Origin of the sequence: Microbacterium sp. PA5, from assembly GCF_049860775.1 — a bacterium.
Classification (GTDB): domain Bacteria; phylum Actinomycetota; class Actinomycetes; order Actinomycetales; family Microbacteriaceae; genus Microbacterium.
Window position 1 is genome coordinate 1531047 of record NZ_CP187567.1, and the last position, 57124, is coordinate 1588170.

49 protein-coding genes and 1 tRNA gene (2 of these 50 only partly in view) are annotated in these 57124 nt (G+C 71.3%); 12 read left to right on the forward strand and 38 right to left on the reverse strand.

The window, feature by feature from the left end:
- The 7 genes from ACPWUT_RS07130 to lepA form a co-directional block, all read right to left on the reverse strand.
- On the reverse strand, nucleotides 1-325 hold the 5' portion of the coding sequence (locus ACPWUT_RS07130) for an HIT domain-containing protein (protein WP_284527280.1). 23 nt of this gene lie to the left of the window's left edge; 325 of the gene's 348 nt are visible here — the first part of the coding sequence; it begins with the start codon at nucleotides 323-325; its stop codon lies off the left edge, out of view.
- A gap of 42 nt (nucleotides 326-367) precedes the next feature.
- Complete coding sequence (locus ACPWUT_RS07135) at nucleotides 368-1096, reverse strand: 16S rRNA (uracil(1498)-N(3))-methyltransferase (protein WP_425842002.1); 729 nt, start codon at nucleotides 1094-1096, stop codon at nucleotides 368-370.
- 4 nt (nucleotides 1097-1100) lie between these two features.
- Complete coding sequence (gene dnaJ / locus ACPWUT_RS07140) at nucleotides 1101-2213, reverse strand: molecular chaperone DnaJ (protein WP_284527282.1); 1113 nt, start codon at nucleotides 2211-2213, stop codon at nucleotides 1101-1103.
- Nucleotides 2214-2254: 41 nt separating this feature from the next.
- Entirely contained in the window at nucleotides 2255-3292 is a 1038-nt protein-coding gene (hrcA, locus tag ACPWUT_RS07145) for a heat-inducible transcriptional repressor HrcA (protein ID WP_425842005.1), read from the reverse strand.
- A 61-nt stretch (nucleotides 3293-3353) separates the two neighbouring features.
- A complete protein-coding gene (gene hemW, locus ACPWUT_RS07150; RefSeq protein ID WP_425842008.1) occupies nucleotides 3354-4571 on the reverse strand; it encodes a radical SAM family heme chaperone HemW in 1218 nt (405 codons plus the stop codon).
- Nucleotides 4571-5221: a DUF1990 family protein gene (locus ACPWUT_RS07155; RefSeq protein WP_284527287.1), complete on the reverse strand. Its 651-nt coding sequence runs from the start codon at nucleotides 5219-5221 to the stop codon at nucleotides 4571-4573. Before ACPWUT_RS07155 ends, hemW begins: the two co-directional genes overlap by 1 nt.
- Before the next feature lie 10 nt (nucleotides 5222-5231).
- Nucleotides 5232-7082 (reverse strand): translation elongation factor 4, encoded by a 1851-nt coding sequence (gene lepA, locus ACPWUT_RS07160; RefSeq protein WP_425842011.1) that lies wholly within the window; start codon nucleotides 7080-7082, stop codon nucleotides 5232-5234.
- A gap of 236 nt (nucleotides 7083-7318) precedes the next feature.
- Here lepA and ACPWUT_RS07165 point away from each other — a divergent pair, with 236 nt between their 5' ends.
- Both ACPWUT_RS07165 and ACPWUT_RS07170 read left to right on the forward strand, forming a co-directional pair.
- Complete coding sequence (locus ACPWUT_RS07165; protein ID WP_425842014.1) at nucleotides 7319-12115, forward strand: ExeM/NucH family extracellular endonuclease; 4797 nt, start codon at nucleotides 7319-7321, stop codon at nucleotides 12113-12115.
- 71 nt (nucleotides 12116-12186) lie between these two features.
- A complete protein-coding gene (locus ACPWUT_RS07170) occupies nucleotides 12187-12912 on the forward strand; it encodes an alpha/beta fold hydrolase (protein WP_284527292.1) in 726 nt (241 codons plus the stop codon).
- Here ACPWUT_RS07170 and ACPWUT_RS07175 read toward each other — a convergent pair.
- Together ACPWUT_RS07175 and ACPWUT_RS07180 are read right to left on the reverse strand one after the other, a co-directional pair.
- The gene (locus tag ACPWUT_RS07175) at nucleotides 12901-14142 is read right to left on the reverse strand and encodes an MFS transporter (protein ID WP_425842017.1); all 1242 of its coding nucleotides are present in this window, start codon (nucleotides 14140-14142) and stop codon (nucleotides 12901-12903) included. The two genes, ACPWUT_RS07170 and ACPWUT_RS07175, sit on opposite strands and share 12 nt — an antisense overlap.
- Nucleotides 14139-15506 carry a GH1 family beta-glucosidase gene (locus ACPWUT_RS07180; protein WP_425842020.1) on the reverse strand — a complete coding sequence of 456 codons (1368 nt, stop codon included), beginning with the start codon at nucleotides 15504-15506 and terminating at the stop codon, nucleotides 14139-14141. Before ACPWUT_RS07180 ends, ACPWUT_RS07175 begins: the two co-directional genes overlap by 4 nt.
- A gap of 270 nt (nucleotides 15507-15776) precedes the next feature.
- Here ACPWUT_RS07180 and rpsT point away from each other — a divergent pair, with 270 nt between their 5' ends.
- Complete coding sequence (gene rpsT / locus ACPWUT_RS07185; protein ID WP_144807907.1) at nucleotides 15777-16037, forward strand: 30S ribosomal protein S20; 261 nt, start codon at nucleotides 15777-15779, stop codon at nucleotides 16035-16037.
- 78 nt (nucleotides 16038-16115) lie between these two features.
- Here rpsT and holA read toward each other — a convergent pair whose 3' ends face one another.
- The 6 genes from holA to pabB form a co-directional block, all read right to left on the reverse strand.
- Nucleotides 16116-17144: a DNA polymerase III subunit delta gene (gene holA, locus ACPWUT_RS07190; protein WP_284527295.1), complete on the reverse strand. Its 1029-nt coding sequence runs from the start codon at nucleotides 17142-17144 to the stop codon at nucleotides 16116-16118.
- A 9-nt stretch (nucleotides 17145-17153) separates the two neighbouring features.
- Nucleotides 17154-19472: a ComEC/Rec2 family competence protein gene (locus ACPWUT_RS07195; protein WP_284527296.1), complete on the reverse strand. Its 2319-nt coding sequence runs from the start codon at nucleotides 19470-19472 to the stop codon at nucleotides 17154-17156.
- On the reverse strand, nucleotides 19469-20068 hold the full coding sequence (locus ACPWUT_RS07200) for a helix-hairpin-helix domain-containing protein (protein WP_284527297.1): 600 nt from the start codon (nucleotides 20066-20068) through the stop codon (nucleotides 19469-19471). Before ACPWUT_RS07200 ends, ACPWUT_RS07195 begins: the two co-directional genes overlap by 4 nt.
- Nucleotides 20069-20167: 99 nt before the next feature.
- Nucleotides 20168-20416, reverse strand: coding sequence for a hypothetical protein (locus tag ACPWUT_RS07205; RefSeq protein WP_284527298.1), 249 nt, complete (start codon nucleotides 20414-20416; stop codon nucleotides 20168-20170).
- A gap of 72 nt (nucleotides 20417-20488) precedes the next feature.
- Nucleotides 20489-23074, reverse strand: coding sequence for a leucine--tRNA ligase (gene leuS, locus ACPWUT_RS07210; protein WP_425842027.1), 2586 nt, complete (start codon nucleotides 23072-23074; stop codon nucleotides 20489-20491).
- Nucleotides 23075-23140: 66 nt separating this feature from the next.
- Nucleotides 23141-24445: an aminodeoxychorismate synthase component I gene (gene pabB, locus ACPWUT_RS07215; RefSeq protein WP_425842030.1), complete on the reverse strand. Its 1305-nt coding sequence runs from the start codon at nucleotides 24443-24445 to the stop codon at nucleotides 23141-23143.
- A 40-nt stretch (nucleotides 24446-24485) separates the two neighbouring features.
- On the opposite strand from pabB, the gene ACPWUT_RS07220 reads away from it, so the two are divergent.
- Genes ACPWUT_RS07220 through ACPWUT_RS07230 form a run of 3 tightly spaced genes read left to right on the forward strand, consistent with a single transcriptional unit; the run spans nucleotide 24486 to nucleotide 26978 of the window.
- Nucleotides 24486-25169: a DedA family protein gene (locus ACPWUT_RS07220; RefSeq protein WP_425842033.1), complete on the forward strand. Its 684-nt coding sequence runs from the start codon at nucleotides 24486-24488 to the stop codon at nucleotides 25167-25169.
- A gap of 4 nt (nucleotides 25170-25173) precedes the next feature.
- A complete protein-coding gene (locus ACPWUT_RS07225; protein ID WP_425842036.1) occupies nucleotides 25174-26208 on the forward strand; it encodes an App1 family protein in 1035 nt (344 codons plus the stop codon).
- A gap of 50 nt (nucleotides 26209-26258) precedes the next feature.
- A complete protein-coding gene (locus tag ACPWUT_RS07230) occupies nucleotides 26259-26978 on the forward strand; it encodes an SOS response-associated peptidase (RefSeq protein WP_425842039.1) in 720 nt (239 codons plus the stop codon).
- Between the two features lie 55 nt (nucleotides 26979-27033).
- Here the strand turns inward: ACPWUT_RS07230 and nagE are convergent, their stop codons facing one another.
- The 11 genes from nagE to rplU form a co-directional block, all read right to left on the reverse strand.
- The gene (gene nagE / locus ACPWUT_RS07235) at nucleotides 27034-28959 is read right to left on the reverse strand and encodes an N-acetylglucosamine-specific PTS transporter subunit IIBC (RefSeq protein WP_425842042.1); all 1926 of its coding nucleotides are present in this window, start codon (nucleotides 28957-28959) and stop codon (nucleotides 27034-27036) included.
- A gap of 183 nt (nucleotides 28960-29142) precedes the next feature.
- A tRNA-Ala gene (locus ACPWUT_RS07240) sits at nucleotides 29143-29215 on the reverse strand.
- Nucleotides 29216-29278: 63 nt separating this feature from the next.
- The gene (gene rsfS / locus ACPWUT_RS07245; RefSeq protein ID WP_425842045.1) at nucleotides 29279-29656 is read right to left on the reverse strand and encodes a ribosome silencing factor; all 378 of its coding nucleotides are present in this window, start codon (nucleotides 29654-29656) and stop codon (nucleotides 29279-29281) included.
- Entirely contained in the window at nucleotides 29656-30741 is a 1086-nt protein-coding gene (locus ACPWUT_RS07250) for a hypothetical protein (protein ID WP_425842048.1), read from the reverse strand. The genes rsfS and ACPWUT_RS07250 overlap by 1 nt, the downstream gene beginning before the upstream one ends.
- Nucleotides 30738-31334 (reverse strand): nicotinate-nucleotide adenylyltransferase, encoded by a 597-nt coding sequence (nadD, locus tag ACPWUT_RS07255; protein ID WP_425842051.1) that lies wholly within the window; start codon nucleotides 31332-31334, stop codon nucleotides 30738-30740. The genes ACPWUT_RS07250 and nadD overlap by 4 nt, the downstream gene beginning before the upstream one ends.
- 9 nt (nucleotides 31335-31343) lie before the next feature.
- Nucleotides 31344-31571: a hypothetical protein gene (locus ACPWUT_RS07260; RefSeq protein WP_284527308.1), complete on the reverse strand. Its 228-nt coding sequence runs from the start codon at nucleotides 31569-31571 to the stop codon at nucleotides 31344-31346.
- A 43-nt stretch (nucleotides 31572-31614) separates the two neighbouring features.
- Complete coding sequence (locus ACPWUT_RS07265; RefSeq protein ID WP_425842055.1) at nucleotides 31615-32874, reverse strand: glutamate-5-semialdehyde dehydrogenase; 1260 nt, start codon at nucleotides 32872-32874, stop codon at nucleotides 31615-31617.
- A gap of 59 nt (nucleotides 32875-32933) precedes the next feature.
- Nucleotides 32934-33758, reverse strand: coding sequence for a glutamate 5-kinase (gene proB / locus ACPWUT_RS07270; RefSeq protein ID WP_425842217.1), 825 nt, complete (start codon nucleotides 33756-33758; stop codon nucleotides 32934-32936).
- Nucleotides 33755-35257, reverse strand: a complete 1503-nt coding sequence (gene obgE, locus ACPWUT_RS07275; RefSeq protein WP_284527311.1) for a GTPase ObgE — start codon at nucleotides 35255-35257, stop codon at nucleotides 33755-33757. Before obgE ends, proB begins: the two co-directional genes overlap by 4 nt.
- A 102-nt stretch (nucleotides 35258-35359) precedes the next feature.
- Nucleotides 35360-35617 carry a 50S ribosomal protein L27 gene (gene rpmA, locus ACPWUT_RS07280; RefSeq protein WP_284527312.1) on the reverse strand — a complete coding sequence of 86 codons (258 nt, stop codon included), beginning with the start codon at nucleotides 35615-35617 and terminating at the stop codon, nucleotides 35360-35362.
- A gap of 18 nt (nucleotides 35618-35635) precedes the next feature.
- Nucleotides 35636-35944 carry a 50S ribosomal protein L21 gene (gene rplU, locus ACPWUT_RS07285; protein ID WP_174236301.1) on the reverse strand — a complete coding sequence of 103 codons (309 nt, stop codon included), beginning with the start codon at nucleotides 35942-35944 and terminating at the stop codon, nucleotides 35636-35638.
- Between the two features lie 208 nt (nucleotides 35945-36152).
- Here rplU and ACPWUT_RS07290 point away from each other — a divergent pair, with 208 nt between their 5' ends.
- Nucleotides 36153-36428, forward strand: coding sequence for a DUF4031 domain-containing protein (locus ACPWUT_RS07290; RefSeq protein ID WP_284527313.1), 276 nt, complete (start codon nucleotides 36153-36155; stop codon nucleotides 36426-36428).
- Nucleotides 36429-36446: 18 nt separating this feature from the next.
- On the opposite strand, the gene ACPWUT_RS07295 is transcribed toward ACPWUT_RS07290, so the two are convergent.
- Nucleotides 36447-38849 (reverse strand): Rne/Rng family ribonuclease, encoded by a 2403-nt coding sequence (locus ACPWUT_RS07295; protein WP_425842060.1) that lies wholly within the window; start codon nucleotides 38847-38849, stop codon nucleotides 36447-36449.
- Nucleotides 38850-39140: 291 nt separating this feature from the next.
- Between ACPWUT_RS07295 and ACPWUT_RS07300 the strand changes: the two genes are divergently transcribed.
- On the forward strand, nucleotides 39141-39740 hold the full coding sequence (locus ACPWUT_RS07300) for a vitamin K epoxide reductase family protein (RefSeq protein ID WP_425842063.1): 600 nt from the start codon (nucleotides 39141-39143) through the stop codon (nucleotides 39738-39740).
- A gap of 13 nt (nucleotides 39741-39753) precedes the next feature.
- Here the strand turns inward: ACPWUT_RS07300 and ndk are convergent, their stop codons facing one another.
- Genes ndk through ileS form a run of 4 tightly spaced genes read right to left on the reverse strand, consistent with a single transcriptional unit; the run spans nucleotide 39754 to nucleotide 45317 of the window.
- The gene (gene ndk / locus ACPWUT_RS07305) at nucleotides 39754-40167 is read right to left on the reverse strand and encodes a nucleoside-diphosphate kinase (RefSeq protein WP_284527316.1); all 414 of its coding nucleotides are present in this window, start codon (nucleotides 40165-40167) and stop codon (nucleotides 39754-39756) included.
- 1 nt (nucleotide 40168) lies between these two features.
- The gene (locus ACPWUT_RS07310; RefSeq protein WP_425842066.1) at nucleotides 40169-40555 is read right to left on the reverse strand and encodes a DUF4233 domain-containing protein; all 387 of its coding nucleotides are present in this window, start codon (nucleotides 40553-40555) and stop codon (nucleotides 40169-40171) included.
- Nucleotides 40552-41904: a bifunctional folylpolyglutamate synthase/dihydrofolate synthase gene (locus ACPWUT_RS07315; protein ID WP_425842069.1), complete on the reverse strand. Its 1353-nt coding sequence runs from the start codon at nucleotides 41902-41904 to the stop codon at nucleotides 40552-40554. Before ACPWUT_RS07315 ends, ACPWUT_RS07310 begins: the two co-directional genes overlap by 4 nt.
- The gene (ileS, locus tag ACPWUT_RS07320) at nucleotides 41901-45317 is read right to left on the reverse strand and encodes an isoleucine--tRNA ligase (RefSeq protein WP_425842072.1); all 3417 of its coding nucleotides are present in this window, start codon (nucleotides 45315-45317) and stop codon (nucleotides 41901-41903) included. Before ileS ends, ACPWUT_RS07315 begins: the two co-directional genes overlap by 4 nt.
- A 240-nt stretch (nucleotides 45318-45557) precedes the next feature.
- Here ileS and ACPWUT_RS07325 point away from each other — a divergent pair, with 240 nt between their 5' ends.
- The 3 genes from ACPWUT_RS07325 (at nucleotide 45558) to ACPWUT_RS07335 (ending at nucleotide 49159) form a co-directional block, all read left to right on the forward strand.
- Entirely contained in the window at nucleotides 45558-46214 is a 657-nt protein-coding gene (locus ACPWUT_RS07325; protein ID WP_425842075.1) for a pentapeptide repeat-containing protein, read from the forward strand.
- 123 nt (nucleotides 46215-46337) lie between these two features.
- On the forward strand, nucleotides 46338-48911 hold the full coding sequence (valS, locus tag ACPWUT_RS07330; RefSeq protein ID WP_425842078.1) for a valine--tRNA ligase: 2574 nt from the start codon (nucleotides 46338-46340) through the stop codon (nucleotides 48909-48911).
- Nucleotides 48911-49159, forward strand: a complete 249-nt coding sequence (locus tag ACPWUT_RS07335) for a hypothetical protein (protein WP_284528006.1) — start codon at nucleotides 48911-48913, stop codon at nucleotides 49157-49159. Before valS ends, ACPWUT_RS07335 begins: the two co-directional genes overlap by 1 nt.
- Nucleotides 49160-49170: 11 nt before the next feature.
- On the opposite strand, the gene ACPWUT_RS07340 is transcribed toward ACPWUT_RS07335, so the two are convergent.
- The 3 genes from ACPWUT_RS07340 to ACPWUT_RS07350 are packed head-to-tail and all read right to left on the reverse strand — an operon-like array spanning nucleotide 49171 to nucleotide 51351.
- Nucleotides 49171-50508, reverse strand: coding sequence for an MFS transporter (locus tag ACPWUT_RS07340; protein WP_425842081.1), 1338 nt, complete (start codon nucleotides 50506-50508; stop codon nucleotides 49171-49173).
- Entirely contained in the window at nucleotides 50505-50735 is a 231-nt protein-coding gene (locus ACPWUT_RS07345) for a hypothetical protein (RefSeq protein ID WP_284527323.1), read from the reverse strand. The genes ACPWUT_RS07340 and ACPWUT_RS07345 overlap by 4 nt, the downstream gene beginning before the upstream one ends.
- Before the next feature lies 1 nt (nucleotide 50736).
- Nucleotides 50737-51351, reverse strand: coding sequence for a helix-turn-helix domain-containing protein (locus tag ACPWUT_RS07350; RefSeq protein ID WP_425842084.1), 615 nt, complete (start codon nucleotides 51349-51351; stop codon nucleotides 50737-50739).
- A 91-nt stretch (nucleotides 51352-51442) separates the two neighbouring features.
- Here ACPWUT_RS07350 and ACPWUT_RS07355 point away from each other — a divergent pair, with 91 nt between their 5' ends.
- Nucleotides 51443-53497: a M3 family metallopeptidase gene (locus ACPWUT_RS07355; protein ID WP_425842087.1), complete on the forward strand. Its 2055-nt coding sequence runs from the start codon at nucleotides 51443-51445 to the stop codon at nucleotides 53495-53497.
- Here the strand turns inward: ACPWUT_RS07355 and ACPWUT_RS07360 are convergent.
- From ACPWUT_RS07360 to ACPWUT_RS07375, 4 genes are all read right to left on the reverse strand, one after another.
- Nucleotides 53494-54045 (reverse strand): dihydrofolate reductase family protein, encoded by a 552-nt coding sequence (locus ACPWUT_RS07360; protein WP_425842090.1) that lies wholly within the window; start codon nucleotides 54043-54045, stop codon nucleotides 53494-53496. The genes ACPWUT_RS07355 and ACPWUT_RS07360 overlap by 4 nt on opposite strands.
- A 58-nt stretch (nucleotides 54046-54103) precedes the next feature.
- Nucleotides 54104-54868 carry a hypothetical protein gene (locus tag ACPWUT_RS07365; RefSeq protein WP_425842093.1) on the reverse strand — a complete coding sequence of 255 codons (765 nt, stop codon included), beginning with the start codon at nucleotides 54866-54868 and terminating at the stop codon, nucleotides 54104-54106.
- An 88-nt stretch (nucleotides 54869-54956) separates the two neighbouring features.
- Nucleotides 54957-56225 (reverse strand): ATP-dependent Clp protease ATP-binding subunit ClpX, encoded by a 1269-nt coding sequence (gene clpX / locus ACPWUT_RS07370; RefSeq protein ID WP_284527328.1) that lies wholly within the window; start codon nucleotides 56223-56225, stop codon nucleotides 54957-54959.
- Between the two features lie 228 nt (nucleotides 56226-56453).
- On the reverse strand, nucleotides 56454-57124 hold the 3' portion of the coding sequence (locus ACPWUT_RS07375) for an ATP-dependent Clp protease proteolytic subunit (protein WP_284527329.1). The gene runs 7 nt beyond the window's last position; only the last 671 of its 678 coding nucleotides appear in the window; the start codon falls outside the window, past its right edge — the gene reads right to left on this strand; its stop codon occupies nucleotides 56454-56456.

Below are 57124 nucleotides of genomic sequence, written 5' to 3' on the forward strand. Positions count from 1 at the left end.
CGAGACCGCCGGCCAGCACGTGCGCGTGCACGTGGAAGACGGTCTGACCGGCGGCGGGGCCGGTGTTGAAGATCAGACGGAAGTCGCCGTCGGCGTGCTCGGCGGCGAGCGTGTTCGCCAGACCGATCAGCTCCGACAGCAGATCCGGGTCGCCGGCGGCCAGCTCGACGACGTTCCGGTAGTCCTGCGATTTGGGGATCACGAGCAGGTGCACCGGGGCCTGCGGTGCGATGTCGCGGATCGCGAAGGCGTTCTCGGTCTCCGCGATGATCTCGGAAGGGATCTCGCCCTGCAGGATGCGCGTGAAGATCGAGGGTTCGCTCATGTCCCCGAGTCTATCCGCGGGGGCATGCGGTGAGGGGGCGCGTCACCAGCGGCCGACGCGGGCGCTGAGGACGGCGAGGGCGGCAGGCCCGGCCGTCGAGGTCCGCAGCACGGTCTCGCCCAGCCGCACCGGCACGGCGCCGGCCGCGCCCAGAGCAGCGAGCTCCTCGGGGGCGATGCCGCCCTCCGGGCCCACCACGAGCAGGATGCGCCGGGCATCGCCGACATCGACCCGCGACAGGGGCTCCGCCGCGGCGGGATCGAGCACCAGCACCAGTCCGCGCTCCCCCGCCACCTCCGCGGTCGAGACGGGCGTGCCGACCTCGGGCACCCACGCGCGGTGCGCCTGCTTCGATGCCTCGCGCACGATGGACTGCCACCGGGCGACGCCCTTGGCCGACTTGGCCGCGTCCCAGCGGGACACGCTCCGCGAGGCCTGCCACGGCAGGATCGCGTCGACCCCGAGCTCGGTCGCCGCCTGGACGGCGAGCTCGTCGCGATCGCCCTTCGCCAGTGCCTGGACCAGCACGAGCTCCCGCTCCGGCGCCGGGACGTCGCGGCGCTCGTCGACGCGGACAGCGACGAGCTTGGGCGCCACCGATTCCACGGTGCCGCGCAGCCACGTGCCCTTGCCGTCGCCGAGGGTGACCGCCTCGCCCGCGCGCACCCGCCGCACCGCCGCGGCGTGATGCGCCTCCGCCCCGCCGAGCTCGACGAGGTCGCCCGCCTCGGCCGTGAGCGGCCCGTCGTCGAGCAGGAAGTGGAGCGCCACCGGATCAGCCGTTCCGGAAGCGGTCGCGCAGCTTCGAGAACAGTCCCTGATGGAACTCGGCGAGCCGCGGCGCGGGAGCCTTGGTCTTCTTGGCGAAGTCCTCGATGAGCGCACGCTGCTTCGCATCCAGGCGCGTCGGGGTCACCACGTGGACTCCGACCCGCAGGTCGCCGCGCTGCCCGCCGCGCAGCGGCGTGATCCCGCGGCCCTTGATGGTCAGCACGTCGCCCGCCTGCACGCCCGGGCGGATCTCGAGGTCGACCGGTCCGTCCAGCGCCTCGATGGTCGTCTCGGTGCCGAGGATGGCGTCGGGCATCGAGACCTCGAGAGTTGCGAGCACGTCGTCGCCGTCGCGGCTGAACACCTCGTGCGGCGTCACGGTGACCTCGAGATACAGGTCGCCGTTGGGGCCGCCGGCGGGGCCGACCTCCCCCGACCCGGGGAGCTGGAGCCGCAGCCCCGTCTCCACGCCGGCGGGGATGTCGACCGAGACCGTCCGACGAGCGCGGACGCGTCCCTGACCCGCGCACGTGCCGCACGGGTACGGGATGGTCGTGCCGTAACCCTGGCAGGTCGTGCAGGGCTGGGAGGTCACGACGTTGCCGAGGAGGCTGCGCACGGTGCGCTGGACGTTGCCCGATCCGTGGCAGATGTCGCAGGTGACCGGCTGGGTGCCCGGCTGGCAGCAGGAGCCCTGGCAGGTCTCGCACAGTACGGCGGTGTCCACCTCGACGTCGCGGTGGGCGCCGAACACGACGTCGCCGAGGTCGAGGGTCACCCGCACCAGCGCGTCCTGTCCGCGTTCGCGGCGCGACCGCGGCCGGCCGCCGCGGCTGCCGCCCCCTCCGAAGAAGGCCTCGAAGACATCGCCGAACCCGCCGAACCCGCCGGCGCCCCCGCCGAACGGGCTGCCGTCGCCGCCCAGGTCGTAGCGCTGGCGCTGCTCCGGATCGCTCAGCACGTCGTAGGCGTGCGTGACGAGCTTGAATCGCTCCGACGCGTCCTCGCCGGGGTTCACGTCGGGGTGGAGTTCGCGCGCCAGCCGGCGGTACGCCTTCTTGATCTCGTCGGGCGTCGCCTCTCGCGACACTCCGAGCACCTCGTAGTGGTCAGCCACTTTCGCCTTCCTGCCCGTGCGGGCGCGGTCGTCCGGATCCGTCAGCGGGACGTGTCGTCCTCGTCCAGCAGCCGGCTCAGATAATGCGCGACGGCGCGGACCGCCGCGAGATTGGTGGGATAGTCCATGCGGGTCGGGCCGAGGACGCCGACGCGGGCCCGGGTGCCCGTGGCGTCGTAGTCGCCGGCGATCACCGATGCCTCGGGAAGACCGAAGGGCTCGTTCTCGCGGCCGATGCTCGCGGCGAGGCCGTGCTCGTCGGCGACCATCTCCCCCATGAGCCGCAGCAGCGTCACCTGCTCCTCGATGGCCTCGAGCAGCGGGTAGATGCTGCCGCGGAAATCCGACTCCCTGCGGGCGAGGGTCGCGCTGCCGGCCATCACGAGCTTGTCCTGGCGGAACTCCTCGAGCTCCTCCGCCACGATCAGCGCGACGGTCCGCAGCGCCTGGTCGAGACGGTCGCCCGCGGCGGGGCCGGCGAGGAACTCCGCCACCGCCTGCGCCCCGTCGCGCACGCTCTTGCCGGTCACGAGTGCGGCGATGTCGGACTTCACCCGCGTCACGTCGGACTCGGACAGCTCGTCGCGCAGGAAGGCGAGGCGCTGCGACACGCGGCCGGTGTCGGTGACGACGATCACGACCACGCGCGAGGCGCCGAGGTGGACGAACTCGACGTGGGACACGTTCGCTCGCGCGAACGAGGGGTACTGGACGATGGCGACTTGACCGGTCAGCTGCGTGAGCGAGCGGACGGTGCGCACCAGCAGGTCGTCGAGATCGACCGGACCGTCGAGGAACGACGCGATGGCGGAGCGCTGCGCGCCGGTGAGGGGCCGGAGCTCCGCGAGATGGTCGACGAAGACGCGGTAGCCCTTGTCGGTCGGCACGCGCCCCGACGACGTGTGGGGCGCGGTGATGAGCTCCTCGTCCTCGAGCAGCGCCATGTCGTTGCGGATCGTGGCCGCCGAGACGCCGAACTGGTGCCGATCGACGATGGACTTGCTGCCGACGGGCTCGTTCGTGTCGACGTAGTCCTGCACGATCGCACGGAGGACTTGAAGTCCGCGTTCCGAAACCATCGTCACTCCTCTCGCCGTCCGGGTGCTGGCACTCGCCTTCGCTGAGTGCCAATTCTACCGCTCAGACGGTCAGGGCGCGCACGACGGCGTCGGCGAGGAGTCGTCCGCGCAACGTCAGCACGATGCGGCCGTGCACCGCCGCGGCTCCGTCGATCAGCCCGTCGGCGATGAGCGACGCCACCGCGCGGCGCCCCTGGCCGCTCACCTCCGACACCGCCAGTCCCTCGGAGATCCGCGACCGCAGCAGCACGCTCTCGAGACGCCGCGCCGCCTCGTCGGGGCGCTCCCGGCCCGCCGCGGGCGAGGTGTGCGACGCGAGCCGCTGGGCGTAGGCCGCCGGATGCTTGACGTTCCACCAGCGCAGCCCGCCGACGTGGCTGTGGGCCCCCGGACCGTAGCCCCACCAGTCCGCGCCCTGCCAGTACGCGAGGTTGTGGCGCGAGCGCTGCGACGGGTCGCGCGCCCAGTTCGACACCTCGTACCAGGCGTAGCCGGCCTCGCCGAGGAGAGTGTCGGCGAGCTCGTACATGTCGGCCTGCAGGTCGTCGTCGGGCGCGGTCACCTCGCCGCGGCGGATCTGGCGCTCGAGCTTGGTGCCCTCCTCGATGATCAGCGCGTAGGCGGACACGTGGTCGGGCGAGAGCGCGATCGCCGCCGTCAGCGACCGACGCCAGTCGTCGAGGCTCTCCCCGGGGGCTCCGTAGATGAGGTCGAGGCTGACGTCGAGCCCGGCACCGCGGGCCGCCTCCACGGCGGTGCGGACGTTGACCGGGTCGTGCGTGCGATCGAGCGCGGCCAGAACGTGCGGCACGGACGACTGCATGCCGATCGACAGACGCGTCACGCCCGCGTCGCGCAGCTGCACCGCCAGCTCCGGCGTCACGGTGTCGGGGTTCGCCTCGACGGTCACCTCGGCGCCGGGGGCGAGCCCGAAGCGGGTGCGCACGCCGTTGAGCATCCGCGCGAGGTCGCCGCCGGGGAGGAGGGTCGGGGTGCCGCCGCCGAAGAAGACCGTGGTGGCCGGCCGGAGCGGTCCGCGCGCCGCGAGCACCGCGGCCGACAGATCGATCTCACGGAGCACCTCGTCGGCGTAGGCGTCTTGGCGCGCGCCCCGCAGCTCGGTCGCCGTGTAGGTGTTGAAGTCGCAGTACCCGCAGCGCACGCGGCAGAAGGGAACGTGGAGGTAGACGCCGAAGGCGGTGTCCGGCGAGACCGTGATGTCGGCGGGAAGCGCACCGTCGAGCGGTGCGGGCTCTCCGAGCGGAAGGGCGGAGCCCATCAGGCGGGCGTGGTGAACAGCGGAGACAACGCGCGGAGGTAGCCCTGGAACAGCTCACGACGCCGACGCTTCACCAGCGCGGGCACCAGACGGTAGAGCGCCGCGACCGGCCGATCGAACGCCCGCACCGTGAACCACACCTCGTCGCTGTCGGTCCACTCGAGCAGGAACGACTCCTCCCCGCTGACGACGGAGCCGTCGACGGTCCCCAGGCCGAACCCCACGCGACGCGGCTCCTCGATCACGTAGATCACCCGCAGCTGCGCGTCGGCTCGGAGGCCCTTCACGCGCCCGTGAACGCGGATCGTCGTCCCGGCGCCGACGTAGGGCGTGCCGTCCGCGTCGAAGCGCTGGTCCGCCTCGAGGCGGCTCGGAGCCAGCGGCGTGCCCTCGGCATCGAAGCTGACCCCCGAGTACATGGGCCCCGATGCGGGCCGCACGTCGGTGATGTCGAGCCCCGCGCCGCGCAGCGCGGCCCACGACAGCAGGGAGTCGGCGGACGACGTGAAGCGCGCTTCGCCGCTGCCGATCCGCCAGCTCGATTCGGCCGGGACGCTCTTCTCGGGCGGATAGCCCATGAGGTCGGCGGCCTGCGTGGCACCGACGGCCGCGTAGTCGACGGTCCCGTCTTGGAAGCTCCCGCGGCGCATGGCGACCAGCCTACTTCTTGTCCTTGCCCTCGACGTCTCCGGACAGGGCGGCGATGAACGCCTCCTGCGGGACCTCGACGCGACCGACCATCTTCATGCGCTTCTTGCCCTCCTTCTGCTTCTCGAGCAGCTTGCGCTTGCGCGTGATGTCACCGCCGTAGCACTTGGCGAGGACGTCCTTGCGGATGGCGCGGATGTTCTCGCGGGCGATGATCCGCGCGCCGATGGCGGCCTGGATGGGCACCTCGAACTGCTGGCGCGGGATGAGCTTGCGCAGTCTCTCGGTCATCATCGTCCCGTAGGCGTAGGCCTTGTCGCGGTGGACGATGGAGCTGAACGCGTCGACCTTCTCGCCCTGCAGCAGGATGTCGACCTTCACGAGGTCGGCGGTCTGCGAGCCCGCCGGCTCGTAGTCCAGGCTCGCGTATCCCTGGGTGCGCGACTTCAGGTGGTCGAAGAAGTCGAAGACGATCTCGCCGAGCGGCATGTTGTAGCGCAGCTCGACGCGGTCCTCGCTCAGGTAGTCCATGCCGAGCAGCGTGCCTCGTCGCGACTGGCACAGCTCCATGACGGTGCCGACGTAGTCCTTGGGCGCGAGGATCCCGACCTTGACGACGGGCTCGGAGACCTCTGCCACCCGGCCGTCGGGGTACTCGCTCGGGTTCGTCACCGTGACGGTCTCGCCGGTGTCGGTCATCACCTCGTAGGTCACCGACGGGGCCGTCGTGATGAGGTCGAGGTCGAACTCGCGGGAGAGCCGCTCGGTGATGATCTCGAGGTGCAGGAGGCCCAGGAACCCGCAGCGGAAGCCGAAGCCCAGCGCCACGGAGGTCTCGGGCTCGTACTGGAGCGAGGCGTCGGACAGCTTGAGCTTGTCGAGGGCCTCGCGCAGGTCGGCGTAGTCGCTGCCGTCGATCGGATAGATGCCGCTGAAGACCATGGGCTTCGGGTCCGTGTAGCCCGGCAGTGCCTCGGTCGCCGGCTTGCGGTGGTGGGTGATGGTGTCGCCCACCTTCGACTGGCGGACGTCCTTCACCCCGGTGATGAGGTAGCCGACCTCGCCGACGCCGAGTCCCTTGGTCGGCACGGGCTCGGGGCTGGACACCCCGATCTCGAGGAGGTCGTGCGTGGCGCGCGTGGACATCATCTGGATGCGCTCGCGCGGCTCGAGCTTGCCGTCGACCATGCGGACGTAGGTGACCACGCCGCGGTAGGAGTCGTAGACCGAGTCGAAGATCATCGCGCGGGCGGGCGCGGAGGCGTCGCCGGTGGGTGCGGGGATGCCTTCGACGATCCGGTCGAGGAGCTCCTCGACGCCGAGACCGGTCTTGCCGCTGACCCGCAGGACGTCCTCGGGGCGGCCGCCGATGAGGTTCGCGAGCTCGGCCGCGTACTTCTCGGGGTCGGCCGCGGGGAGGTCGATCTTGTTGAGGACGGGGATGATCTGCAGATCGTTCTCGAGGGCGAGGTAGAGGTTGGCGAGGGTCTGGGCCTCGATCCCCTGCGCGGCGTCGACCAGCAGGATCGCCCCCTCGCAGGCGGCGAGCGAGCGCGAGACCTCGTAGGTGAAGTCGACGTGCCCGGGCGTGTCGATCATGTTGAGCGCGAAGGTCTCTCCCCCGCTCGACCACGGCATGCGCACGGCCTGCGACTTGATCGTGATGCCGCGCTCGCGCTCGATGTCCATGCGGTCGAGGTACTGCGCCCGCATGTCGCGGTCGGCGACCACGCCGGTGATCTGCAGCATGCGATCGGCCAGCGTGGACTTGCCGTGGTCGATGTGGGCGATGATGCAGAAGTTGCGGATGAGCTCGGGCGGCGTGGCAGCTGGCTCGAGGGGCTTGAGGGCGCGCGGTGACATGTCCCGTGAAGTCTACCGGCGACGTGGCCGCGCTCCGCCCCGTCGCCTGCCGCGCATGCGGCCCCGGCGAACGGTACCCGACGCATCGCGGGACACGCCAGGGCGGTTTCGCATGAGAAAGAGTTAACCGATCTGACACTTGTCGCGGCGGGTGTGGTCACAGGATGCTCAATGCGGCGGCCGAAGCCTGCGCGATCCTCCCTGCCGCGCGCGGACCGCCTCGGAGACGACACGACATGCACGCAGCAGAGTTCCGTTCGCCCTTGACCCCGCACCCCCGCACCGGAGGCCCTCTGCCGCACCGCCGCAGAGTGTCGGCCGTGGCCGCGACGACAGCGGCCGCACTCGTGGTCGGCGGCCTCACGGTCGCCCCGCTGGCCGCTTCGGCGGCAGTGAGCCCCGAGGCGCCGGTGGTCATCTCGGAGGTCTACGGCGGCGGGGGCAACTCCGGCGGCGCCTACAACCGCGACTTCATCGAGCTGGCCAACGTCTCCGGCGAAGCCGTCGATCTCAGCGGCTGGACCGTGCAGTACGCCTCGGCGACGGGCGCGACCTGGCAGGTCACCGCTCTGGGCGACGTGTCGCTCCCCGCGGGAGAGCGGCTGCTGGTCGGCCAGGCCTTCGGCGCCGACCGCACCCTCCCCGCGGTCGACGCCGATGTGGAGGGCTCGCTCGCGCTCAGCGGCTCGCAGGGCAAGGTGGCGCTCGTCGACCAGGCCGCCGCGCTGAGCGGTGCGACCGGCATCTCCGGACTGGACCAGGTGATCGACCTGGTCGGCTGGGGCGGCGCCACGCACTTCGCCGGATCCGCCGCGGCGCCGGCGACGACCAACGCCACGAGCGTGTCCCGTGACGCCGACGCGACGAACACCGCGGACAACGCCGCCGACTTCACTGCCGGGGCCCCCACGCCGACCGGCCTGTCCGACGACGGGCCGACCCCGACCCCGACCCCGACACCCACCCCCACTCCGACTCCGACTCCGACGCCCACGCCGACGGCCGATCCGGAGGTCGTCGCCATCGCGGACATCCAGGGAACCGGCGAGGCCTCGCCGCTGGCCGGCGCGACCGTGACGACGACGGGCGTCGTGACCGCGCACTACCCCACCGGCGGGTTCGAGGGCTACGTGATCCAGACGGCGGGCTCCGGCGGCGCGATCGATCTCGACAGCCACACCGCCTCCGACGCGGTCTTCGTCTACGCGCCCGGCGCGGTGGGCGAGGTCGCTCTCGGCGACACCGTCGAGGTGACGGGCGTCGTCTCGGAGTGGAACGGCCTGACCGAGCTCACCGTGCGCGCGGGAGCGGCGACCGTCGTCGCCGACGCCGAGGCGCCCGCGCCCGCCACGGTGACGTGGCCGCGCACCGCGGCGCAGCGCGAGGCGCTCGAGTCGATGCTGGTGGACCCGCAGGGCGCGTTCACCGTGACCAACACCTACGCGACGAACCAGTACGGCGAGGTCGGTCTCGCTGCGGGCGAGACCCCGCTGCGCCAGCCCACCGACGTCGCGCGCCCGGAGAGCGACGAGGCCGCCGACGTGGCCGCGGACAACGCCGCACGCGCGGTCGCGCTCGACGACGGCGCCAGCACGAACTTCCTCTCCGCCGCCAACAGCGCGCTGACTCCCGCGTACGTCTCTCTCGCAGAGCCGATCGTCGTCGGCGCGTCGGTGACCTTCACCGCGCCGCTGATCGTCGACTACCGCAACAACACGTGGAAGCTGAACCCCACCGAGCCCCTGGTCGCCGACGGCTCCGGTGCGGACGGCGTGTCGTTCGAGGACCCCCGCACCGCAGCCCCCGAGGCGGTGGGCGGCGACCTGTCCATCGCGTCCTTCAACGTGCTGAACTACTTCACCACGCTGGGCACCGATTCCGCCTCGTGCGTCGCCTACACCGACCGGTTCGGCGACGGGGTGACCGTCCGCGACGGATGCGACCAGCGCGGTGCGTGGGATGCCGCCGACCTCGCCCGCCAGCAGGCGAAGCTCGTGGCCGCGATCAACACGCTCGACGCCGACGTGGTGGGTCTCATGGAGATCGAGAACTCCGCCGCACTGGGCGAAGCGACCGACGAGGCGACGTCGACCCTCGTCGACGCGCTGAACGACGCGGCGGGCGAGGAGCGCTGGGCCTTCGTCGGCTCGTCCGACGAGCTCCCGCCCGCCTCTGAGCAGGACGTCATCACCAACGCGATCATCTACCAGCCGGCAGCCGTCACCCCCTCGGGCGCGGCACGCGCGCTGGGCGACCAGAGCGCGGACGGCGAGGCCTTCGGCAACGCACGTGAGCCGATCGGCCAGGTGTTCGCTCCCGTCGACGGCGGCGCCGAGTTCCTGTTCGTGGTGAACCACTTCAAGTCGAAGGGCTCCGCCGGTCCCTGGCCCGGTGACGTCGACGCGGGTGACGGACAGGGCTCCTCGAACGAGTCCCGTGTCCGCCAGGCGACCGCTCTGCGGGACTGGATCGAGGAGATCCAGGGCGATGTCGAGGCCGTCGCGCTCGCGGGCGACTTCAACTCGTACGGGCAGGAGGACCCGCTGCAGGTGCTCTACGACGCCGGCTACACCGACGCCGAGCAGCACTTCGACGTCGCGACGTCGTCGTACAGCTTCTCGGGCCTGTCCGGCTCGCTGGACCACGTTCTCCTGAACGAGGCGGCACTCGGACGTGCCTCCGGTGCCGACATCTGGAACATCAACTCGGGAGAGTCGGTCGCGCTGGAGTACAGCCGCTTCCGCTCCCACGGCACCGAGTTCTACGCCGATGACGTGTTCCGCTCGAGCGACCACGACCCGGTGCTCGTGGGGCTGGACGCCGAGGCGGCCCCCGTCGAGCTCACCCTCCTGGGGATCAACGACTTCCACGGCCGGATCGACGCCAATACCGTCGCCTTCGCCGGCACCGTGGAGCAGCTGCGCGACGCGGCGACCGGCCCGACCGTGTTCCTGTCGGCGGGCGACAACATCGGCGCCTCGCTGTTCGCCTCGTCGGTCGCGCAGGACCAGCCCACGATCGACGTCCTGAACGCTCTGGACCTGCAGGCCACCGCGGTCGGCAACCACGAGTTCGATCGCGGCTGGGCCGACCTCTCGGGTCGGGTGACCGATGCGTCCGACTATCCCCAGCTCGGTGCGAACGTCTACCTCGCCGGCACCACCACGCCGGCGCTGCCGGAGTACGCGCTGCTCGAGGCCGATGGCCTCACGGTCGGCGTCATCGGCGCGGTGACGGAGGAGACGCCCTCGCTGGTGTCGCCGGCGGGCATCGCCGATCTGGAGTTCGGCGACCCGGTCGAAGCGGTCAACCGCGTCGCCGCGCAGCTGAGCGACGGCGACGCGGCCAACGGCGAGGCCGACGTGCTCGTCGCGCTCTACCACGAGGGTGCCGGGGCGGGGACGCCCGACGGCGCCACGCTCGAGGAGGAGCTCGCCGCCGGCGGACCCTTCGCGGCGCTCGTGAACGACACCGCGGCGGAGGTCGACGCGATCTTCACGGGTCACACCCACAAGGAGTACTCGTGGTCCGCGCCGATCCCCGGCACCGACCGCACGCGACCGGTGGTGCAGACCGGCTCCTACGGCGGGAACATCGGGGAGATCGTCCTGTCGATCGACGCCGACGGCGCCGTCACGGCCCACACCGAGCGTCTCGTGCCGCGCACGTCGACGCCGGCCGCCGAGCTCATCGCGACGTACCCGCGGGTGGCCGAGGTCGACGCGATCGTGAAGGCGGCCCTCGCCGCCGCCGCCGAGATCGGGAACACCGCGATCGGCGAGGTCTCGGCCGACATCACCACCGCCTTCGCGGGCGGGTCCTTCGTCGACGGAGTGTGGACGGGGGGAACGCGCGACGACCGAGCCTCGGAATCGGCGCTGGGCAACACCGTCGCCACGATGCTCCGAGACACGCTGTCCGCTCTCCCCCAAGGTGCTCAGATCGGCGTCACCAACCCGGGCGGCCTGCGGGCGGAGCTGTGGGACACGCAGGCGGAGTTCGGCGCAACAGCGGTCGCGGGACTGCCCGACGGGACGATCTCGTTCTCGCAGGCGAACGCGGTCCTGCCGTTCAACAACACGCTGGCCCTCGTGACGCTGACCGGTGAGCAGTTCACGACGATGCTCGAGCAGCAGTGGCAGACGAACCCCGACGGCACCGTGCCGCAGCGGCCGTACCTGCAGCTCGGACTGTCGGACAACGTCTCGTACACGTACGACGCCTCGGCGCCGGCGGGTTCGCGGATCACGTCGGTCACCGTCGACGGGCAGCCCCTCGACCCGGCGGCCGAGTACCGGGTCGGCACGTTCTCCTTCCTCGCCACCGGAGGCGACAACTTCCGCGTGTTCACCGAGGGTGAGGACTACGTCGACACCGGCCTGCTCGACTACGAGGCCTGGATGGACTACATCGCCGACGGCTCGCCGCTGTCGCCGAGCTTCGCCAAGCAGGCGGTGCAGGTGACGGGCGTGCCCGAGACCGCGACCGCCGGCGAGAGCGTGTCCTTCCAGGTGAGCGGGCTGAACATGACCAGCCGCGGCGCCCCCGAGAACACGTCGCTGGAGATCGCGCTGGGAGACGCCTCGCTGGGTGAGGCGGTCGTGACCGGCGGCGCGGCCACGGTGTCGGCCGAGCTTCCGGCCGATCTGCCCTCGGGCCCGGCGGTGCTCACGCTGACGGCGCCGGCGTCCGGCACCGTCGTCCAGGTCACCATCGAGGTGGAGGCGGCCAGCCAGCCGCAGGCCACGACCACGCGGCTGGTGGCGCTGCTGCCGGTGCACCTCAACCGGCTGCTCCCCTCCACGCTGATCGCCGCCGTCGACCAGGCCGAGGGCACGCCCGAGGGCGTCGTGGAGTTCCGCGAGGGCTCGACTGTGGTCGCGACGGTCCCGGTGCGACGGGGTCTCGCCGCCTTCACCCTGGGCAAGCTCTCGCGCGGCACGCACCACTACACCGCGGTGTTCGTGCCGAAGGACCCGACCGTCTCGAGCGGATCGACCAGCAACGCCGTGCGCGTGCGCGTCGTGTTCTGAGGCTGCTCCGAGTGTCCTGAACGAGGGGCCCGCGACCAGGAGTCGCGGGCCCCTTCTCATAGGCTGATCACATGGCGACCCAGGTGGTGATGGTCCACGGCATCCGCACGTCGGCGACCATGTGGCGTTCGCAGGTCGCCCATCTCGAGGCGCGCGGCGTGGAGGCGCACGCTGTCGACCTCCCGGGCCACGGCACGCGCATGTCCGAGGTGTTCTCCCTCGACGGGGCCTTCGCGACGATCGACCGCGCCGTGCACGCAGCCGCTGAGCGCGGTCCCGTGGTGCTGGTGGGTCACTCCATGGGGGGTCTCCTGTCGATCGCCTACGCGGGGGCTCAGGCGCGCCCGCCGATCGACGCGTTCATCGCCGCCTCCTGCACCGCCGTGCCGCGCGGGGTGGGCCTTGCGACCTACCGCGCACTGGCCCGGGGCTTCGACCGGCTGCCGCGCCGCGGCCAGGGCATCGCGGACTGGGTGCTCGACCGCACGCTCCCCCTCGAGACCCGGCAGGACTTCGGAGCGGGCGGGTACGCCTACGACGCGCAGGATGTCGCGCTGCGCAGCCTGTCGGTGCTCGATCTGCTCGCCGCGCTCCGGCGGATCGATGTGCCCACGTGGTTCATCAACGGGCAGTACGACCAGCTGCGCGCCAACGAGCGCCTCTTCTCGTCGCAGGTGCCGGGCGCGGAGCTGATCGTCGTCCCGCGGACGAGTCACCTCGTGACGGCGATGCGACCGGCGGTGTTCAACGCGCTGCTCGACCTCGCCGTGGCCACCGTCGAGCAGTCAGCTCGCTGACGGCGTCCGTCTGCGGATCGCGAGGGTGGCCAGTCCTCCGGCCGCGGAGAACACGGCGCCCGCAGCGAAGAGGAGCCAGAAGTCGCCGGCGGCGGCGACGAGACCCGCTCCGACCAGCGGCCCGAGCAGCTGTCCGAGGCTCGCGGAGACGTTCACGAACCCGAGATCGCGGGCATGGTCCTCCGGGAACGGCAGCAGATCGGTCGCCAGCGCCAGTCCGACCGACATGTAGGCGCCGTACCCGATGCCCAACAGGGCCGCCGACACCAGCGCGGTCTCCAGCGAGGGCAGCAGGGCAAGGAGCAGGGACGCGGCCGCCTGCACGGACGCAGCGGTCACGATGAGCCCGACGCGGCGTCCGCTGCGGTCCGACAGCCGACCGGCCAGCACCGACGCCGCCACGACGAAGACGGTGTACACGACGATGAGCAGGAGGAGCTCGTCCTCGGCGGTCGCTGCGTCGCGACCCAGCCCGTAGAGCAGGAAGAACAGGAGCAGGCCGGTGCCGAGGGCGTTGCCGATGTTGACGACCAGGCGGCCCACCAGCAGCCAGGCGAAGTCGTGGTCGCGCAGCGCCGCAGTGCGATCGGCGAGACTGCGCGCGGCGCGGGCTGCGCGCGACGCCGCCGGAGAGGGTGGGTCGGGGAGCATCAGTGCGGCGGCGACGCCGGCGACCAGCAGGAAGCCCGCGAGGGCGAGATAGCCGCCGACGGTGCCGAGGCCCAGCAGGACCACGGCGCCCACGCCGAGCACGATGCCCACCGCCTGCGAGGAGGCGACGGCCGCCGAGGCGGCGCCGCGCTGGGTCGTCAGCTGATCCGCGATCAGCGCCGTGAACGCCGACGCCGCCACCGCCGTGCCCACCGACACGCCGACCCACGCGACGCCGACCGCCCACGGACCCTCCGCCACGGACAGCGCCGCGAGCGAGACGGCGGCCACCACGATGCCGGCCAGTGCCCAGGGGCGACGGCGGCCCCGCGAGCTGCGGGTGCGGTCGGACAGGCCTCCGGCCACGGGACCGGCGATGACGCCGGCGACTCCGCCCACCGCGAGCACGAGTCCCGACCACACGACGCCCGAGATCCAGCCGTCGGCGTCGTCGGGGGTGTCGAGCTGGAGCGGGATCAGCAGCTGCAGCGGGGTGAGCTGCACCGTCCACAGCGCCAGCCAGGCGAGTGTGAACAGGAGGAACCAGCTGACGCCCACGCGGCGCTGCGGCGCCTTCATGCGCGGGCCTGCGCGATCAGATCGCGGTACCAGCCGAACGAGGCCTTCGGCGTCCGCGTCGACGTGCGATGGTCCACGTGGACGAGTCCGAACCGCTGGGTGAAGCCGTGCGCCCATTCGAAGTTGTCCAGGAGCGACCAGACCGTGTACTCCCGCACGTCCGCACCGGCGCGGACCGCCGCTGCGACGGCGGAGATGTGCTGGGACAGATAGTCGATCCTCGGGCCGTCGTCGATCGGCCCGGTGACGGTGTCCGGCTCGGGGAAGGAGGCGCCGTTCTCGCCTATGACGAGCGGAGGAAGGGCCGTCCCGTAACGCTCGGAGAGAGCGAGGAGGAGCGTCGTGAGCGCCGCGGGCACGATCGGCCACCCGAAGCCGGTGACCGGGGCGTCGTCCGCCGGGAGGAGCTCGAACGGGACGGTCGCGCCGGCGGCGGCCGCGCCGACCCGCGTCGGGTTGTAGTAGTTGACGCCGTAGAAGTCGCTCGGAGCGCTGATCAGGGCCAGATCGCCGTCCGCCACCGGCTGGTCGGGAAGCCCGAAGGACGCGCCGTCGGGGTAGGCCCCCGTCAGCAGCGGGTCGGCGAAGAGCCGATTGTGCAGCAGATCGTACGCGGCGGCGGCCGCTCGGTCCGCGGGGCGATCGGAGGCGGGAACGACCGTCGTGTGGTTGTTGACGATTCCGACTTCGCCCGCGCCGGACTCCCGGATCACCGCCTGCGCCAGGCCGTGGGCGAGGAGCTGGTGGTGCACCGTCGGCAGCGCGTCGAAGAGGAGGCGCCGACCCGGGGCGAGCTCGCCGATCGCATAGCCCTGCAGTGTCGTGGAGACGGGCTCGTTGATCGTGTACCAGCTGCGGACGCGGTCGCCGAGAGCGTCGACGACGAGCCGGACGTAGTCGGCGAACCGGAAGGCCGTGTCGCGGGCCAGCCATCCCCCGCCGCGCTCCAGCTGAGACGGGAGCTCCCAGTGGTACAGCGTGACGAAGGGCACGACGCCTGCGGCGCAGAGGTCGTCGACGATGCGCCGGTACCGGTCGAGGGCCTTGGCGTCGCCGGGTCCGAGGCCCTCGGGCTGGACCCGCGCCCACGATACGGAGAAGCGGTAGCGGTCGACGCCGAGCTCGGCGAGCAGGGAGACGTCCTCGCGCCACCGGTGCCAGCTGTCGGGACCCGGCTCGGCGGTGCTGCCGTCGATGATCGCACCGGGCGTCTCCACGTAGTCGTCCCAGATGCTGCGTCCGGCGGGTCCCGCTGCCCGCGCCCCCTCGATCTGGAACGCCGCGGTCGCGACCGACCACCGGAAGGACCGGCCGAGCTCCGAGAGGCCCTGCGGGGACGGCGTGACCCGCGGGGGGACGGTCATGCGAGGATCGGAGGACACGGCATCTCCTTCGGGCATGGCATCTCCTTCGGCGGGTCTGCGGCCGGCGTGGTGCGGTAGCACGATCATGCCGCACCGGCGGGAGCAAGCACCGTCACGACGCGTGGCCCCGACATGGGCGCGGGACGGAAACCTGGTAGACTCGGCTTTTGGCTTGCGTGTGGGCTTCTCCCTCACACGACCGCCGTGCGACAGCCCTCTCTTGTCACCCGGCAGATCCAACGAAAACTCCGAAACGAAAGAGCCTCGAACGTGGCGAACATCAAGTCGCAGATCAAGCGCAACAAGACCAACGAGAAGGCGCGCGAGCGCAACAAGGCCGTCAAGAGCCAGCTCAAGACCGAGGTGCGTCGCACCCGCGAGGCCATCGCCGCCGGCGACAAGGCCGCTGCCGAGAAGGCGCTCGCGACGGCGACCAAGAAGCTCGACAAGGCCGTGAGCAAGGGCGTCATCCACGAGAACCAGGCCGCGAACCGCAAGTCGGCCATCGCGAAGCAGGTCGCCGCTCTCTGAGCGCACCGCGTCTGATGAAGGCCCGTCCCCGTGTGGGGCGGGCCTTCGTCGTTGCGCCGCCGCGTCCGGTCGCGGCGGTCAGCCGCCGTAGGGAGCGCGCGTGGCGATGACGGTCACGAGCCGCTCGACAGCGAACACCGGGTCGCGGGAGGCGCCTTTGACCTCCGCGTCGGCGCGTGCGGCGGCCTGGATGGCCGTGCCCAGCGACGCCTCGTTCCAGCCGGTCAGGTCGCGCCGGGCGCGGTCGACCTGCCAGTCCTTCATGCCGAGCCGGGAGGCGAGTGCGCCCGCGGGCTCGCGGGATCCCGCGACGCGCGCCATGGTGCGCAGCTTCGAGGCGATCGCGGCCACGAGCGGCACGGGATCGGCGCCGCTGGCCAGCGCGTGGCGCAGCGCGACGAGCGCGTCGCCGTAACGACCGGCGATCGCCGTGTCGGCCACAGCGAATGCGGACGTCTCCACGCGGCCGCCGTAGTAGCGCTCCACTGTCTCCACGCCGACGTCACCCGGGACGTCGGCGATGAGCTGCTGGCAGGCGGCAGCGAGTTCGGTGAGGTCGTCGGCGAAGGCGCTGACGAGTGCGCGCAGCGCGGCCGGTGCGATGCGCTTGCGCGCGGCCTGGAACTCTCCCGCTGCGAAGTCGAACCTGTCGGAGTCGCGCTTGACCGCGGCGCAGGCGATCTCGACCCCGCCGCCGGTTCCGGCCCGCACGGCGTCGAGAAGCTTCTTGCCGCGGACGCTGGCGCCGGTGTGGCGGAGGATGACGGTCGCGCCCTCCTGCGGCGCGTCGAGGTAGGCGAGCGCCTCGCTGAGGAAGGTGTCGGAGCACTTCTCGACCCCGGCGACCCGCACCAGGCGCGGCTCGCCGAACAGGGATGGCGAGGTGAGGCCCAGCAGGCTGCCCGACACGTAGTCGTCGGCGCGGAGGTCGGAGACCTCGAGACTGGGGTCCTCGGCGCGGAGGAAGTCGCGGACGCCGGCGATCGCGCGTTCGGCGCAGACCTCTTCGGGGCCCGACACGAGGACGATCGGCGCCGGCTGCGGGGCACGCCACGACAGCTGCGGAATAGCCGACGCGGCACGGGTGGGTTTGCGCGTGGTCGCCATTTCCCCAGCCTACCGAGCGGCACCGACGTCGCGCTCCCGCCAGACGTGGAGCCCGGCGGCATCGCTCCAGACCGCGATCGCCCCGGATCGATCGGTCCTCGCGACGACGGCTCCGGTACCGGTGAGGAGTCGGATCGTCTCGGCGCGCGGGTGCCCGTACGAGTTCTCGCCCACGGTGAGAAGAGCCAGCGCGGGGCGGAGGCGCTCGTAGAGGTCCGGGTGCTGGTCGGCGCTGCCGTGGTGGGCCACCTTCACGACCTCGTACGGGCCGCGGACCCGTGCGGTCACGGCGACCTGCGGCGCCGCGGAAAGGTCGCCGAGGAGGATCGTCCGCGGCACCTCTCCCCCGTCCACCTCCACGACCACGCTCGCATCGTTGCCCTCGGCGGCATGGACGTGCGCCGGGGTCGGCCACAGCACGCGCCACGTCGCCGCGCCGAGCCGTCCGCCCATCCCGGCGGCGGCGGGCTCGGCGCGCGCTCCCCCGGCGACCAGCCGGTCCACGGTGCTGCGGCTCTCCTCGTCGCCGGTCGGGCCGTGCAGGACGGTGCCGACTCTTCCGACCGCGGCCGCGACGCCGCCGCGGTGGTCGAGGTCGAAATGCGTGAGCACCAGCAGATCGATGTGGGCGACGCCGAACCGATCGAGACAGCGGGTGAGCGCGGCCGGATCGGGACCGGTGTCGATGAGCGCTGTGCGCCCCGCGGAGCGCACGAGCACCGCGTCGCCCTGCCCGACGTCGCAGGCGGCGACCGACCACTCCGCCGGGGTCTGCACGCGTGTCAGCCAGGCCGACAGGGGGCCGGCGGCGAGTACGGCCGCGCCGGCGATCGCGAGCGCGATCGCCGCGCCGCGCCGCGCTGCGGGGATCACGCCGTCGGGAGGAAGGACGAGGATCGCGACGGCGGCGCCGACGATGGCCAGAGCGAGGACGCCCGGCAGACCTTCGAGCCAGGCCAGCCCGCCCGCGGGGAGTGCTGCGACGGTGCCGGCGGTGCCTGCGATCCAGGCGGCCGGCACCCAGGCCAGGACCGCCAGCCCGTGGGCGAGCACCGGAAGGCCGCCGAGCAGGCACGCGAGGAGTCCGACGAGGGTGGCGGGCGCCGCCGCGGGCGCCGCAACGAGGTTGGCGAGCACCCCGTACACCGGCACCGTCGGCTCGATGACGACGAGGAGGGGACCGCACACGAGCTGGGCGGAGAGGGGCACGGCGACCATGAGCGCCATCGGCTCGGGCAGCCATCGGGCCATCCCCTCGGCAAGCGGACCCGCGAGCAGGAGCAGCGCCGCCGTCGCGGCGGCCGAGAGCGCGAACGCCAGCGAGAGCGACAGCCACGGGTCGACGACGACCAGCACGATCACCGAGACGCAGAGCACCGAGAGTCCCGCGCCGACGCGTCCGAGGAGGAGCGCTGTCATGGCGACGATCGCCATCGCGCCTGCCCGTACGACGCTCGGCTCCGGAGAGACCAGGATGACGAAGCCGACGAGCGCGGCGGCACCCGCGCACACGCGGGCAGCGCGAGGTGCTCCGAGGAGCGCGGCGAGTCCGAAGGCGGCGCCCACCACGAGAGCGCAGTTGGCACCGGACACCGCCGTCAGGTGCGACAGCGACGACGCCTTCATCGCCTGGTCGAGCGCGGGTTCCACGGCCGAGGTGTCGCCGACGGACAGTCCGGCGATCAGTCCGGCCCCCGGTGACGGCAATCCCTCGACCGTCCGCTGCAGACCTCGGCGCAGGTCGGAGGCGGTCGCGAGCACCCCGGTGGCCGGAGCCCGCACGACGATGTCGCGGGCGTCGACGACGATCACCTCGCGCGCTCCCGCATCCGCGGCGAACGCCGTGCCGCGCACCGTCACCAGCGCGCCGAGGTCGAGTGCCGCCACCGCGGCGGCTTCGGGGATGCGGATGCTCACCGGCGCCGATGCGGAGTGCTCGGCAGGCCCCACGCGCACGCGCTCGGCGACGGCGTCGAAGCTCCAGCCGGACATGCCGCGCTCGACCTTCCCGACGACGACCGCGTCGAGCGCGAACGATCTGCCCCCGTCGAGAGGCAGGCCGAGCACGGCACTGCGGGCAGGCTCGGCGAGGGCGACGTGCGCTGCGGCGGTCCCGCCGAACGCCGCTCCGACAGCCAGGACGCCGATGATCGCCGGGCTCCACGGACACGCGGCCACCGTGAGCAGGCACAGTGCTCCGGCGATCAGGCCGACCGCCGCCCCCCAGGCCCCGTGCGGGTGCATGACCGTGACGGCGGCCGCCAGCCACACGCAGGCGGCCACGGGCACGAGCCGGAGATCGCGGCGGCGCGCGCGTCTGGTGCTCACACCGTCACCAGGTCCCGCAAGGCGGCGAGCATCTTGTCGCCGATGCCGGGTACGGCCAGCAGGTCTTCGACAGAGGTGAAGGAGCCGTTCTGCTCCCGCCACTGGATGATGCGCGCGGCGAGGGCCGGTCCGATGCGCGGGAGGGTGTCGAGAGCGTCCTGATCGGCCGTGTTGAGGTTCACCGCTCCCCCGGCCGCTCCGGTTCCGCCCGCCGTGCTCGCCGCGACCGGCTCCTCGCCGAGCCGAGTGACCTGGAGCTGCTCCCCGTCGGCGACAGGTCGGGCCAGGTTGACGCCGGCGGGGTCGGCCTCGTCGGCGAAGCCGCCGGCCGCGGCGATGACGTCGACCACCCGGGCCCCAGCGTCCAGCCGGTAGAGACCGGGGTTGGCCACGGCGCCGAACACGTGGACGTACACCTCCGCCGGAGCAGTCGCGGCCGGCGTCACGCTCACGTCGGCGGGGCGCTGCACCTGCTCGACCGACGAGGCGGCAGACCGCACCATGCCGATCACGACGGTGAGCGCGACCGCGCAGACGACCAGGACGATCGCCGCGGCGGGCGCCAGTCGAGGGCGGCGGGCGGGCGCTGAAGTCACACCTTCAGCGTGGGAGCCGGTGCCTCCCGTGTGGGCGGCGCCGCCGGGATCGGTGGAGACGGGGCGACGCCTCGCCGGCGGGGAGGAAGCGGCGGACGCTCAGCGCCGTCGGCCGAGCGCCGCGTCGTGCACGGCGATCACGATGCCATGGCCGAGCAGAGCGGGCACGTAGGCGCCGATCGCCGCACCGACCAGCGGAGCCAGCGTGGTCAGCGGGAATGCGGCACTCGCCAGCGCCACGAGCACGCCCGCTCCCACCGCGAGCACCGATACGAGGATCGCGATCACGTAGAGCCAGACGATCGGCTGCGGCAGAGGCGGACGGCGTTCGGCTGCGGACGTGGACACGGGTTGCCTCCCTGCGGTGACGGGCTCACCCACACCGTATCGTCCGCGTCGGGCGGCCGCGCGCGGCCTCGCCTACGCCGTGGTGAAGCTCACGACCTTCGGGGCCCGCACCACGGCACGCACGACCTCGCGACCCGCCAGCGACCGCTGCACCTTCTCGTCCGCGCGGGCGAGCGCCTCCAGTTCGTCGGCGGAGATCCGAGCGGGCACCGTCAGCGTGCCCCGGACCTTGCCGTCGATCTGGACGACCGCCGTGACCGAGTCCTCCACGAGGAGCGTCGGGTCGGCCTGGCGCCACGGCACGAGCCCGACGAAGGGCTCGTAGCCGAGGATCTCCCACATCTCCTCGGCGGTGTGCGGGGCGAAGAGGTCCAGGATCATCGCCGTGGCCTCGGCCGCCTCGCGGACGGCAGGGTCGCCGGCACCGGCTCCGGTGTCGATGGTCTTCCGGGTGGCGTTGACGAGCTCCATGAGCCGCGCGACGACGACGTTGAACTTCGTCTGCTCGACCAGTCCGGGTGCATCGGCCAGCAGGCGGTGAGTGACGCGCCGCAGCGCGACGTCGCCCTCGGCCCACACGACGTCGGGGCTGCTCGTGACGTCCTTCGCCACGCGCCAGGCGCGAGCGAGGAACTTCTGGGCGCCGGTGGTCGACACGTCCTCCCAGTTGATGTCGTCCTCCACGGGACCCGCGAACGCGATCGCGACGCGGACGGCGTCGGCACCGGGGTCCACCATGCTGGAGGCGAACTCCACGAGATTGCCCTTGCTCTTGGACATCTTCGAACCGTCCAGCAGCACCATGCCCTGGTTGATGAGCGACGTGAACGGCTCGGTGAACTCGATCAGCCCCATGTCGAAGAGCACCTTCGTGATGAAGCGCGCGTACAGCAGGTGGAGGATCGCGTGCTCGACGCCGCCGATGTACGAGTCGACCGGCGCCCACTTGTTCGCCTCGCGCGAGGAGAACGCCTGGGTGGCATCTCCCGGCGCCAGGAAGCGGAGGAAGTACCACGAGCTGTCGACGAAGGTGTCCATCGTGTCGGCGTCTCGCAGCGCGGGCTCGCCGGTGGCGGGGTCGACCGTCTCGATCCAGTCGGTCGCACCGCCGAGGGGCGAGGTGCCCTTGGGCGCCAGGTCGAGTCCGTGGGCGTCGGGCAGCGTCAGCGGCAGCTGATCCGCGGGAACCGGGACGATGCGACCGTCGGCCGTGTGGATCATCGGGATCGGCGTGCCCCAGAACCGCTGGCGCGAGATCAGCCAGTCGCGCAGGCGGTACGACTTCGACGCGCGGCCGGCACCGAGCGCCTCGAGCTCCTCGATCATCCGGGCGATCGCGTTGCGCTTGCTCAGCCCGTTGAGCGAGCCGGAGTTGATCATCCGGCCGTCGCCGGTGAGCGCGGTGCCGGTGACGGCGGGGTCCAGCTCGGACAGCGCGTCGCCCTCGGGATCGATCGGCACCCCGTCCTCGTCGACCTCGATCACCGTGATCGCGCCGGTGACCGGTGCGGTGGTGTCGACGACGACCTTGACGGGCAGGTCGAACGCGCGGGCGAAGTCCAGGTCGCGCTGGTCGTGAGCGGGCACGGCCATGACCGCGCCGTGACCGTAGTCGGCCAGCACGTAGTCGGCGGCCCAGATGGGCAGCCGCTCGCCGTTGATCGGGTTGATCGCGAAGCGGTCGAGGAACACGCCCGTCTTGGGACGGTCCGTCGACTGCCGCTCGATCTCGCTCGACTTGCCGACCTGCTCCAGGTAGTCCTGGAAGCGCATGCGCACCTCGGCGGAGGCGCCGGCGGCGAGCTCGGCCGCCAGATCGCTCTCGGGCGCGACGACGAAGAACGTGGCCCCGTGGAGCGTGTCGGGCCGCGTCGAGAAGACGGTCACCTTCTCGGCGCGCCCCTCGATCTCGAACTCGATGTCCGCACCCACGGAGCGGCCGATCCAGTTGCGCTGCATGCGGATGACCTTGGAGGGCCAGAACCCCTCGAGCTGGTTCAGGTCGTCGAGCAGGCGGTCGGCGTAGTCGGTGATCTTGAAGTACCACTGCGTGAGCTTCTTCTTGACGACCTCGTGGCCGCACCGCTCGCAGCGCCCGTCGACGACCTGCTCGTTGGCGAGCACGGTCTGATCGTTCGGGCACCAGTTGACCGGGCTCTCCTTGCGGTAGGCCAGGCCCCGCTCGTACATCTGCTGGAACAGCCACTGGTTCCAGCCGTAGTACTCCGGGTCGCTCGTGTGCAGGACGCGGCTCCAGTCGTAGGAGGTCCCGAACTGCTGCAGGCTCGCCTTCTGCTGCGCGATGTTGGAGTACGTCCACTCGCGCGGATCCGCGCCGCGCTGGATGGCGGCGTTCTCGGCGGGGAGGCCGAACGAGTCCCACCCGATCGGGTTGAGCACGTTGTAGCCGCGGTGGCGCCAGAAGCGCGCGACCGAGTCGACGTAGGCGTAGTTCTCCGCGTGTCCCATGTGCATGTCGCCGGACGGGTACGGGAACATGCCGAGCACGTACTTGCGCGGCCGGGTGTCCTCGTCGCCGCCGGCGCGGAACGGATCGGCTTCCTTCCAGCGACGCTGCCACTTCGTCTGGATCTCGTACGGGTCGAAGCCGCTTCCCTCCGTAGGGGCGTGGGCGGCAGAGGAGGACGTCGAGGACACGGAGCACCAATCGTGGAAATTCGGGAACGCGCGAAGGCGTCCCTCCAGATTAGCGGACGGGCCCGGTCACCAGCCGGGCGGGAGCGCTCCCCCGAGTGCCGACAGCGGCCCCCGCGCCTTCACTCCGACTTCCGCCACCTCCGCGGCGGCGTCGGACCGCCAGGTGATGCCGCCGCCGGCACCGACGTAGGCGCCGTCGGGATGGAAGACGACGGAGCGGATCACCATGGCGAGGTCGGCGCGGCCGTCGGCGCCGATCCAGCCGAAGCATCCCGCGAACGCTCCGCGCGGCCCGCCCTCGAGGCGACGCAGGATCGTCATCGCCGACAGCTTCGGCGCGCCGGTCATGCTGCCGGCGGGGAAGGCGGCCTCGAGCACGTCTCCGACGCGCGTGCCGGGGCGAAGCCGGCCGGCGACCGTGCTGACGAGCTGGTGCACCGCGGCGTAGGACTCCACCTCCAGCAGCCGCTCGACGGCCACCGAGCCGGGGAGGCACACCCGCTGGAGGTCGTTGCGCATGAGGTCGACGATCATGACGTTCTCGGCCCGCTCCTTGACGCTGTCCGCGAGCTCCCGGGCGAGGGCCTCGTCGGAGGACGCGTTGGCGCCGCGGGGGCGGGTGCCCTTGATGGGGCGCGTGCGGACGACGCCGTCCGCGACCTCGAGGAACCGCTCCGGACTCGCGCTGGCCAGCGCGTGGTCGCCCACCCGGATGAGCGCCCCGTGGTGCGCGGGCGTCGCGCGCCGCAAGCGCAGGAAGGCGGCGACGGGATCGACGGAGGCCGTCGTCTCGAACCGCGTCGTGAGGCACAGCTGGTAGGCGTCGCCCTCGCGGATCGCCTCGCGGCAGCGCTCGATGAGGGCGGCGTACGCGTCGGGGGTGTGCCGTGCCGCGATGTCGACGGGCGTGGCCGCCGCCGGTTCGTCGCGTGCTCCGCGCCAGGTCGCGACCTCGGCGGCGAACGCGTCGAGATCGTCCGCAGGGGCCCACGCCCAGGCGCGGCGCGCGCGGTGGTCGAGCGCGACGAACCGGTCGGCCCACAGGCCCCGGTCGGCGCGGACCCGGCCGGTGCGGGCAGCTCCGGGAAGGGCCGCGCTGAGTGCGGAGTGGGAGGCGGCGTCGTAGTCCATCCAGCCCACCCATCCACCGGAGAAGGGTCCTGCGGCGTCGTCGCGCGGCGATGCGGCGCACTCCTGCTCGCGGGGCGCCTCCTCCGCCGGACGCCCGGCGCCGACCCAGCTCCAGCCGTCCGTCGCGTCGGGGCCCGCGTCGAGCCAGAAGCTGTACTCGGCGGCAGCCGGACCGGACAGGTAGAGCTCTGCCGGATCGACCCATCCGGGGAGCTCGCGGGCGCGGAGATCGGTCGGCACGTTCTCAGGCTAGACGCCGCGCGCGCCGTAGGCTGGGACGGTGAACGAGTTCCTCACATGGCTGCTCGACGCCGTGCAGAGCGTCGACCCCGTCGTGAGGACGATCCTGGCCGGCGTGGCGATCATGCTGGAGACCAGCGTGCTGATCGGCCTCGTCGTGCCCGGGGACACCGTCGTCATCGTCGCGGGAACGGCTGTGGCGTCGCCGTGGGAAGCGGCCGCCCTCATCGTGGTCGTGATCCTGGGTGCCCTCGTGGGCGAGAGCATCGGGTTCTGGCTCGGCCGCTGGCTGGGGCCGCGCATCCGCTTCTCCCGGCTGGGCATGCGCCTCGGCGAGGACAACTGGACGCGCGCCGAGCTCTACCTCCGCCGCCGCGGCGGACCCGCGATCTTCATCTCCCGCTTCCTGCCCGTCCTCCACTCCCTCGTGCCCCTCACAGTGGGGATGAGCGGCTTCGCCTACCGCAGGTTCCTGGCGTGGACCGCGCCGGCGTGCGCGGTGTGGTCGATCCTCTACGTCTCGGTCGCCGCGGCGGCCGCGGGCACCTACCGGGAGCTCGCCGACCGGCTGCACTATGCGGGGTATCTGTTCGTCGGCGCCATCGTGCTCTTCGTCGGCCTGGTGTACCTCGCCAAGCGGGTCATCGTCGCGCGTGAGGCGCGTCACCTGCGCCTGGACGACGAGCAGGGCTCCGACTCCCCGGCGGACGGCGTGACAGACTGAAGTGATGGCTGCCGCTCCCTCCCCTCGGCCGAAAGTCCTCTGGCTGGCCCGGCTCGAGTACCGATTCCACTCGTGGCGCGAGCGACGCGCGCGCGCACGGGGTCAGAAGCCCACCGTGGCCGCCTACCCGGGGTACGGCGGAGCGGACTGGGTCCGCGTGCTCGGACGGGTCCTCATCGTCCCCCCGCTCAAGCCCCGGCGCGGCGGCGAGTACGCCAGCGTGCGCGGGTGGCGGAGCTTCGCCTCGGTCCCGGTCGGCTACGCGCAGGTCACCGTGACCATCGACGGCGTCTCCCACGAGGTCGTCGCCGACCGGGGCGGCGTCGTGGACACCGTCCTGCCGGCGAGGCTGGCGTCGGGGTGGCAGACGTTCACCATGTCGGTCGAAGGCGGCGAGCCGATCGAGACCCGTGCGTTCATCGTCGGCGCCGACGTCGATTTCGGCATCGTGTGCGACGTGGACGACACGGTGATGGTGACGGCGCTCCCGCGCCCCTTCGTCGCGGCGTGGAACTCGTTCGTCCTCGACGAGCACGCGCGGCAGCCGGTCCCGGGCATGGCGGTGCTGCTCGAGCGCCTCGTGCGCGACAACGCCGGAGCACCGGTGATCTACCTCTCCACCGGCGCGTGGAACGTCGCGCCGACCCTGGTGCGCTTCATGCGTCGGCACCTGTTCCCGCCCGGTGCCCTCCTGCTGACGGACTGGGGGCCCACCCACGATCGCTGGTTCCGCAGCGGTCAGGCGCACAAGAGCGAGAACCTGCGGCGGCTGGCGGGCGAGTTCCCGCATGTGCGCTGGATGCTGATCGGCGACGACGGGCAGCACGACGACGCGCTGTACACCGCCTTCGCGAGCGATTTCCCCGACCGGGTGCGCGCGGTCGCGATCCGGCAGCTGTCGACGGCCGAGGCGGTGCTCGCCGGCGGGCGGACGGCCGTGGACGACCACTCCGCGGCCACCGTGCCGTGGGTGACGGGCCCGGACGGCGCCGAGCTGCTCGAGCGCCTCGCGGCCGTGGGGATCGTCGACGACGCCTGAGCGATCGCGTCGACCGCGCCGCTGTCGCAGGGTCGGCCTAGGCTGGCCGCATGTGCGGTCGGTTCGTGGTGGCTAACGTCGGTTCCGAGCTCGTCGGCGTCTTGCGCGTCGACGTGGTGGGAGACGATCTCCCCGAGCCGTCCTTCAACGTCGCGCCCACCGACCGGGCGGCGATCGTGCTGGACTCCGCGAAGACCGAGCCGCCCACGCGGCGCCTCGAAGCCGCTCGATGGGGATTGGTCCCCGCCTGGGCGAAGGACCCGTCCATCGGTCCGCGGGCGTTCAACGCGCGGGCCGAGGAGGTCGAGGACAAGCCGATGTTCCGCCAGGCGCTGATCAAGCGCAGGGCGGTCGTCCCGGCGACGGGCTACTACGAGTGGCATACGGTCGACGGCGTGAAGACCCCGCACTTCATCCGGCCCGGCGATGACGAGCCGATGCTCTTCGCGGGGCTGTACGAGTGGTGGAAGGACCCGTCGAAGGCCGACGACGACCCCGCCCGATGGCTGCTGAGCTTCACCATCATGACGAGGGACGCCGTCGGCGAGCTGGGCTCCATCCACGATCGGATGCCCCTGTTCCTCGACGCCGATCACGCCGACGCCTGGCTCGACCCGACGACGGAGAACGTCGGGGACGTCCTCGACGCCGCCATCGATGCGGCGCCGCTGCTGGCAGAGACGATGGTGCACTACCCGGTCGGCGCCGCTGTGGGCAACGTGCGCAACAACGACCCGTCGCTCATCGAGCCGCTCACCCACGCCGACTGAGAATCGGGGCGGGAGCGCCGCAGCACCCCCGCCCCGATTCGTCGGCCGCGTCAGGTCAGGTCAGCTCGATCGATGCGCTCTCGTTGTTGAGCACGATGATCGGCGTGACCGCCGAGAGGCCCGCTGCCCGGATCCCGGCGGCGTCGAAGCGCAGCAGCGGCGTGCCCGTGGTCACCCGGTCGCCGGCGGCGACGAGCGTGGTGAACCCCTCGCCCTTGAGCGAGACCGTGTCGATGCCGACGTGGATCAGCAGCTCGGTGCCGTCGTCGAGCGCCAGACCGATCGCGTGCCCGGTCGGGAAGACCGAGGCGACGGTTCCGTCGGCCGGGGCGACGATCGTGTCCCCCGTGGGATCCACGGCGACGCCCGGGCCCATCGTCCCCTGCGCGAACATGGCGTCCGGCACCTCCGACAGCGGCAGGACCGCCCCGGCGACCGGCTGGCGGAGCCGCAGCGTCGTGGTGGCGGGCGCGGCGGTCGTCGTGGTTCCGCTGCCCGCGGCGTCGGCGGCCGGGGCATCCACGAGGGCGATGTGCCGGTCGTTGATGATGTCCTCCATCGCGTCCTTCACGAACTGGACGTTCAGGCCGTACACGACCTGCACGGAATGACCGCCCGCCTTCATCGTGCCGGCGGCACCGGCACGCTTGAGGGCGTGCTCGTCGACCTTCGACACGTCCGCGATCTCCATCCGGAGGCGGGTGGCGCAGTTGTCGAGCTCGACGATGTTGTCCTTGCCGCCGAGGCCGGCGATGAACTTCTCGGCGGTGCCGTGGTAGCCCGTGAGGCTGGTGCCCACGTTGTCCGCGTCCTGCGCGTCCACGTCGTCCTCGCGGCCCGGCGTCTTCAGGTTGAAGCGCTTGATCACGAAGTAGAACGTGAAGAAGTAGATGAAGAACCATCCGATCCCCATGACGATGAGGATCCAGGGGTTCTGGGCGAGCGGGTTCGTCCACTGGAGCACCATGTCGATGAAGCCGCCCGAGAAGCCGAAGCCCAGGCGCGTCGGCAGCAGCGCCGCGAGCCCGACCGATATGCCGGTGAACACCGCGTGGATCAGGTACAGCCACGGGGCCACGAACATGAAGGCGAACTCCAGCGGCTCGGTGACGCCGACGAAGAACGACGCGATCGCGGCGGAGAGCATGATGCCGTAGGTCACCTTGCGGCGGGTCGTCTTGGCCGTGAGGTACATCGCCAGCGCGGCTCCGGGGAGGCCGAACATCATGATCGGGAAGAAGCCCGCCATGTACTGACCGGTCACGCCGTACTCCGCCTCGGGAGTGTTCTGCAGGAAGTTGACCAGGTCGTTGATGCCGGCCACATCGAACCAGAAGACCGAGTTCAGGGCGTGATGCAGTCCCGTGGGGATGAGCAGGCGGTTCATGAAGCCGTAGATGCCGGCGCCCAGCGGTCCGAGCGTCGCGATCCACTCGCCGAACGCGACCAGGCCGCCGTAGACGACCGGCCAGATGAACAGCAGCAGGAGCGCGACCACCAGCGAGACGCCGGCCGTGACGATCGCGACCGAGCGGCGTCCGGAGAAGAACGAGAGGGCGTCGGGGAGCTTGGTGTCCTTGAAGCGGTTGTAGCACCACGCTCCGATGAGGCCCGCGATGATGCCGACGAAGACGTTCTGCACGCGTCCGAAGGCGGGGTCGACATCGGCCTCGTCGGCGATGCTCAGAAGGCCGGCGACCTTCGCGGGGCTGAGGAGGGTGACGATGGTGAGCCAGGACACCAGGCCGGCGAGGGCCGACGTGCCGTCGGTCTTGTTCGCCATGCCGATCGAGATGCCGACCGCGAACAGCAGCGGCATGTTGTCCAGCAGCGCGCCGCCGGCAGCGCCGAGGAACGTCGAGACGACGTTGGCGCCGGCGGCCGAGGTGATCCAGTACGAGATGCCGGACAGGATCGCGGCGACCGGAAGGACGGCGACGGGCAGCATGATCGATCTGCCGAGCCGTTGGAAGAACTTCATCCGAGAGACTCCAACCGTGAGGGAGGGCGCCCGCCGCGTCACGCGCGGGCCTGTCCGTCCGACGCTACTCCCGAACGCGCGCGACGCACAGCAACCACTCAGGAAAGCCGGTTGTTCCACCTCGGACTGCCGGTCCGTTCGGGCCCAGAAAACACAAAATCCCCGGATCACCGGGGATTGTTGTGGACCTGAGGGGACTCGAACCCCTGACCCCCTGCATGCCATGCAGGTGCGCTACCAGCTGCGCCACAGGCCCTTGGTCGCCGCTCGCGGCAACTCGACCAGCTTACTACATCCGGAGGGGTGCCACGAACGCCGGTCACTCCGTGGCGGCTGCGGTCGGGAGCTGGATCGGCACGATCGGGCAGTCCTTCCAGAGCCGCTCCAGTCCGTAGAACGTCCGCTCCTCCTCGTGGAAGACGTGCACGACCAGGTCTCCGAAGTCGAGCAGGATCCACCGCGCCTCGCTGCGCCCCTCGCGGCGCAGCCGCTTCACTCCTGCCTCCAGGAGTCGCTCCTCCACCTCGTCGGCGATCGCGGCGACGTTGCGCTCGCTGGATCCCGTCACGAGGAGGAAGGCGTCGACCAGCGGGAGCGGCTCGGACACGTCGAACGCGACCAGATCCTCCCCGCCCTTGGCGTCGGCCGCCGCGGCGGCCAGCTGTACGAGCTCCACAGAGCTGTCGGCGAGCGTCATCAGAAGACCCCTGTCGTGATGGCGAGGATGAGGACGCCGGCCAGGGCCACCGCGAGGACGCCCGCGGTGATCGCGAGCACCACCATCAGGCGGCTCCCCTTCTCGGGCGCCGGCGGCTTGATGATCTCATCCGCGCTCTTGATGGTGCTGATGGCCGCACTGGCGGCGATCGGCGTCGGTGAGGAGGCGGCGGGCAGCTCGCCGTCGATGAGGACGGCGTCCACATCGGTGCCGTCGGAGCGGCCGGGGACGGCCCCCGTCGAGCCGTAGCGGTCGGGAAGGGCGAACGTGCCCGTGATCAGCACCTCGCCGGTCGCCGTGACGGGCGAGGTGAAGCCGCCGCCGTCGGGCGTCTGGGAGAGGATCAGCGCGTTCGGCATCGACAGCGCCCCCGTCGCGGTGCTTCCACGCGTGAGCAGCTGATCGAAGGAGGCGGGAACCTCGACCTCGGCGGGCTGGCCGCGCAGCAGCTCGGAGCCGAAGTCGGGCGCGATGACGCGGCGCTCCGGCTCTTCCTCCGCCTCGGGCGCGCTCTGCGATGCCGAGGCGTCGGCCGGCTCCGGCTCGTCCTCCGACGGCGCAGCGTCCACCGGCTCGGCCTCGGTCACGACGTCGGGCGATGACGGCTCAGGCTCGGCGGCCTCGGGTTCGGCGGCCTCGGGCTCAGCGGTATCGGGCTCGGCGGCCTCCGGTTCGACCGTTTCGGGCTCGGTGGGCACCTCGACCAGCTCGGCGTCGACGATCATCTCGTCGTCGATGCGGTCCTGCTCCTCGGCGGCGCGCGCCTCGGCCTCGGCGGCGGTCGCCGCGAGCACCTCCGCGGTGATGACGGGCACGGACGCCGTGCGCAGACGCTCCCGCTGCCGCACTTCGCGGCGCGTCAGCGTGGGCGCGCCGCCTGCGGACGTGCGCGGCTCCGCGCGGGGAGGCTCCGCGAGGACGACGGGTTCCGCCGCGCGCGGGAGCGGGGTGGCCGGCGGCTCGCTCGGCGTCGGTGCGTCGGTGACGATCGGGGTCGAGGCGGTGTTGCGCAGCTCGCGCAGTTGCCTGCGCGTCAGCTGAGGCGGCTCTTCGGGTGTGCTCATGGCTTGCTCCGGTAGAGGTGGTGCTTCGCAATGTATTGGACGACGCCATCCGGGACGAGGTACCAGACCGGGTGCCCTCGGCGTACCCGGTCCCGGCAGTCCGTGGACGAGATGGCCAGAGCCGGGATCTGCAGCTGGCTCACATCGTCGCTGGGAAGGCCGTCGGTGCGCAGATCGTGTCCCGGCCGCGAGACCGCGACGAAGTGGGCGAGGTCCCACAGTTCGGCGTGGTCGCGCCATCCGAGGATCTGCGCGATGGCATCTGCTCCGGTGATGAAGAACAGCTCGGCGTCGGGTCGCTGCTGTTTCAGGTCACGGAGTGTGTCGATCGTATACGTCGGACCTGCACGATCGATGTCAACGCGGCTGACGGTGAAGCTCGGGTTGGAGGCGGTCGCGATGACCGTCATCAGATAGCGGTGCTCGCTCTCGGTGACGTCGTCCTTCTGCCACGGCTGGCCGGTGGGCACGAAGACCACCTCGTCGAGGTCGAACGACTGCGCCACCTCGCTGGCCGCGACCAGGTGACCGTGGTGGATGGGATCGAACGTCCCACCCATCACCCCGATCCGCGGGGAGCGCGCCGTTGCCATCACGGCGGCCTAGTGGTGGCCGTGACCCGCCTGGGCGAGGTCGGTGCCGTGGGTCTGGGCGTAGGCCTCGGCCTTGTGCGCGTGGCGGTTGGCGACGTTGCGGTACGACAGCGTGACCAGCCCGAGCGCGAGGAACACGACGAAAGCGATCACGCCGAAGATGAACGTCTCCGCCTGGACGTTGCCGTGGTGCTCGGCCTCCCCTGCGGCGAGGACGGCGATCGTGGCGAGGGTCATTCATGCTCCGTTCGGTTCGGGTGCGCACCTACAGCTTAGGCGGTCACCGGCGGATCTGCCCGGCGCCACGGGCGAGCCACTTGGTACTGGTCAGCTCCGGCAGTCCCATGGGGCCGCGGGCGTGCAGTTTCTGGGTCGAGATGCCGACCTCCGCGCCGAAGCCGAACTCGCCGCCGTCGGTGAACCGCGTGGAGGCGTTCGCCATGACGACCGCCGAATCGACCTCAGCGAGGAAGCGCTCGGCGTGTGCGTCGTCGGCCGTGATGATCGACTCGGTGTGATGGGTCGAGTAGGTGCGGATGTGGGCGAGGGCGGCGTCGAGGTCCTCGACCACGCGGATCGAGACGTCGAGGCTCATGTGCTCGGTGGCCCAGTCGGCCTCGGTCGCCGGCACCGCCTCCGGCACGAGGCGCCGCACGGCCTCGTCGCCGTGGATCGTGACGCCGTGCGCGCTGAGCGCGTCGGCCACCGGAGGGATGAGCCGGGCCGCTCCCTCCTCGACGACCAGCACCGTCTCGACCGCGTTGCAGACGCTCGGGCGCTGGACCTTGGCGTTGACGACGATGTCGCGCGCCCACTCGAGCGGCGCACTGGCGTCGAGGACGATGTGGACGACCCCGGCGCCGGTCTCGATGACCGGGACCGTGGACTGGGTGACGACGGTCTCGATGAGCTCGGCACTCCCCCGCGGCACCAGGACGTCGACGAGCCCCCGCGCCTGCATCAGGGTGCGGGCGCCGTCACGTCCGAAGTCGTCGACCGTCTGGATGGCCTCGGGGTCGACGCCCGCGTCGGCCAGGGCGCCGCGCATGGCGCGCACCAGCGCCGCGTTGGAGGACAGGGCCGCCGTCCCGCCGCGCAGCACCACGGCGTTGCCCGAGCGCAGCGCCAGCGCGGCGATGTCGACGGTGACGTTCGGACGCGCCTCGTAGATCGAGCCGACGACGCCGAACGGCACGGACACCTTCTGGAGGGTCACCCCCGACGGCAGCGTGCGCTCGTCGAGGATCCGCCCGACCGGGTCGGGAAGGGCCGCGACGTCGCGCACCGCGTCGGCGAGGGCGGTGACGCGCGCGGCGTCGAGGCGCAGCCGGTCCAGGAGTCCGGCCCCCAGTCCGTTCGCCTCACCGCGAGCCAGGTCCTCGGCGTTGGCGGCGACGATCTCTTCGCTGTGGGCCTCGAGTGCGGCGGCGATCGCCCGAAGGAGCGTCGCCTTCTCCGCGTCGCCGAGCAGTCCGACCCGGCGGGCGGCGTCCTTGGCCAGCAGGAGGCGTTCCGTGGCGGTGTCGGCGATCGTCGTCATCGCGCCATTCTAGCGAGCCCACCCGCGGCGGGATCGGGTGCGGGGGCGTCAGCCGTCGGTCAGGAGGTGCGCACCGGCGTCGTGCCGAGCGAAGGCGGTGCGTCGGGGTCGGGGGCGAACCAGGTGCCCACGGCCGCGCCCTCCAGCGCCTCCGCGACGAGGTCGGCGCTCGTCACCAGCACGCCGATGCCGGCGGCCGAGGCCAGGCGCGCCGCGGAGGCCTTGGTCGCCGCCCCGCCCGTGCCGACGCTGTTCACGACGACGGATCCGAACTCGTAGTCCGACAGGTCGTCATCCGGGGCCACGCGATCGATCGGCCGCGCGCCGGGCTCGCTCGGCGGTCGCGTGTACAGGCTCGCGATGTCGCTGAGGAGCACCAGGGCGTCGGCCCCGATCAGCTGGGCGACGAGGGCGGCGAGCCGGTCGTTGTCGCCGAAGCGGATCTCGTGCGTCGCGACGGTGTCGTTCTCGTTGACGATCGGGAGGATGCGCAGCCCCAGCAGCCGCTCCATCGCGCGCCGCGCGTTCGAGCGGTGGGTGGGGTTCTCCAGATCGCCGGCCGTGAGCAGCACCTGTCCCGCCACGATGGCGAACGGGCGCAGTGCCGCCTGGTAGCGGTAGATCAGCACGTTCTGGCCGACCGCGGCCGCCGCCTGCTGCGTGGCGAGATCGCTCGGCCGTTCATCGAGGTCCAGGTAGGGCATCCCCGTCGCGATCGCACCCGACGAGACGAGGACGACCTCTGTCCCGCGCGCGTGCGCCGCCGCCAGCGCCTCGACGATCGGCTCGATCTTGTGCGCGTTCTCGCCGCTGATCGACGACGAGCCCACCTTCACGACCACGCGACGCGCGCCGAGGAGATCGGCGCGCTCTCGGACGCTCACCATTCGGTGTCGTCCTCGTCACCGCCGAGCCGCTCGGACTCCAGCTCGGCACGCGCCTCCGCCTTGGCGTCCATCCGCTCGTGATACCGCTCCCGGCGCTGCGACGTGGTGCGGCGCGGGTTGAGGTCCAGGCGCGGGTCGGTGCCGCGCGGCGCCGTCATGAGCTCTGCGGCGGACGACAGCGAGGGGTGCCAGTCGAACACGATGCCGTCGCCCTCGCCGATGACCACGGTCGAGCCGGCGACCGCGCCCGCGCGGTAGAGGCCGTCCTCGACGCCGAGCTTCTCGAGCCGGTCCGCGAGGAAGCCCACGGCCTCCTCGTTCTGGAAGTCGGTCTGCTGCACCCAACGCACGGGCTTGGCGCCCAGCACGCGGTAGATGTTCCCGTAGGTCCCGCCCTCGACCCGCACGGTGAACTCCTTCTCGGAGCCCTGCGGACGGATGATGACGCGCTCGGGCGGTGCGGCGGCCGACTGCGCGGCACGGTGCTCGCCGACGATCTCGCCGAGCGCGAACGTCAGGGCGCGCAGCCCGTCGTGGCTCACCGTGGAGATCTCGAACACGCGGTAGCCGCGCGCCTCGAGGTCGGGCCGGACGAGCTCGGCGAGATCGCGGGCCTCGGGCACATCGACCTTGTTGAGCGCGATGAGCTGGGGGCGCTCCAGGAGCGGCACCTGCCCCTCGGGCACGGGGTAGTTGCCGAGCTCCTCGAGGATCACGTCCAGATCGCTCAGCGGATCGCGTCCCGGCTCGAGGGTCGCGCAGTCGAGCACGTGCACGAGCGCCGTGCACCGCTCGACGTGGCGGAGGAACTCGAGGCCGAGGCCCTTGCCCTCGCTGGCGCCTTCGATGAGCCCCGGCACGTCGGCCACGGTGTAGCGCACGTCGCCGGCCTGAACGACGCCCAGGTTCGGGTGCAGCGTGGTGAAGGGGTAGTCGGCGATCTTGGGACGAGCGGCCGAGATCGCCGCGATGAGGCTCGACTTGCCGGCCGACGGGTAGCCCACCAGCGCGACGTCGGCCACCGTCTTCAGCTCGAGGCGGATGTCGCCTTCCCAGCCGGGGGTGCCGAGCAGCGCGAATCCGGGCGCCTTGCGCTTGGGCGAGGCGAGTGCCGCGTTGCCGAGCCCGCCCTGTCCACCGGGCGCGACCACGTACCGCGTGCCGGGAACGACGAGGTCGACGAGCGTCTCGCCGTCGGCGTCCTTGACGACGGTACCGACGGGGACGGGCAGCTCGACGTGCTCGCCGGCGGCGCCGGAGCGGTTGTCGCCCATTCCGAAGCCGCCGTTGCCGGCGGAGCGATGCGGCGAGTGGTGGTAGGACAGCAGGGTCGTGACCTGCGGGTCGGCGACGAGGATGACGTCGCCGCCGTGACCGCCGTTGCCGCCGTCGGGGCCGGCCAGCGGCTTGAACTTCTCGCGGCGGACCGACACGCAGCCGTTACCGCCTTTGCCGGCGCGCAGATGCAGCGTCACCCGGTCGACGAACGTGACCATGTCGGAACTCCTGAGGAAAAAGACGAGGGGCGAGCCGAAGCCCGCCCCTTGCCATGGGATTGAGGAACAGCGCGAGGCTGTCGACGCCCGTGTCGGTCGGGATTACTCCGCGACCGGGACGATGTTGACGACCTTGCGGCCGCCCTTCTTGCCGAACTCGACCGAGCCCGCCGCCAGGGCGAACAGGGTGTCGTCGCCGCCACGGCCGACGAGCGCGCCGGGGTGGAAGTGCGTGCCGCGCTGACGGACGAGGATCTCGCCGGCGTTGACGGTCTGGCCGCCGAAACGCTTCACGCCCAGTCGCTGAGCGTTGGAGTCACGACCGTTACGAGTGGAGCTTGCGCCCTTTTTGTGTGCCATCTGAAGCGTCTCCCTGGCTTACTTGATGCCGGTGATCTTGACGCGCGTGAGGTCCTGACGGTGGCCCTGGCGCTTCTTGTAGCCGGTCTTGTTCTTGAACTTCTGGATGATGATCTTGGGGCCGCGCTCCTCGCCGAGGACCTCGGCGGTCACGGTGACCTTGGCGAGCTTGTCGGCGTCGGTCGTCACGGCGTCGCCGTCGACGAGCAGCACCGCGGGCAGCTCGAGCTTGTCGCCGACCTTGGCCTGCTGGCGGTCGAGGACGACGATCGTGCCGACCTCGACCTTTTCCTGACGGCCACCGGCGCGCACAACTGCGTAAACCACTTCACACCTGTTTCTTGTGTTGGAGCGCACGGCTCCGATTGTCTTTGCGAGACTGGGAAGTCTTGGTGCGGGGCCTCGGCAGGGGCCTGCTGAGTCTCTCGAGCATCGCCATAGGCCTGCGACGCGGACGCACCGAAGATCTACTTTACCGGATGCCGGGACGATGGGCAAAAGCACGCGGGAGCGTGTCGCCGTAGGATGCCACTCGATGACTGTTCTCGTCGACGATCCGCGCTGGCCGGCGCACGGCCGGCTGTGGGCCCACCTCGTGAGCGACTCCGATCTGGACGAACTCCACCGCTTCGCCGCCGCCCACGGCATCCCCCCGCGCGCCTTCGACCTCGACCACTACGACGTTCCCGAAGACGCGGTCCCCCGGCTCATCGCGGGCGGTGCCGAGCACGTCGACGGACATGAGCTCGTGCGGCGCCTGATCGCCTCGGGGCTGCGCGTCACCGCGCGCGAGCGGCGCGGACGCGCCTGAGACGCGTCCGCGCCGACCTCAGTCCTCGGGCGTCGCCGAGACCGGGGTGCCGCTCAGCGCGGCCGTCGTCACACGACGCCGCGAGCGACCCTGACCGGGCGCCTTGGGCTCGGGAAGCGCGTTGAGCACCGAGTCCAGCAGCATGTCGGCCTCGGTCTTCGGCGCCTCGGCGCGCTTCTTGCGGGGCTTCTTCGCGCGCTCGGGAGCGGTGCGCTCCGGGGCGGGGCGCTCGGGCTCCGCGTCCGCGACGGCGGGCGTCTCCCCGACGGGATGGATCGTGGAGGCCGCGATCTGCGCGAGCGCCGACTTGGCGCCCTCCGTGATCACGTGCGTGCCGCCGCCCTGGGCGGCAGCGCCGTTCGAGCCCCCGTTCGAGCCGCCGCGCGAGCGCCGCGGGGAGCCGTTCTGCTGCTGCGGGGCGCGGTGCTTGACGACGGGGTCGTGGTGCACGATGACACCGCGGCCGGCGCACACCTCGCACGGCTCGCTGAAGGTCTCGAGCAGGCCGAGGCCGAGCTTCTTGCGCGTCATCTGCACGAGGCCGAGCGAGGTCACCTCGGCGACCTGGTGCTTGGTGCGGTCGCGGCTCAGGCACTCGACCAGTCGCCGGAGCACGAGGTCGCGGTTGGACTCGAGCACCATGTCGATGAAGTCGACGACGATGATGCCGCCGATGTCGCGCAGGCGCAGCTGGCGAACGATCTCCTCGGCGGCCTCGAGGTTGTTCTTCGTGACCGTCTCCTCGAGGTTGCCGCCGGAGCCGACGAACTTGCCCGTGTTGACGTCGACGACGGTCATGGCCTCGGTGCGGTCGATGACCAGCGACCCGCCGGACGGCAGCCACACCTTGCGGTCGAGCGCCTTCTCGATCTGCTCGGTCACGCGGAACGCGTCGAAGGGGTCCTGCTCGTCCTCGTACTTCTCGATGCGCTCGAGGAGGTCGGGGGCGACACCGGTCAGGTAGGACGAGATGGTGTGGTGCGCGTCCTCGCCCTGGATGAGCATCTTCGAGAAGTCCTCGTTGAAGACGTCGCGGACGATCTTGACGAGCAGGTCCGGCTCGGAGTGGAGCAGCGAGGGCGCGGAGCCGCTCTCGGACTGCGTGCTGATGTGCTCCCACTGGGCGGTCAGCCGCTGGACGTCGCGCGTCAGCTGCTCCTCGGTGGCGCCCTCGGCGGCGGTGCGGACGATGACGCCGCTGGACTCCGGGAGGACCTCCTTGAGGATCTTCTTGAGGCGCGACCGCTCGGTGTCGGGGAGCTTGCGGGAGATGCCGTTCATGGCGCCGCCGGGCACGTACACCAGGTAGCGCCCGGGCAGCGAGATCTGGCTCGTCAGGCGTGCACCCTTGTGCCCGACCGGGTCCTTGGTCACCTGCACGAGCACCTTGTCGCCCGACTTGAGGGCGAGTTCGATGCGCCGCGGCTGGTTGCCGGTCTCCACCGCGTCCCAGTCGACCTCGCCGGAGTACAGCACGGCGTTGCGACCGCGGCCGATGTCGACGAAGGCGGCCTCCATGCTGGGCAGGACGTTCTGCACGCGGCCGAGGTAGACGTTGCCGATGAGGGACGCGTCCTGGTTGCGGGCGACGTAGTGCTCGACGAGGACGTTGTCCTCGAGCACCGCGATCTGCACCCGGCCGTTCTTGGAGCGCACGATCATGACGCGGTCGACGGACTCGCGACGCGCGAGGAACTCGGCCTCGGTCACGACGGCGCGGCGGCGACCCGCCTCGCGACCGTCGCGGCGGCGCTGCTTCTTGGCCTCGAGCCGGGTCGAGCCCTTGATGCGCTGGGGCTCGGTGATGAGCTCGACGGCGCGGCGGCGCGGCGCGGCAGGCGCCTCGTCGGCGTCCGCTCCCCCGCTGCCGCCACGGCGGCGGTTGCGGCGGCGCGAGCTCGAGGACCCCTCGCCCCCGCTGTCGGCGTCGCGGTCCTCGCGATCGCCGCCCGCCTGCCCGGGCAGGGCCGGCAGCGGCGTGATCTCGGGAGCGTAGAAGTGCAGCGCCGTCGAGACGGTCGAGACGAACACCTCGGGAAGCAGCCCGAGCGCGACGGCCGTCAGCGGCTCCGCCGCAGCGTCGGGCTCCGTCGCCGCGGCGGGATCGTCCGCGCCGGCCGGTGCGTCGGCCTCCGCCGCGGCGTCGGCCTCTGCCGGGGCGTCCGACTTCGCCGGGGCGTCGGAGTCTGCCGGGGCGTCCGCCTCCGCCGGGGCGTCGGCTGCAGCCTCGGCCGCTGCCGGGACGTCCGAGTCTGCCGGGGCGTCGGCTGCAGCCTCGTCCGGTGCCGGGGCGTCCGGCTGCGTCTGCGCGGCGTCCTCCGCTGCGGGCACCGGCGCCTCCGCGGAGCGGCTCTCGTCGCTCAGCGGGGCGTCTGCCGCCGCGGGTTCGGGAGTGTCTGTGTCGTTGTGCTCATCGGCCATCACTGGCTTGCTCCTAGCCGCCGGCTCCGCGTGCCGTCGGGCGAAAATCTGGCGGCGCCGCTCCGTGGAGGCCGGGCCGCGAACTCACTCGGTCTGCAGCGGGCGCGAGGCTCGCGCTGCGAAGGGCGTTCATCGCCCGAAGTCTCTGTGATGCCGTCGCGGCGCGGCCGCGCATGCATCGACAGCCATTATCGCACCATCCGAGCCGAATCCGCGATCCCGCCCCGACGCCTCGCGTGTCGATCGCGCACGCTCAGGTCGTGCCGATCGCGTCGATGGGATAATCGCGGGATGCCGACCCGCCTGACCCACACCCGTCCCACCGCCCTCGGGGTGTGGCTCATGATCGCCGGGGCGATCGGCTGGGTCGCGGCCTTCGCGCTCACGCTGGAGAAGTTCCACCTCCTGCAGAATCCCGGGTCGTCGGCCTCCTGCGACTTCAGCGTCGTGGTGCAGTGCGGGGCGAACCTCACCTCCGACCAGGGATCGGTGTTCGGCTTCCCCAACCCGCTCCTGGGGTTGACGGGATGGGTGGCGCCGATGGTGGTCGGCGCGGCCGTGCTCGCCGGCGCGCGCTTCTCCCGATGGTTCTGGCTGCTGTTCTGGGCCGGGATCGCGTTCGCCTTCGGCTTCGTGCTCTGGCTGATCAGTCAGAGCATCTTCGTCCTCGGCACCCTGTGCCCGTGGTGCATGGTCACCTGGGTCGTGACGATCCCGACGTTCTACGCCGTGTCGCTCCATCTGCTCCGGTCCGGGATCGTGCCCGTCCCGCAGCCGCTGCGCGATGTCGCGGGGACGCTCATGGGATGGCTTCCCGTGCTGGCGGTCGTGAGCTACGCGATCGTCGCCCTCGTCGCCCAGCTGCGCCTCGACTGGATCGGCACGCTCTAGAACCGCCTCGGCCTCAGAACCAGATCGCGAGCTCGCGGGTCGCCGATTCGACGCTGTCGCTGCCGTGCACGAGGTTCTGCTGGACCTTGGCGCCCCAGTCCCGGCCGAAATCGCCGCGGATCGTGCCGGGGGCGGCCGTCGTCGGATCGGTCGTGCCGGCGAGCGACCGGAAGCCCTCGATGACGCGATTGCCCGCGAGCCGGATGGCCACCGACGGACCCGACAGCATGAACTCGAGGAGCGGCTCGTAGAAGGGCTTGCCCGCATGCTCGGCGTAGTGCTGCTCGAGCGTGTCGCGGTCGGGCTCGACGAGCTTGATGTCGACGAGGGCGTAGCCCTTCTGCTCGATGCGGGCGAGGATCGCGCCGGTGAGGCCGCGGGCCACTCCGTCGGGCTTGATCAGGACGAGCGTCTCTTCGGTGGGCATGTCATTCTCCGTTCGTGGCGTCGGCGGCTCGTGCGGCGTTGCGCCGATCGAGTTCACCGCCCTTGATGGTGGCATAGGCGTACATCGCACCGAAAACCAGGGCGACGACACCGAGGGCGGGCACGAGGAACGCGCCGAGGGCCACGATCAGCTGGAGCGCCCAGCCGAGGCCGATCCCCCAGGGTCGTCGCAGTACGCCGACGGTCAGGAGCATGGCCAGCGCCAGGACGGCGCCCCCGACGATGCCCCACCAGTCCGCGACGCCGTCCGGAAGCGCATCGAGCCCGAATACCACGAGGCCGCCGAGGAAGACGATGATCGACTCGAAGCCGAGGACCACCGCCGCCAGCGACTCGCGGGCACCGCGGACGCGTCGTTCCCGCGTCATCGCTGCCAGCCGTCCTTCCAGTCCTCTGCGGCGGCGAGCTGCACCGCCTCGCCGGCGAGCACCACACTGCCCGCGATCACGACGGCGCGCCGATCGGATGCCGACGCCCACTCGCGGGCGGCCTCGGCCGCGTCGGCGAGATCGTGGTGCACCGTGACGGGCACCTCCGCCTCCTCCACGAGGTCTGCGATGCGCTCCGGGTCGGCTGCGCGCTCGGAGTCGGGCGCCGTGGCGAACACGTGTGCGGCGGCGGGCACGAGTGCCTGCGCGATGCCTGCGGCGTCCTTGTCTCCGAAGACGCCGAGCACCAGCCCCCACTCGTCGAAGTCGAACGAGTCGCGGAGGGCGGCGACGAGCGAACGCGCACCATGCGGGTTGTGGGCTGCGTCCACCAGCACCGTCGGCGCCACGCCGATCAGCTGGAGGCGCCCGGGCGAGGTGACCTGCGCGAGGCCGTCGGTGAGCACGTCGATCGCGATCGGCTGCGAGCCCGCCCCGATCAGCGCCTCGACCGCGGCGATCGCGAGGGCCGCGTTGTGCCCCTGGTGCGCGCCGTACAGCGGCAGGTAGAGATCGTCGTACGCGGCGGCCAGCCCGCGTACCGACAGCTGCTGGCCGCCGACCGCGAGACGCTGGTCGGTGAGGCCGAACTCGTCGCCCTCGAAGGCGATCGTCGCCTCATGGCTCCGCGCCGCGGCCCGGAGGGGCTCCTGTGCGTCGGCGACCTGCTCGGCGGAGACCGCGATCGCGCCCTGCTTGATGATCCCGGCCTTCACCGAGGCGATCTCGGCGATCGTGTCGCCGAGACGATCCGCGTGATCGATGTCGATCGGGGCGAACACGGCGACGTCGCCGTCGGCGGTGTTCGTGGAGTCCCAGCTCCCGCCCATGCCCACCTCGACCACCGCGACGTCGACGGGAGCGTCGGCGAACGCGACGAAGGCCAGGACGGTGAGCAGTTCGAAGAACGTGAGCGCCGCCTCTCCGGATGCCGCCAGCTCCGCGTCGACGAGATCGACGAACGGTGCGATCTCCTCCCACGCCTCCGCCACCGCGGCATCGTCGATCGGCTCGCCGTCGATCATGATCCGCTCGGTGAACCGCTCCAGGTGGGGGCTCGTGAACAGGCCCGTGCGCAGCCCGTGCGCGCGCACGATGCTCTCGATGATGCGGCTGGTGGAGGTCTTGCCGTTGGTGCCCGTGACGTGGATCACGCGGTAGGTGCGCTGCGGGTCGTCGAGCAGCTCCAGCACGCGCCGGGTGCGCTCCACCCGCGGCTGCACCCACCTCTCGCCCTGTCGCGTGAGCAGCTGGGCGTACACGGCATCGGCCCGGTTGCGATCGCTCATGCGTCCTCCCCCATCCGGGTCACGGCGACGGTGATGTCGCCCTGGTTGGCGTAGGTGCCCGCGGCGACGGTCGCGGTGTGCTCGGCGTCGAGGGTGTGCCCCGACGCGAGCAGCGAGCCCTCGCCGACGCGCACTCGTCCGTCCGGTCCCACGACCGCGTAGTCCAGAGCCAGCGTCTCGGAGCTCACGCCCGCCACCTCGAAGGCCGACGCCACCGCGCGGGCATCCGCGTCGTCCGCGAACAGCAGCTGCAGGCGGATGCGATCGCTGACGTCGAATCCGGCGGCCTTGCGGGTGTCCTGCACGGCGCGGATGACGTCGCGGGCGAGCCCCTCCGCCTCGAGCTCGGGCGTCGTGGTCGTGTCGAGCAGCACGAAGCCGCCGCCCGGCAGCAGCGCGATCGCCGTGCCCTCCGCGACACCGCCGGCCTCCAGGGTGAGGTCGTACTCGCCCTGCTCGAGGGCGATGCCGTCCACCACCACGACGCCGTCCTCGACGGTCCAGACCCCCGCCTTCGCTCCGGCGATGACGTGCTGCACCTGCTTGCCGAGCCGGGGACCCGCGGCGCGCGCGTTGACCGCCAGTCGCTGGCTGATGCCGTAGCGCTCGGCGAGGTTCTCGTCGAGCTCGATCAACTCGACGGACTTGACGTTGAGCTCGTCGCGGATGATCGCCTCGAACTGTGCGAGCGACGACGCATCGGTCACGGCGACGGTGAGACCCGCGAGCGGCAGCCGCACGCGCTTGCCCTCCTTCTTGCGGAGCGCGTTCGCCACCGACGAGACCTCGCGCACGGCGTCCATCGCGGAGCGGATGTCGGAGGCGGGCGCGAACTCCGCCGCGTCGGGCCAGTCCTGCAGATGCACGCTCCGCCCGCCCGTGAGGCCCTGCCAGACGCGTTCGGCCACGAGCGGGATCAGCGGCGCGGCGACGCGCGTGAGGGTCTCGAGCACCGTGTGAAGCGTGTCGAAGGCTTCGGTGCTCGTCTCGTCGCCGTCGGTCACCCCGATCCAGAACCGGTCACGCGACCGGCGGATGTACCAGTTGGTGAGGACCTCGGCGAAGTCGCGCAGCTTGGCCGCGGCCATCGTGGAGTCGAGGGCGTCGAGATCGGCGGCGACGTCGCGGACCAGGTCGCCGGTCAGCGCGAGGATGTGCCGGTCGAGGACGTTCGTGGAGTCCGTGCGCCAGCGCGCCCGGTAGCCCTCGCCTGCCCCGTCCGCGCCCGAGGTGGCCGCGTTGGCGTACGTCGCGAAGAAGTACCACGCGTTCCACAGGGGCAGGAGGAACTCGCGCACGCCGGCACGGATGCCCTCCTCGGTGACGACCAGGTTGCCGCCGCGCAGCACGGAGGAGCTCATGAGGAACCAGCGCATCGCGTCGGAGCCGTCCCTGTCGAACACCTCGCTGACGTCGGGATAGTTCCGCAGCGACTTCGACATCTTCTGCCCGTCGCTGCCGAGGACGATGCCGTGGCACGCGACGCCGGAGAACGCCGGCCGGTCGAAGAGCGCGCCCGACAGGACGTGCATGACGTAGAACCAGCCGCGCGTCTGCCCGATGTACTCGACGATGAAGTCCGCCGGCGCGTGGGTGTCGAACCACTCCCGGTTCTCGAACGGGTAGTGCACCTGGGCGTAGGGCATCGACCCCGAGTCGAACCACACGTCGAAGACGTCCTCGATGCGTCGCATCGTGCTGCGCCCCGTCGGATCGTCGGGGTTCGGCCGGGTGAGCCCGTCGATGTACGGCCGGTGAAGATCGACCTCGCCGTCCTCGTTCACCGGGAGCCGCCCGAAGTCCCGCTCGATGTCGGCCAGCGAGCCGTAGACGTCGACCCGCGGGTGCTCGGGGTCATCGCTCTTCCACACCGGGATCGGCGAGCCCCAGAAGCGATTGCGGCTGATGGACCAGTCGCGCGCTCCCTCGAGCCACTTGCCGAACTGGCCGTGCTTGACGTTCTCGGGCGCCCAGGTGATCTCCTCGTTCAGCTCCAGGAGACGGTCCTTGATCGCCGTCACGCGGACGAACCAGCTCGACACCGCCTTGTAGATGAGGGGGTTCCGGCAACGCCAGCAGTGCGGGTAGGAGTGCTCGTAGCTCGCCTCGCGGAGCAGCCGCCCCTGTGCCTTCAGCAGCCGGATGAGCGGTCGGTTGGCGTCCATCCACAGCTCGCCGGCGACGTCGGCGACCTGCGGCAGGAAGCGGCCGCCGTCGTCGAGGCTCATGATGAGCGGGATGCCGGCGGCCTCGGTGATCCGCTGGTCGTCCTCGCCGTACGCCGGCGCCTGGTGGACGATGCCGGTGCCGTCGCTCGTGGTCACATAGCCGTCGACGAGGATCCGCCAGGCGTTGCCGGTGCCCCACGTCTCGGCGTCGGCGTAGTAGTCGAAGAGGCGGTCGTACTGCACGTCGGCGAGCTCGGATCCCTGGAGCGTCCGCTCCACGGCGGCCCGCGCATCCTCGGGTGAGGAGTACCCCAGGTCCTTCGCGTATCCGGCCAGCAGCTCGGACGCCAGCAGGTAGCGGTGCGCCGTGGCCTCCACCGGCTCGTCGCCGGGGTGGATGTCGGCCGCGCCCGCGGGCCCGCCGGGCACGACGACGTACGCGATGTCCGGCCCCACTGCCAGGGCCAGGTTGGTCGGCAGCGTCCACGGGGTGGTCGTCCACGCCAGCGCGCGCACACCGGTGAGGCCGAGCGTCTCGGCCTTCGCGCCGACCAGCGGGAAGGTGACCGTGACCGAGGGGTCCTGACGCATCTTGTAGACGTCGTCGTCCATGCGCAGCTCGTGGTTGGACAGCGGCGTCTCGTCGCGCCAGCAGTACGGCAGGACGCGGTGGCCCTCGTAGGCCAGCCCCTTGTCCCACAGCTCCCTGAACGCCCACAGCACCGACTCCATGAAGCCCGTGTCGAGCGTCTTGTAGCCGCGCGCGAAGTCCACCCATCGCGCCTGCCGGGTGACGTACTCCTCCCATTCGCGCGTGTACTCGAGGACGGACGACTTCGCCTTCGCGTTGAAGGCGGCGATCCCCATCTCCTCGATCTGGCTCTTCTCGGTGATCCCGAGCTGCTTCATCGCCTCGAGCTCGGCCGGGAGCCCATGGGTGTCCCATCCGAACACGCGCTCGACCTTGTGGCCGCGCATGGTCTGGAAGCGCGGGAAGAGGTCCTTGGCGTACCCCGTGAGCAGATGCCCGTAGTGCGGCAGGCCGTTGGCGAAGGGCGGGCCGTCGTAGAACACCCACTCGGGCGCCCCCTCGCGCTGGGCGATCGATGCGTGGAACGTGTCGTCCTGCTCCCAGAAGCGCAGGACGTCGGCCTCGATCTGCGGGAACCGCGGGCTGGGGACGACGGGCTCCGGCGCGCGGGAGCCGTCCGTGCCGTGATCGTCGGGTCCGAGAGGGTAGGTCATGTCACTCCAGCAGGTTGCGTCGCTTCCTGCGAGGACGACCCTCCCGTCGGAAGGACCGCGGTACCACCCCGCGTTGCCCCGTGGCCGGGACCTCTCTCACTGCGGCTGTGACGGGCCTGCCCCGCTCGGTTCTACTTGCCCGTCGCCGCGGACGGCGATCAGGTGTTCTTCCGAGAGCTCCCCGGTGATGTCCGGATCGATGCTGATCGGTCCATCATACGCGCCCGGTAGAGTCTCGGCATGGCTCGCCGCGAGGATCCCGCGCCGCCGCGCGACAGCACTCCCGACCTCCCCCCGGTCCTTGCGGTCGCGACCGCTCTCGGGCGCGGGGCCGACGTCGCCGGAGTCCGACTGGAGGGCCTGGCCGGTGAGGTCGACGCCTCGCACGGGTCACTGGTGGAGACGCTCTGGGAGGCTCCGTCGCTGGAGCGGCTCGACCTCACGGGCACCACTCTCGCCGACGCGCGATGGACGGAACCGCGGATCGGTGCCCTCGTGGCCCGCGACGCGCGCTGGCGGAACGTGGAGATCACGGGCGGGCGCATCGGCACGGCCGACTTCCTGCGCGCCGAGCTCGACGGCGTGGTGCTCCGCGATCTCCGGATCGATTACCTCGGCCTCCCGGCCGCGCGGGTCGGCCACGTCCGTTTCGTGGGCTGCCGCTTCGGCACGCTGGATCTCCCCGAGGCGCACCTCGATCGCGTCGCGTTCGAGGACTGCCGGGCCGACGAGGTCGACACCCGCGGGCTGCGGGCCGCGCATCTGGACCTCCGGGGGCTCGAGGCCCTGTCGTTCACCGACCCTGCTGCTCTCCGATCGGCCACGGTGACCGCACGCCAGGCGGAGAGTCACGGGCCGGCCCTCGCCGCGGCGCTCGGCATCCGCGTGCTCGGCTGACCTCCCAGCGCGCGACGCCGGGCCTCTACCCCGGGCGCCGCGCGGCGCGGCCCGGTAGACTGTGCCCATCCCACACTCAGGCACGCTCACACAGTGCCGCACATAACGCTCGAGGAGATCTCCATGGCGCACATTCCCGACAAGCCGGCTCTGGAAGGCCTCGAGCAGAAGTGGGATGCCGCGTGGTCCGCGCAGGGCACGTACCTGTTCGATCGGGACGCGGCGGCGCGCACGGGTCGCGCCGGGGTGTACTCGGTCGACACCCCGCCGCCGACGGCGTCCGGCAGCCTGCACATCGGCCACGTGTTCAGCTACACGCACACCGACATCAAGGTGCGCTTCGAGCGCATGCGCGGCAAGACGGTCTTCTATCCGATGGGCTGGGACGACAACGGCCTGCCCACCGAGCGCCGCGTGCAGAACTACTACGGCGTGCGCTGCGACCCCTCGCTCCCCTACGACCCCGACTTCACCCCGCCCTTCCAGGGCGGCGACAACAAGTCCAGCCGTGCCGCCGACCAGGTTCCCATCAGCCGGCGGAACTTCATCGAGCTCTGCGAGAGCCTGACCGAAGAGGACGAGAAGCACTTCGAGGCGCTGTTCCGTCAGCTCGGGCTCAGCGTGGACTGGACCCAGACCTACCGCACGATCTCCGACGACACGATCCGCACGAGCCAGCTCGCGTTCCTGCGCAACGTCGAGCGCGGCGAGGCCTACCAGGCCCTCGCGCCCACCCTCTGGGACATCGACTTCCGCTCGGCCATCGCCCAGGCGGAGCTGGAGGACCGCGAGCAGCCGGCCGCCTACCACCGCGTGGCGTTCCACAAGACCGACGGCACGGGCGACGTCCACATCGAGACGACCCGTCCCGAGCTGCTCGCCGCCTGCGTGGCCCTTGTGGCGCACCCCGACGACGAGCGCTACCAGCCCCACTTCGGCTCCACGGTGCGCACGCCGCTGTTCGACGTGGAGGTCCCGATCCTCGCGCACCCGCTCGCTCAGAAGGACAAGGGGTCGGGCATCGCCATGATCTGCACCTTCGGCGACGTGACCGACATCATCTGGTGGCGCGAGCTCGACCTGCCCAACCGCACGATCCTGGGGCAGGACGGCCGCATCCTCGCCGACGCCCCCGACGTCCTGGTGACCGAGGCTGCGCGCGCGGCCTACGCGGAGCTCGCCGGCAAGACGGTGTTCAGCGCGAAGAAGCGCATCGTCGAGCTCCTGCAGGAGTCGGGCGAGCTGATCGGCGACCCGAAGCCGTTCACGCACCCGGTGAAGTTCTACGAGAAGGGCGACCGCCCCCTCGAGATCGTGTCCACGCGCCAGTGGTACATCCGCAACGGCGCCCGCGACGTCGCGCTGCGCGACAAGCTGATCGCGCTGGGCCGCGGGATGTCGTGGCACCCGGAGTTCATGCGCGTGCGCTTCGAGAACTGGACCAACGGGCTCACCGGCGACTGGCTCGTGTCGCGCCAGCGCTTCTTCGGGGTGCCGATCCCCGTCTGGTACGGACTCGACGAGAACGGGGAGCGCGACTACGACCGCGTCATCACGCCGGATCTCGGACAGCTGCCCGTCGACCCGACCACGGACGCGCCGGCCGGATACGACGAGTCGCAGCGCGGGGTGCCGGGCGGATTCGAGGGCGAGCGCGACATCTTCGACACGTGGGCCACGTCCTCCCTCACCCCGCAGCTGGCCGGCGGCTGGGAGCGCGACGAGGAGCTGTGGAACCTCGTGGCGCCCTTCGACGTGCGGCCGCAGGGCCAGGACATCATCCGCACCTGGCTGTTCTCGACGATGCTCCGCAGCGCCCTCGAGGACGACCGGGCCCCGTGGAGCGATGCCTCCATCTCGGGCTTCATCGTCGACCCCGACCGCAAGAAGATGTCGAAATCCAGGGGCAACGTCGTCACCCCCGCCGACATCCTGTCGGGGCACGGGACCGACGCCGTGCGGTACTGGTCCGCCTCGAGCCGCCTGGGCGCCGACGCGGCGTTCGACCCGCAGAACCCGACCCAGGTGAAGATCGGCCGCCGCCTCGCGATCAAGGTCCTCAACGCCGCGAAGTTCGTGCTGTCCTTCCCGGTGCCCGAGGGCGCCCGCATCACGCACGACCTCGACGCGTCGATGCTCGCGACCCTCGATCAGGTGGTCCGCGACGCGACCACCGCGTTCGAGGCCTACGACCACGCCCGCGCGCTCGAGATCACCGAGGCGTTCTTCTGGACGTTCTGCGACGACTACCTCGAGCTGGTGAAGGAGCGCGCGTACAACCAGGCCGACAGCGGGCAGCCGTCGGCGGCGCTGGCGCTGCGCCTCGCGCTGTCGACGCTGCTGCGCCTGCTGGCTCCCGTCCTCGCGTTCGCGACGGAGGAGGCGTGGTCCTGGTTCGAGGAGGGGTCCGTGCACACCGCGGCCTGGCCGGAGCCGCTCGGCACCGAGGGCGACCCGGCCATCCTCCGCCTCGTGGGAGAGGCGCTCATCGCCGTCCGCCGCGCCAAGACCGAGGCGAAGGCGTCGCAGAAGACGCCGGTCGACACGCTGACGATCGCCGGTCCCCGCAAGGTCCTCGATGCGGTCGGCGCCGCAGAGGGCGACCTGAAGGCCGTCGGCCGCATCGCCGAGATCGCGTACGCGGAGTCGGACGCCCTGGCCGTCACCGACATCGTGCTCGCGCCGCAGGAGGCATGATGCGACTCGGGACGCGCTGGACGAGCGGTGACGCCATCCCCGCGGCGGTGCCGGCCGAGCTGCACGAGCAGATCCGGCTGGTCGATCGCGCCATCCCCGGCGACGGACTCGGGCAGCCGCGCCCGCGCTGGACGCTCACGTTCCTCGAGGGCCGGCCGATCGCCGAGCTCGACACCGGCGTGATGGTGGAACTGGACGCGAGCGGCAGGGTGGTCGTGCGCCACGACGACGAGGACGAGTTCGCCTGAATCCGGGGTGATCAGCCGGGCGTCTCCGCGCCCGCGCGACGCGTCCCACCGATCAGGAGCGGGATCGCGACGATTGCGACGACGACGATCAGCCCGCCGCCGATCCAGAACGGCAGCCGAAGATCGATGCGCCCTACCCAGCCGCCCAGCAGGGTGGCCACAGGGAACAGGCCCCAGGTGAGGGTGCGGATCACACCGAGGACACGGCCGAAGATCTCCCCCGGGACGATCTGCTGGCGCAGGCTCCCCCACGGCACGTTCCACACCGACACCGATCCCGCCGACAGCGCGAACGCTCCGACGGCGGTCCACGCCTCCGGCGCGAGCCCCGTGAGCACGAGGGTGGCGCCGCCGGAGAGGATCGCACCGAACATCACGCGACCGCGCCCGAATCGCGCGACCAGGCGGGGTGCGACGAGCGACCCTGCCAGCGCGCCGATCCCGATCCCCGCGGTGACGAAGCCGATCGCGGCGACGGTCACGCCCATGGTGTCGAGGAAGAAGAGGATGATGACCGCCTGGGCGAACGACAGCGCGGAGCCGATGACCGAGGTGAACACGACCATCGTCCGCAGGTAGCGATGACGCCACAGGTAGAGGAGCGCCTCGCGGGTGCTGATCGGGGCGGCTGCGGGCACGTCGGTGATCGGATCGGCCACGACGCCTGCGGCCACGTCGCCCGAGCCTCCGGCGTCGGCCCCTGCAGCTTCCGGGCGCGGGGACGATCCCCGCAGCGGACGGGCCGCCGATATCGGCAGCAGGATCGCCAGCACGATGGGGATGAGGTACGCGGCGCTGCCGGCCCACAGCGGCAGCGCGAGGGAGACGGCGAACAGGACGCCGGCGATCGGGGTCGCGATGAAACTGTCGATGGTGATCTGCGCCGCCTGCATCCAGCCGTTCGCGCGGTCGAGCTGGTCGCGACGGACGACACCGGGGATGACGGCGTTGGTCGCGTTGTCGAACAGGGTCTCGCCGAGGCCGAAGACGAGGGTGGCGACGAAGAGCGACCAGAGCGAGAGCGTCCCGGTGACGGCGAGGGTCGCGAGCCAGACGGCGACCGCTCCGCGGATGGCGTTGGCCACCGCCATGATGATGCGCCGGTCGAACCGGTCGACGATCATCCCGGCGGGCAGTCCGAACACCAGCCACGGCACGAAGGCGAGCGCGCCGATGACCGAGATCATCAGCGGATCGCGGGTGAGCGTGGTGGCGGCCAGCGGGACGGCGGTGCGTCCGAGCCCGTCGGCGAGATTGCTGAAGGCGGCGGCTGTCCAGAGCTTTCCGAAGTCGGCGCCGAGACGGTCGCGCGCCGGCTTCGCGGTGGCCGCGGGCGCCTGCGAGGTCACCGGGGAAGGATTCCGACGGCGCCGAGGGCCTGAGCCGTACGGCGGTCCTCGACGGCGTCCGTGCCGGGCGCGACGGGCGCGCAGGCCCTGCGCTGCAGGCGGCGGATCATCGCGGCCTCCACGGCATGGGTGAGCGAGAGCAGCAGGCGCTCGGCGCGAGTCGGCAGGGCGCGCGGGGCGAGGTGGGCGCCCGGGTGCGAGGCGAGCGCGGCGGAGATGGCGGTCATGTCAGTGGCCTTCTTCAGGAAGCGGGAAGATGTCGGTGCGGATGCTGATCGGTCGGACGCCCTCGCCGGTCTGGTCGCGGTACTTGTCGACCGCGGCGTCGATGAGCTTCTGGATGCCCGAGATCAGTTCGACTGTCTGCTCGACGGTCATTCGAGCCGTCGCGGTGGAGATCGCCGCCTCGTCCTCGTGACCCTCGGGATCGAGGATCGTCTCGGAGAGGTAGCGCATGAGCTGCTGGTGACGACGGTTGAGGAACTCGGTCATGACCGCCTGCGTGGCGGCCTTCCCCGACGGCGTCTTCATCGCCTCGGGGTTGGTGAACGAGATCCCCCCGCGGGGACGCTCCCACCACCGCTCGCGGGCCGTGCCCCGGTCGTCCACCTCACGGATCAGATCGTGCTTGGCGAGCGCCCGGAGGTGGTAGCTGGTGGCCCCGGAGGACTCCCCCGTCATCTCGGCCAGGGAGCTGGCCGTCTGCGGTCCGAACTGGGACAGGATGTCGTAGATCCGCACCCGCAGCGGGTGCGCCAGTGCCTTCAGAGCACTGGTGTCGAGCATCCGCACATCCTGGCGGGCCTCGTGGGTCGCGTCGGGTGCGTTCTCTTCGCCGGTCATGATGCAAAGATACCTTTGCAGAGGGAATCTTGCAAGCAATATTTTGCAAGCAGTTCTTTGCATGACCGGAACCACCCCGTACGCTGGGGACATGACGGACGACGTGAACCCGCTGCTGACCGATTCGACGCTCCCCTACGGCCTGCCCGACTACCGCGACATCCGCCCCGAGCACTACCTGCCCGCCTTCGCCCGCGCCTTCGCCGAGCATCGCGACGAGGTCGCCGCGATCACCCGCGTGCGCTCGATGCCGACCTTCGAGAACACGATGGTGCCGCTGGAGCGCGCGGGCGATCTGCTCGGACGGGTGGCCCGCACCTTCTACACGGTGTCCTCCGCCGACGCCACGGCCGACATCCAGGCGATCGAAGAGGAACTCGCTCCGCTGATGTCCGCGCACCAGGACGCCATCCAGCTCGACGGTCAGCTCTACTGGCGGATCAAGACGCTCCACGATCAGCTCGATTCCCTCGACCTCGGCTCGGAGGAGCGGTATCTCGTCGAGCGCCACTTCCGCGAGATGACGCATGCGGGCGCCGGGCTCGACGACGACCAGAAGGCGGCGCTCACCGAGCTGAACCAGCGGCTGTCCGTGCTCACGACCACATTCGAGAAGAACCTGCTGGCAGACACCAACGATCTCGCGGTCGTGTTCGAGTCCGCGGACGAGCTCGACGGGCTCACCGAGGGCGAGCTGTCGGCGGCTGCGCGCAACGCGGCCGACCGCGGCCTCGACGGCCGCTACGTCGTGACGCTCACCCTCTTCACCGGCCACCCCTACCTCGCCACCCTCACCGACCGCTCCAGCCGTCGGCGCCTGCTGGAGGCCTCCCGGTCGCGGGGCTCGCGCGGCAACGCCCACGACAACCGCGACGTGCTCCGCGAGATCGTCCGCCTCCGGGCGGAGCGCGCCGCGCTGCTGGGCTACGACACGCACGCCGCCTACGTCACGAGCGATGAGACAGCCGGCTCGCCGGAGGCCGTCCACGCCCTTCTCCGTCGCCTGGCCGCTCCGGCGGCCGCGAACGCGCGCCGGGAGCAGCAGGCACTGCAGGCCATCGTGGACGCGGACGGCGACTCCTTCGCACTGGAGGCGCATGACTGGGCGTTCTACACCGAGCGCGTGCGGCAGGCCGAGTACGACCTCGACCGCACCGCGTTGCGTCCGTGGTTCGAGGCCGAGCGCGTCCTCCAGGACGGCGTGTTCCGCGCGGCGAGCGAGCTCTACGGGATCGCATTCACCGAACGACCCGACCTGCCCGCCTACCACCCCGATGCGCGCGTCTTCGAGATCCACAATGAGGACGGCAGCGCGCTGGGACTCTTCGTCCTGGACCTCTACACCCGCGACACCAAGCGCGGTGGAGCGTGGATGAACTCGATCGTGTCGCAGTCGCGGCTCCGCGGCACGCAGCCCATCGTCGTGAACAACCTCAACGTCCCCAAGCCCGCGCCGGGGCAGCCGACGCTCCTCACCCTCGACGAGGTGACGACGCTCTTCCACGAGTTCGGCCACGCCCTGCACGGGCTCTTCGCCACCGTCACCTACCCGCACTTCGCGGGCACGAACGTGTTCCGCGACTTCGTCGAGTTCCCGAGCCAGGTCAACGAGATGTGGATCTACTGGCCGGAGATCCTGGCGTCGTACGCGCGTCACGTCGAGACCGGGGAGCCCCTCCCGAGCGAGGTCGTCGCCAAGCTCCTCGCCTCGGAGACGTTCAACCAGGGATTCGCGACCAGCGAGTATCTCGCCGCCGCCTGGCTCGACCAGGCCTGGCACTCGCTCGATGCCGAGGCGGCCGCCGGCGACATCGACGTCGCCGCCTTCGAGGCGGCGGCGCTGGCCGACGTCGGGCTCGACAACCCCGTCGTCCCCACCCGGTACTCGTCCACCTACTTCGCCCACGTCTTCTCCGGCGGCTACAGCGCCGGGTACTACTCGTACATCTGGAGCGAGGTCCTCGATGCGGACACCGTCGAGTGGTTCCGCGAGAACGGCGGCCTGACGCGCGCCAACGGCGATCGCTTCCGAAATCTGCTGCTCGGCGTCGGCGGTTCGAAGGACCCGCTGGAGGCGTACCGCGACTTCCGGGGTGCGGACGCCGCGATCGAGCCCCTGCTGGCCCGACGCGGGCTCACGGGCTAGCCGACCGCGTAGACCAACCGCGCGAACTGACCGACCGCCCTGGCCGACACCAGGCGCAGGCGGTCGGCTTCGGCGCGCCGGGGAAGCAGCGGCGCTCCCCCGGTGAGCAGCACCGGAGCGACCGACACGGCGATCTCGTCGAGCGCGCCGGCATCGAGGAACTGGCCCGCGAGATCGCCGCCGCCGACGACCCAGATGTCCGTCCCGCCCGCGGCGGCGCGGATCTCGGGCAGGACGGCGGCGACGGGACCCGAGACGAAGCGGACGTCGGCCCCCTCGGGAACGGGGAGATCCCGCGTGGTGAAGACGAACGTCGGCCGGTCGCCGTGGAACTCCCGCCACTTCTCGGGGTGCGCCAGGATGTCGGACTCCGCGAGGACCCACTCATAGGTCGTCGAGCCCTCGACCAGCACGCCGGCGTTGGTCGGCAGCACCTCGGGGTCGGGGCTCGTGCCGCCCTCGACCGCGAAGAGCCACGCCAGCGAATCGTCCTCGTCGGCGATCCAGCCGTTCAGCGAGGTGGCGGTGTCGAAGATGATGCGGGACATGCGAAAGAACCTAGGGCCTGGCGCCGACATGGACCCGTGCGTCCGCTGCGCGAGGCGGTCACAGCGGCGGGTCGGTGTACAGGCTCGTCGCGCACCCCGTCTCGCCCGGGAGGATCCAGACCGGATCGAACCCCGGCTCGTCGAGGGTGCCGTCGTCGCGCTCGACGATGAGGATGCAGTCGTTGCTCGCCGGTGCGCCGACGGCCACGACCCGCTCCCCGGCTCCTGTGGTCACCAGCTCCACGGTGAAGACGGTCGCGGGGAAGGCGGAGCGCAGGGACTGCTCGGCCGTCTCCGCCGATGGGTCGGTGAGGATGTCGGCGATGACCTCGCGGGCGTCGTCCGGGAGTCGAGGCGGCACCGTGGGCGTGGGTGTGGGCAGCGTCGCCGCGGCGAGGCCGGGAGGACAGTCGATGGGATCCGCTCCGACGAAGTCCGTGCTCGGGAACGTGAACCGGTAGCAGGCGGCTGCCGACCCGGCCGTCGTGCCGCGTTCGCCGAAGGTGGCCGGCGCGCGAGCGTCCACGCGCGAGCGCACGAGCACGTCGACCGTCGCGGCCTGTCCGAGCGCCACGCGCCCCGACCAGGCGATCGGCGTGAACTCGGCCGCGCCGAACGTGCCGGAGAGTCTCTCTGCGGCGACGGTCTCGGCATCCGTCTGCTCATGCCAGTAGCCGAGCCGGTCGACTCGTGCCGCCACCGACCGCTCGACGATGTCGAGCGCGATGCGGTTCCCGTCGCCCGGTCCCAGAACCGCCCCGAACACGGAGAACAGAGCGACGGGCGCGGCGAGCACGCCGACCAGGATGACGACCAGCACCACGCCCGCAAGTGTCACCGCGGCGACGACCAGGCTTCCGACCGCACGCCGCATATCGGCGCGCGCGGGCGGGCCCGGCTCGCTCACCCGATCAGGCGCTCTTGCGCTTCTGTCGCAGGACCAGCGTCGGAGGGGCGCCCTCGGTGACGGCGGCGCGGGTGACGATGACCTTGTCGACGTCCTCGGCCGAGGGGATCTCGAACATGATCGGTCCCAGCACGTCTTCGAGGATCGCCCGCAGGCCACGCGCGCCGGTCTTGCGGGCGACTGCGAGGTCGGCGATGGCACGCAGGGCCTCGTCCTCGAACTCCAGTTCCACCCCGTCGAGCTGGAACATCCGCTGATACTGCTTCACGAAGGCGTTCTTCGGACCGGTGAGGATCTCGATCAAGGCGGTCTGGTCGAGCGGCGAGACGTTCGTGACGACCGGGAGGCGTCCGATGAACTCGGGGATCAGGCCGAACTTGTGGAGATCCTCGGGCTGCACCTCGCTGAACAGATCGAGGTCCTTGCCCTTCTCGTGCAGCGGGGCGCCGAATCCGACGCCATGCTTTCCGACGCGCGAGGAGATGATGTCCTCGAGCCCGGCGAAGGCGCCTGCGACGATGAACAGGACGTTCGTCGTGTCGATCTGGATGAACTCCTGGTGCGGGTGCTTGCGCCCGCCCTGCGGCGGCACGGAGGCGACCGTTCCCTCGAGGATCTTCAGGAGCGCCTGCTGCACGCCCTCGCCCGACACGTCGCGGGTGATCGAGGGGTTCTCGGCCTTGCGGGCGATCTTGTCGACCTCGTCGATGTAGATGATGCCGGTCTCGGCCCGCTTGACGTCGAAGTCGGCCGCCTGCAGGAGCTTGAGAAGGATGTTCTCCACGTCCTCGCCGACGTACCCCGCCTCGGTGAGGGCGGTGGCGTCGGCAACGGCGAACGGCACGTTCAGTCGCTTGGCGAGCGTCTGGGCGAGATAGGTCTTGCCGCATCCCGTGGGCCCGAGGAGCAGGATGTTGCTCTTGGCGATCTCCACCTCGTCGGCGCGCTGCTCGGCCGGCTGCAGCGTCGAGTGCGCGCGGACGCGCTTGTAGTGGTTGTAGACGGCGACGGCGAGGGCGCGCTTGGCGGGATCCTGGCCCACCACGTACTCGGCGAGGAACGAGAAGATCTCGCGGGGCTTCGGCAGATCGAAGTCGGCGACGACGCCGTCACCGGACTCCGCCATGCGCTCTTCGATGATCTCGTTGCACAGCTCGACGCACTCGTCGCAGATGTACACGCCGGGACCGGCGATCAGCTGCTGCACCTGCTTCTGGCTCTTGCCGCAGAAGGAGCACTTGAACAGGTCGGCGCTCTCACCGATGCGGGCCATGGCGCTCCTCCTCAGGGATCTCACAGAACCGCTTCGAGCCTAACCTCTGCCACAGACAACCCGGCGGATTTCGGGCCCCCTGTGTCGATCCGTGATCTCCGGCGTAGAATTCGCCGCCTGCGCGCCCTCCGGAGACCGCCCGGACGATCTCTCGCAGACGCAGCGAAGGGCCCCGGCCGGGAAAGCCGGGGCCCTTCGTGTCGAGCGATGCGTCGAGCGATCGCGAGGTCAGGCGGTGATCGCCGCCGGCGTCCGCTTGCGCGATGTGAGCACCTGGTCGACGATGCCGTACTCGAGGGCCTCCGCCGCCGAGAGGATCTTGTCGCGATCGATGTCCTTGTTCACCTCGGCCTGCGTCTTGTTCGTGTGCCGCGCCATCGTCTCCTCGAGCCACGTGCGCATGCGGAGGATCTCCGCAGCCTGGATCTCGATGTCCGACGCCTGCCCGTGACCGGCCTCGCCGACGGCGGGCTGGTGCATCAGGATGCGCGCGTTGGGCAGCGCCAGACGCTTGCCCGGGGCACCTGCGGCCAGCAGCACGGAGGCAGCCGAGGCCGCCTGGCCGAGCACGACCGTCTGGATCTCGGGCGACACGTACTGCATGGTGTCGTAGATCGCCGTCATCGCGGTGAAAGATCCACCGGGCGAGTTGATGTACATGATGATGTCGCGGTCGGGGTCCTGCGACTCGAGGACGAGCAGCTGGGCCATCACGTCATCGGCGGACGCGTCGTCCACCTGGACGCCGAGGAAGATGACGCGGTCCTCGAACAGCTTGTTGTACGGGTCCTGGCGCTTGTAGCCGTAGGCCGTGCGCTCCTCGAACTGGGGCAGGATGTAGCGGCTCTGCGGCAGCTGCACGCCCTGGGTCGAGTGCGCCGGGAGGCCGAAGGTCGGGG

Excerpts from the sequence above, each read along its gene's own strand:
- ACPWUT_RS07310 (WP_425842066.1), bottom strand. The coding sequence starts at position 40,555 with ATGACGCGGGAACGACGCGTCCGCGGTGCCCGCGAGTCGCTGGCGGCG.
- ACPWUT_RS07265 (WP_425842055.1), bottom strand. The coding sequence starts at position 32,874 with ATGACGACGATCGCCGACACCGCCACGGAACGCCTCCTGCTGGCCAAG.
- ACPWUT_RS07325 (WP_425842075.1), top strand. The coding sequence starts at position 45,558 with ATGGCTCGCCGCGAGGATCCCGCGCCGCCGCGCGACAGCACTCCCGAC.
- hemW (WP_425842008.1), bottom strand. The coding sequence starts at position 4,571 with ATGGGCTCCGCCCTTCCGCTCGGAGAGCCCGCACCGCTCGACGGTGCG.
- ACPWUT_RS07315 (WP_425842069.1), bottom strand. The coding sequence starts at position 41,904 with ATGAGCGATCGCAACCGGGCCGATGCCGTGTACGCCCAGCTGCTCACG.
- ACPWUT_RS07350 (WP_425842084.1), bottom strand. The coding sequence starts at position 51,351 with ATGACCGGCGAAGAGAACGCACCCGACGCGACCCACGAGGCCCGCCAG.
- ACPWUT_RS07290 (WP_284527313.1), top strand. The coding sequence starts at position 36,153 with ATGACTGTTCTCGTCGACGATCCGCGCTGGCCGGCGCACGGCCGGCTG.
- holA (WP_284527295.1), bottom strand. The coding sequence starts at position 17,144 with ATGGCGACCACGCGCAAACCCACCCGTGCCGCGTCGGCTATTCCGCAG.
- clpX (WP_284527328.1), bottom strand. The coding sequence starts at position 56,225 with ATGGCCCGCATCGGTGAGAGCGCCGACCTGTTCAAGTGCTCCTTCTGC.
- ACPWUT_RS07295 (WP_425842060.1), bottom strand. The coding sequence starts at position 38,849 with ATGGCCGATGAGCACAACGACACAGACACTCCCGAACCCGCGGCGGCA.
- ACPWUT_RS07300 (WP_425842063.1), top strand. The coding sequence starts at position 39,141 with ATGCCGACCCGCCTGACCCACACCCGTCCCACCGCCCTCGGGGTGTGG.
- ACPWUT_RS07355 (WP_425842087.1), top strand. The coding sequence starts at position 51,443 with ATGACGGACGACGTGAACCCGCTGCTGACCGATTCGACGCTCCCCTAC.
- ACPWUT_RS07335 (WP_284528006.1), top strand. The coding sequence starts at position 48,911 with ATGCGACTCGGGACGCGCTGGACGAGCGGTGACGCCATCCCCGCGGCG.
- ACPWUT_RS07170 (WP_284527292.1), top strand. The coding sequence starts at position 12,187 with ATGGCGACCCAGGTGGTGATGGTCCACGGCATCCGCACGTCGGCGACC.
- ACPWUT_RS07360 (WP_425842090.1), bottom strand. The coding sequence starts at position 54,045 with ATGTCCCGCATCATCTTCGACACCGCCACCTCGCTGAACGGCTGGATC.
- ACPWUT_RS07250 (WP_425842048.1), bottom strand. The coding sequence starts at position 30,741 with ATGAGCACACCCGAAGAGCCGCCTCAGCTGACGCGCAGGCAACTGCGC.
- ACPWUT_RS07165 (WP_425842014.1), top strand. The coding sequence starts at position 7,319 with ATGCACGCAGCAGAGTTCCGTTCGCCCTTGACCCCGCACCCCCGCACC.
- ACPWUT_RS07175 (WP_425842017.1), bottom strand. The coding sequence starts at position 14,142 with ATGAAGGCGCCGCAGCGCCGCGTGGGCGTCAGCTGGTTCCTCCTGTTC.
- nagE (WP_425842042.1), bottom strand. The coding sequence starts at position 28,959 with ATGAAGTTCTTCCAACGGCTCGGCAGATCGATCATGCTGCCCGTCGCC.
- ACPWUT_RS07230 (WP_425842039.1), top strand. The coding sequence starts at position 26,259 with ATGTGCGGTCGGTTCGTGGTGGCTAACGTCGGTTCCGAGCTCGTCGGC.
- ndk (WP_284527316.1), bottom strand. The coding sequence starts at position 40,167 with ATGCCCACCGAAGAGACGCTCGTCCTGATCAAGCCCGACGGAGTGGCC.
- obgE (WP_284527311.1), bottom strand. The coding sequence starts at position 35,257 with ATGGTCACGTTCGTCGACCGGGTGACGCTGCATCTGCGCGCCGGCAAA.
- ileS (WP_425842072.1), bottom strand. The coding sequence starts at position 45,317 with ATGACCTACCCTCTCGGACCCGACGATCACGGCACGGACGGCTCCCGC.
- ACPWUT_RS07345 (WP_284527323.1), bottom strand. The coding sequence starts at position 50,735 with ATGACCGCCATCTCCGCCGCGCTCGCCTCGCACCCGGGCGCCCACCTC.
- ACPWUT_RS07180 (WP_425842020.1), bottom strand. The coding sequence starts at position 15,506 with ATGACCGTCCCCCCGCGGGTCACGCCGTCCCCGCAGGGCCTCTCGGAG.
- rpmA (WP_284527312.1), bottom strand. The coding sequence starts at position 35,617 with ATGGCACACAAAAAGGGCGCAAGCTCCACTCGTAACGGTCGTGACTCC.
- ACPWUT_RS07155 (WP_284527287.1), bottom strand. The coding sequence starts at position 5,221 with ATGCGCCGCGGGAGCTTCCAAGACGGGACCGTCGACTACGCGGCCGTC.
- nadD (WP_425842051.1), bottom strand. The coding sequence starts at position 31,334 with ATGGCAACGGCGCGCTCCCCGCGGATCGGGGTGATGGGTGGGACGTTC.
- valS (WP_425842078.1), top strand. The coding sequence starts at position 46,338 with ATGGCGCACATTCCCGACAAGCCGGCTCTGGAAGGCCTCGAGCAGAAG.
- ACPWUT_RS07225 (WP_425842036.1), top strand. The coding sequence starts at position 25,174 with ATGGCTGCCGCTCCCTCCCCTCGGCCGAAAGTCCTCTGGCTGGCCCGG.
- lepA (WP_425842011.1), bottom strand. The coding sequence starts at position 7,082 with ATGTCACCGCGCGCCCTCAAGCCCCTCGAGCCAGCTGCCACGCCGCCC.
- rsfS (WP_425842045.1), bottom strand. The coding sequence starts at position 29,656 with ATGACGCTCGCCGACAGCTCTGTGGAGCTCGTACAGCTGGCCGCCGCG.
- hrcA (WP_425842005.1), bottom strand. The coding sequence starts at position 3,292 with ATGGTTTCGGAACGCGGACTTCAAGTCCTCCGTGCGATCGTGCAGGAC.
- ACPWUT_RS07260 (WP_284527308.1), bottom strand. The coding sequence starts at position 31,571 with ATGACCCTCGCCACGATCGCCGTCCTCGCCGCAGGGGAGGCCGAGCAC.